59 protein-coding genes, 1 tRNA gene and 1 pseudogene (2 of these 61 cut by a window edge) are annotated in these 57,671 nt (G+C 46.0%); 48 read left to right on the forward strand and 13 right to left on the reverse strand.

Annotation, left to right across the window (positions count from 1 at the left end; translation table 11 throughout):
• Positions 1-983 carry the 3' portion of a cell division protein gene (locus RKD52_RS02505; RefSeq protein WP_454098534.1) on the forward strand. It extends 196 nt beyond the left edge of the window, so the window shows 983 of its 1,179 coding nt (coding positions 197-1,179); its start codon lies off the left edge, out of view; it ends in the stop codon at positions 981-983.
• Positions 984-1,152: 169 nt separating this feature from the next.
• A complete protein-coding gene (locus RKD52_RS02510) occupies positions 1,153-1,881 on the forward strand; it encodes a MerR family transcriptional regulator (protein ID WP_454098535.1) in 729 nt (242 codons plus the stop codon).
• Positions 1,882-1,973: 92 nt separating this feature from the next.
• Here the strand turns inward: RKD52_RS02510 and RKD52_RS02515 are convergent, their stop codons facing one another.
• Positions 1,974-2,306 (reverse strand): hypothetical protein, encoded by a 333-nt coding sequence (locus RKD52_RS02515; protein ID WP_454098536.1) that lies wholly within the window; start codon positions 2,304-2,306, stop codon positions 1,974-1,976.
• Between the two features lie 82 nt (positions 2,307-2,388).
• Positions 2,389-2,547 carry a hypothetical protein gene (locus tag RKD52_RS02520; RefSeq protein WP_369734455.1) on the reverse strand — a complete coding sequence of 53 codons (159 nt, stop codon included), beginning with the start codon at positions 2,545-2,547 and terminating at the stop codon, positions 2,389-2,391.
• Positions 2,548-2,688: 141 nt separating this feature from the next.
• On the opposite strand from RKD52_RS02520, the gene RKD52_RS02525 reads away from it, so the two are divergent.
• Positions 2,689-3,009 (forward strand): ribonuclease E inhibitor RraB, encoded by a 321-nt coding sequence (locus RKD52_RS02525; RefSeq protein ID WP_029284679.1) that lies wholly within the window; start codon positions 2,689-2,691, stop codon positions 3,007-3,009.
• Positions 3,010-3,038: 29 nt separating this feature from the next.
• Here RKD52_RS02525 and cyoE read toward each other — a convergent pair whose 3' ends face one another.
• The 4 genes from cyoE to RKD52_RS02545 form a co-directional block, all read right to left on the reverse strand.
• The gene (gene cyoE, locus RKD52_RS02530; protein ID WP_282033791.1) at positions 3,039-3,953 is read right to left on the reverse strand and encodes a heme o synthase; all 915 of its coding nucleotides are present in this window, start codon (positions 3,951-3,953) and stop codon (positions 3,039-3,041) included.
• Between the two features lie 373 nt (positions 3,954-4,326).
• Positions 4,327-5,304 carry a zinc-binding dehydrogenase gene (locus RKD52_RS02535; RefSeq protein ID WP_454098537.1) on the reverse strand — a complete coding sequence of 326 codons (978 nt, stop codon included), beginning with the start codon at positions 5,302-5,304 and terminating at the stop codon, positions 4,327-4,329.
• 152 nt (positions 5,305-5,456) lie between these two features.
• The gene (locus tag RKD52_RS02540) at positions 5,457-6,149 is read right to left on the reverse strand and encodes an ABC transporter ATP-binding protein (RefSeq protein ID WP_454101122.1); all 693 of its coding nucleotides are present in this window, start codon (positions 6,147-6,149) and stop codon (positions 5,457-5,459) included.
• Positions 6,150-6,164: 15 nt separating this feature from the next.
• Positions 6,165-7,628, reverse strand: coding sequence for an ABC transporter permease (locus RKD52_RS02545; protein ID WP_454098538.1), 1,464 nt, complete (start codon positions 7,626-7,628; stop codon positions 6,165-6,167).
• A 189-nt stretch (positions 7,629-7,817) separates the two neighbouring features.
• Here RKD52_RS02545 and RKD52_RS02550 point away from each other — a divergent pair, with 189 nt between their 5' ends.
• The 10 genes from RKD52_RS02550 to RKD52_RS02595 all read left to right on the forward strand — a co-directional run bounded on the left by RKD52_RS02550 (position 7,818) and on the right by RKD52_RS02595 (position 19,986).
• Positions 7,818-8,516, forward strand: a complete 699-nt coding sequence (locus RKD52_RS02550; RefSeq protein ID WP_454098539.1) for a winged helix-turn-helix domain-containing protein — start codon at positions 7,818-7,820, stop codon at positions 8,514-8,516.
• The gene (locus RKD52_RS02555) at positions 8,513-9,913 is read left to right on the forward strand and encodes a HAMP domain-containing sensor histidine kinase (RefSeq protein ID WP_454098540.1); all 1,401 of its coding nucleotides are present in this window, start codon (positions 8,513-8,515) and stop codon (positions 9,911-9,913) included. Before RKD52_RS02550 ends, RKD52_RS02555 begins: the two co-directional genes overlap by 4 nt.
• A 252-nt stretch (positions 9,914-10,165) precedes the next feature.
• Entirely contained in the window at positions 10,166-11,755 is a 1,590-nt protein-coding gene (locus tag RKD52_RS02560) for a peptide chain release factor 3 (RefSeq protein WP_454098541.1), read from the forward strand.
• Positions 11,756-11,770: 15 nt separating this feature from the next.
• Positions 11,771-12,010 carry a DUF2198 family protein gene (locus RKD52_RS02565; RefSeq protein WP_454098542.1) on the forward strand — a complete coding sequence of 80 codons (240 nt, stop codon included), beginning with the start codon at positions 11,771-11,773 and terminating at the stop codon, positions 12,008-12,010.
• A 244-nt stretch (positions 12,011-12,254) separates the two neighbouring features.
• A complete protein-coding gene (uvrB, locus tag RKD52_RS02570; protein WP_320154724.1) occupies positions 12,255-14,237 on the forward strand; it encodes an excinuclease ABC subunit UvrB in 1,983 nt (660 codons plus the stop codon).
• 6 nt (positions 14,238-14,243) lie between these two features.
• Positions 14,244-17,120: an excinuclease ABC subunit UvrA gene (gene uvrA, locus RKD52_RS02575; protein WP_454098543.1), complete on the forward strand. Its 2,877-nt coding sequence runs from the start codon at positions 14,244-14,246 to the stop codon at positions 17,118-17,120.
• A gap of 797 nt (positions 17,121-17,917) precedes the next feature.
• Complete coding sequence (locus RKD52_RS02580; protein ID WP_454098544.1) at positions 17,918-18,238, forward strand: DUF4870 domain-containing protein; 321 nt, start codon at positions 17,918-17,920, stop codon at positions 18,236-18,238.
• Between the two features lie 51 nt (positions 18,239-18,289).
• Positions 18,290-19,408, forward strand: coding sequence for a DUF4097 family beta strand repeat-containing protein (locus tag RKD52_RS02585; protein WP_454098545.1), 1,119 nt, complete (start codon positions 18,290-18,292; stop codon positions 19,406-19,408).
• Between the two features lie 6 nt (positions 19,409-19,414).
• On the forward strand, positions 19,415-19,615 hold the full coding sequence (locus RKD52_RS02590; protein WP_454098546.1) for a PspC domain-containing protein: 201 nt from the start codon (positions 19,415-19,417) through the stop codon (positions 19,613-19,615).
• Positions 19,616-19,617: 2 nt separating this feature from the next.
• On the forward strand, positions 19,618-19,986 hold the full coding sequence (locus RKD52_RS02595; protein WP_454098547.1) for a phage holin family protein: 369 nt from the start codon (positions 19,618-19,620) through the stop codon (positions 19,984-19,986).
• Between the two features lie 26 nt (positions 19,987-20,012).
• On the opposite strand, the gene mscL is transcribed toward RKD52_RS02595, so the two are convergent.
• Positions 20,013-20,396, reverse strand: coding sequence for a large conductance mechanosensitive channel protein MscL (mscL, locus tag RKD52_RS02600; RefSeq protein WP_454098548.1), 384 nt, complete (start codon positions 20,394-20,396; stop codon positions 20,013-20,015).
• Positions 20,397-20,509: 113 nt separating this feature from the next.
• Between mscL and RKD52_RS02605 the strand changes: the two genes are divergently transcribed.
• Entirely contained in the window at positions 20,510-21,415 is a 906-nt protein-coding gene (locus RKD52_RS02605) for a metallophosphoesterase (protein ID WP_454098549.1), read from the forward strand.
• A 34-nt stretch (positions 21,416-21,449) separates the two neighbouring features.
• On the opposite strand, the gene RKD52_RS02610 is transcribed toward RKD52_RS02605, so the two are convergent.
• On the reverse strand, positions 21,450-22,151 hold the full coding sequence (locus tag RKD52_RS02610) for an N-acetylmuramoyl-L-alanine amidase (RefSeq protein ID WP_454098550.1): 702 nt from the start codon (positions 22,149-22,151) through the stop codon (positions 21,450-21,452).
• 280 nt (positions 22,152-22,431) lie between these two features.
• Between RKD52_RS02610 and hprK the strand changes: the two genes are divergently transcribed.
• The 20 genes from hprK (at position 22,432) to RKD52_RS02710 (ending at position 40,171) form a co-directional block, all read left to right on the forward strand.
• Positions 22,432-23,367 (forward strand): HPr(Ser) kinase/phosphatase, encoded by a 936-nt coding sequence (gene hprK / locus RKD52_RS02615; RefSeq protein ID WP_369734438.1) that lies wholly within the window; start codon positions 22,432-22,434, stop codon positions 23,365-23,367.
• A 23-nt stretch (positions 23,368-23,390) separates the two neighbouring features.
• A complete protein-coding gene (lgt, locus tag RKD52_RS02620; RefSeq protein WP_454098551.1) occupies positions 23,391-24,209 on the forward strand; it encodes a prolipoprotein diacylglyceryl transferase in 819 nt (272 codons plus the stop codon).
• 4 nt (positions 24,210-24,213) lie between these two features.
• Positions 24,214-25,164: a nucleoside recognition domain-containing protein gene (locus tag RKD52_RS02625; protein WP_454098552.1), complete on the forward strand. Its 951-nt coding sequence runs from the start codon at positions 24,214-24,216 to the stop codon at positions 25,162-25,164.
• Positions 25,154-25,795, forward strand: coding sequence for a pyrophosphatase PpaX (gene ppaX / locus RKD52_RS02630; RefSeq protein WP_454098553.1), 642 nt, complete (start codon positions 25,154-25,156; stop codon positions 25,793-25,795). Before RKD52_RS02625 ends, ppaX begins: the two co-directional genes overlap by 11 nt.
• 3 nt (positions 25,796-25,798) lie before the next feature.
• Positions 25,799-26,329 carry an acyltransferase gene (locus tag RKD52_RS02635; protein ID WP_454098554.1) on the forward strand — a complete coding sequence of 177 codons (531 nt, stop codon included), beginning with the start codon at positions 25,799-25,801 and terminating at the stop codon, positions 26,327-26,329.
• Between the two features lie 620 nt (positions 26,330-26,949).
• Positions 26,950-28,125, forward strand: a complete 1,176-nt coding sequence (locus tag RKD52_RS02640; protein WP_454098555.1) for an ATP phosphoribosyltransferase regulatory subunit — start codon at positions 26,950-26,952, stop codon at positions 28,123-28,125.
• On the forward strand, positions 28,118-28,759 hold the full coding sequence (hisG, locus tag RKD52_RS02645; protein ID WP_454098556.1) for an ATP phosphoribosyltransferase: 642 nt from the start codon (positions 28,118-28,120) through the stop codon (positions 28,757-28,759). The genes RKD52_RS02640 and hisG overlap by 8 nt, the downstream gene beginning before the upstream one ends.
• Positions 28,756-30,024 carry a histidinol dehydrogenase gene (gene hisD / locus RKD52_RS02650; RefSeq protein ID WP_454098557.1) on the forward strand — a complete coding sequence of 423 codons (1,269 nt, stop codon included), beginning with the start codon at positions 28,756-28,758 and terminating at the stop codon, positions 30,022-30,024. Before hisG ends, hisD begins: the two co-directional genes overlap by 4 nt.
• A 12-nt stretch (positions 30,025-30,036) precedes the next feature.
• Positions 30,037-30,624, forward strand: coding sequence for an imidazoleglycerol-phosphate dehydratase HisB (gene hisB, locus RKD52_RS02655; protein ID WP_454098558.1), 588 nt, complete (start codon positions 30,037-30,039; stop codon positions 30,622-30,624).
• On the forward strand, positions 30,625-31,260 hold the full coding sequence (gene hisH, locus RKD52_RS02660; protein WP_454098559.1) for an imidazole glycerol phosphate synthase subunit HisH: 636 nt from the start codon (positions 30,625-30,627) through the stop codon (positions 31,258-31,260).
• Positions 31,257-31,994: a 1-(5-phosphoribosyl)-5-[(5-phosphoribosylamino)methylideneamino]imidazole-4-carboxamide isomerase gene (gene hisA, locus RKD52_RS02665; protein ID WP_454098560.1), complete on the forward strand. Its 738-nt coding sequence runs from the start codon at positions 31,257-31,259 to the stop codon at positions 31,992-31,994. Before hisH ends, hisA begins: the two co-directional genes overlap by 4 nt.
• Positions 31,991-32,749 (forward strand): imidazole glycerol phosphate synthase subunit HisF, encoded by a 759-nt coding sequence (gene hisF, locus RKD52_RS02670; protein WP_454098561.1) that lies wholly within the window; start codon positions 31,991-31,993, stop codon positions 32,747-32,749. Before hisA ends, hisF begins: the two co-directional genes overlap by 4 nt.
• The gene (gene hisIE / locus RKD52_RS02675; protein WP_454098562.1) at positions 32,746-33,375 is read left to right on the forward strand and encodes a bifunctional phosphoribosyl-AMP cyclohydrolase/phosphoribosyl-ATP diphosphatase HisIE; all 630 of its coding nucleotides are present in this window, start codon (positions 32,746-32,748) and stop codon (positions 33,373-33,375) included. The genes hisF and hisIE overlap by 4 nt, the downstream gene beginning before the upstream one ends.
• Positions 33,376-33,604: 229 nt before the next feature.
• The gene (locus tag RKD52_RS02680) at positions 33,605-35,074 is read left to right on the forward strand and encodes a tetratricopeptide repeat protein (protein WP_454098563.1); all 1,470 of its coding nucleotides are present in this window, start codon (positions 33,605-33,607) and stop codon (positions 35,072-35,074) included.
• Positions 35,075-35,175: 101 nt separating this feature from the next.
• Positions 35,176-36,126 carry a thioredoxin-disulfide reductase gene (gene trxB / locus RKD52_RS02685; RefSeq protein ID WP_454098564.1) on the forward strand — a complete coding sequence of 317 codons (951 nt, stop codon included), beginning with the start codon at positions 35,176-35,178 and terminating at the stop codon, positions 36,124-36,126.
• 346 nt (positions 36,127-36,472) lie between these two features.
• Positions 36,473-36,931, forward strand: a complete 459-nt coding sequence (locus tag RKD52_RS02690; protein ID WP_029284610.1) for an 8-oxo-dGTP diphosphatase — start codon at positions 36,473-36,475, stop codon at positions 36,929-36,931.
• A 55-nt stretch (positions 36,932-36,986) separates the two neighbouring features.
• Complete coding sequence (gene rapZ, locus RKD52_RS02695; protein ID WP_320154711.1) at positions 36,987-37,874, forward strand: RNase adapter RapZ; 888 nt, start codon at positions 36,987-36,989, stop codon at positions 37,872-37,874.
• Positions 37,874-38,833: a gluconeogenesis factor YvcK family protein gene (locus RKD52_RS02700; RefSeq protein WP_454098565.1), complete on the forward strand. Its 960-nt coding sequence runs from the start codon at positions 37,874-37,876 to the stop codon at positions 38,831-38,833. The genes rapZ and RKD52_RS02700 overlap by 1 nt, the downstream gene beginning before the upstream one ends.
• Positions 38,834-38,937: 104 nt before the next feature.
• Complete coding sequence (gene whiA / locus RKD52_RS02705) at positions 38,938-39,888, forward strand: DNA-binding protein WhiA (RefSeq protein WP_320154709.1); 951 nt, start codon at positions 38,938-38,940, stop codon at positions 39,886-39,888.
• Positions 39,889-39,913: 25 nt separating this feature from the next.
• On the forward strand, positions 39,914-40,171 hold the full coding sequence (locus RKD52_RS02710) for an HPr family phosphocarrier protein (RefSeq protein WP_029284602.1): 258 nt from the start codon (positions 39,914-39,916) through the stop codon (positions 40,169-40,171).
• A 635-nt stretch (positions 40,172-40,806) separates the two neighbouring features.
• Here RKD52_RS02710 and clpP read toward each other — a convergent pair.
• Positions 40,807-41,406 carry an ATP-dependent Clp endopeptidase proteolytic subunit ClpP gene (gene clpP / locus RKD52_RS02715; RefSeq protein ID WP_029284600.1) on the reverse strand — a complete coding sequence of 200 codons (600 nt, stop codon included), beginning with the start codon at positions 41,404-41,406 and terminating at the stop codon, positions 40,807-40,809.
• A 186-nt stretch (positions 41,407-41,592) separates the two neighbouring features.
• A complete protein-coding gene (locus RKD52_RS02720; protein WP_454098566.1) occupies positions 41,593-42,612 on the reverse strand; it encodes an STAS domain-containing protein in 1,020 nt (339 codons plus the stop codon).
• Positions 42,613-42,825: 213 nt separating this feature from the next.
• Here RKD52_RS02720 and RKD52_RS02725 point away from each other — a divergent pair.
• The 3 genes and pseudogenes from RKD52_RS02725 to RKD52_RS02735 all read left to right on the forward strand — a co-directional run bounded on the left by RKD52_RS02725 (position 42,826) and on the right by RKD52_RS02735 (position 44,094).
• Positions 42,826-42,901: transfer RNA gene (locus RKD52_RS02725), tRNA-Arg, on the forward strand.
• Between the two features lie 167 nt (positions 42,902-43,068).
• Positions 43,069-43,596: pseudogene (locus RKD52_RS02730) on the forward strand (peptidoglycan recognition protein family protein); the annotation flags it as partial.
• Positions 43,597-43,668: 72 nt separating this feature from the next.
• Positions 43,669-44,094 (forward strand): peptidoglycan-binding domain-containing protein, encoded by a 426-nt coding sequence (locus RKD52_RS02735; protein ID WP_454101123.1) that lies wholly within the window; start codon positions 43,669-43,671, stop codon positions 44,092-44,094.
• Between the two features lie 172 nt (positions 44,095-44,266).
• On the opposite strand, the gene yvfG is transcribed toward RKD52_RS02735, so the two are convergent.
• Positions 44,267-44,485, reverse strand: a complete 219-nt coding sequence (gene yvfG, locus RKD52_RS02740; protein ID WP_369734422.1) for a protein YvfG — start codon at positions 44,483-44,485, stop codon at positions 44,267-44,269.
• A 78-nt stretch (positions 44,486-44,563) separates the two neighbouring features.
• Between yvfG and rpoN the strand changes: the two genes are divergently transcribed.
• From rpoN to eno, 8 genes are all read left to right on the forward strand, one after another.
• On the forward strand, positions 44,564-45,880 hold the full coding sequence (gene rpoN / locus RKD52_RS02745) for an RNA polymerase factor sigma-54 (protein ID WP_454098567.1): 1,317 nt from the start codon (positions 44,564-44,566) through the stop codon (positions 45,878-45,880).
• Positions 45,881-45,891: 11 nt separating this feature from the next.
• A complete protein-coding gene (locus tag RKD52_RS02750; protein ID WP_369734420.1) occupies positions 45,892-46,149 on the forward strand; it encodes a glutaredoxin family protein in 258 nt (85 codons plus the stop codon).
• 198 nt (positions 46,150-46,347) lie between these two features.
• Complete coding sequence (locus RKD52_RS02755) at positions 46,348-47,376, forward strand: sugar-binding transcriptional regulator (protein ID WP_369734419.1); 1,029 nt, start codon at positions 46,348-46,350, stop codon at positions 47,374-47,376.
• Positions 47,377-47,429: 53 nt separating this feature from the next.
• On the forward strand, positions 47,430-48,437 hold the full coding sequence (gap, locus tag RKD52_RS02760) for a type I glyceraldehyde-3-phosphate dehydrogenase (protein ID WP_029284588.1): 1,008 nt from the start codon (positions 47,430-47,432) through the stop codon (positions 48,435-48,437).
• 124 nt (positions 48,438-48,561) lie between these two features.
• On the forward strand, positions 48,562-49,746 hold the full coding sequence (locus RKD52_RS02765) for a phosphoglycerate kinase (RefSeq protein WP_282033816.1): 1,185 nt from the start codon (positions 48,562-48,564) through the stop codon (positions 49,744-49,746).
• A 28-nt stretch (positions 49,747-49,774) separates the two neighbouring features.
• Positions 49,775-50,536, forward strand: a complete 762-nt coding sequence (gene tpiA / locus RKD52_RS02770; protein WP_029284585.1) for a triose-phosphate isomerase — start codon at positions 49,775-49,777, stop codon at positions 50,534-50,536.
• Positions 50,529-52,064 carry a 2,3-bisphosphoglycerate-independent phosphoglycerate mutase gene (gene gpmI, locus RKD52_RS02775; RefSeq protein WP_454098568.1) on the forward strand — a complete coding sequence of 512 codons (1,536 nt, stop codon included), beginning with the start codon at positions 50,529-50,531 and terminating at the stop codon, positions 52,062-52,064. Before tpiA ends, gpmI begins: the two co-directional genes overlap by 8 nt.
• A 25-nt stretch (positions 52,065-52,089) precedes the next feature.
• The gene (eno, locus tag RKD52_RS02780) at positions 52,090-53,382 is read left to right on the forward strand and encodes a phosphopyruvate hydratase (protein WP_369734416.1); all 1,293 of its coding nucleotides are present in this window, start codon (positions 52,090-52,092) and stop codon (positions 53,380-53,382) included.
• A gap of 910 nt (positions 53,383-54,292) precedes the next feature.
• Here eno and RKD52_RS02785 read toward each other — a convergent pair.
• Positions 54,293-55,216 (reverse strand): nuclease-related domain-containing protein, encoded by a 924-nt coding sequence (locus RKD52_RS02785; RefSeq protein WP_454098569.1) that lies wholly within the window; start codon positions 55,214-55,216, stop codon positions 54,293-54,295.
• A 112-nt stretch (positions 55,217-55,328) separates the two neighbouring features.
• Entirely contained in the window at positions 55,329-56,252 is a 924-nt protein-coding gene (locus RKD52_RS02790; RefSeq protein WP_454098570.1) for a DMT family transporter, read from the reverse strand.
• A 172-nt stretch (positions 56,253-56,424) separates the two neighbouring features.
• Here RKD52_RS02790 and secG point away from each other — a divergent pair, with 172 nt between their 5' ends.
• The 3 genes from secG to rnr all read left to right on the forward strand — a co-directional run.
• The gene (secG, locus tag RKD52_RS02795; protein WP_369734414.1) at positions 56,425-56,658 is read left to right on the forward strand and encodes a preprotein translocase subunit SecG; all 234 of its coding nucleotides are present in this window, start codon (positions 56,425-56,427) and stop codon (positions 56,656-56,658) included.
• Positions 56,659-56,832: 174 nt separating this feature from the next.
• The gene (locus RKD52_RS02800) at positions 56,833-57,576 is read left to right on the forward strand and encodes an alpha/beta hydrolase (protein WP_369734413.1); all 744 of its coding nucleotides are present in this window, start codon (positions 56,833-56,835) and stop codon (positions 57,574-57,576) included.
• 18 nt (positions 57,577-57,594) lie between these two features.
• On the forward strand, positions 57,595-57,671 hold the start of the coding sequence (gene rnr / locus RKD52_RS02805) for a ribonuclease R (protein ID WP_454098571.1). 2,317 nt of this gene lie beyond the right edge of the window; the window shows 77 of its 2,394 coding nt (coding positions 1-77); the start codon lies at positions 57,595-57,597; its stop codon lies beyond the right edge, outside the window.

The following is a 57,671-nucleotide window of genomic DNA, read 5'->3' on the forward strand; positions in this document are numbered from 1 at the left end:
GTTTGGTCCTTTCAGCGGCAGCGCTGGCGTTTGGCTTTGGTATGCCGTCCGGTGCTGTCATCGTACTTGGAGCAGTAACTTTACTCTTGGCATTAACGATGCAGCTCAGATTTCTTTCTCCTGCCTATACGCTTGGACTTACGATGTTCGCAGTGCTCATTTTAATGAACACTGGGATATTATCAGGAAGCCTGGAGCTTGAGGGGACAAGCTTTGCGGTTCTTGCGCTGCTTATGGGATTTTTCCTCATCGCTGAGGGATCTCTGGCATTTAAGACAGGGCACGTGAAGACATCTCCGTTTCTGCTGAAGAGCAGCAGGGGTCTTCCGATCGGCAATCATGTTGCCAACCGTACATGGCTTGTACCGCTGCTTCTGCTTGTTCCTGGCGGTACACTGACAGAAAGCCTGTCATGGTGGCCTGTTGTCACAATCGGAAATGAGCCGTTCATGCTTTTGTTTATTCCTTATATCATCGGATTTCATCAGCGTGTCCAAGGCTCTCTTCCAAAAGAAAGCATTATGGTCACATCAAAACGCATCATTTGGCTTGGCATAGGGATTACTGCCATCGCTGCAGTGAGTATTTGGATTACTCCGCTTGCGTTTGCAGCTGCGATCCTTGCGATTGCCGGCAGAGAGTTCCTGACTGTCCGCCAGCGCATGAACGACAACTCAGCGGCTTTCTATTTCTCAAAGCGCGACCAGGGACTGATGGTGCTTGGCATTCTGCCCAATTCACCCGCGGTCAAGCTCCAGCTTGAGGTCGGCGAGATTATTATGAAAACGAACGGCACGCCTGTTAAAACAGTCGATGAGTTTTATCAGGCCCTGCAGATCAACGGGGCATTCTGCAAGATGGAAGTCATCGGCCACAACGGAGAAATCCGCTTTGTTCAGGGTGCCATCTATAAAGGCGAACACCACGAACTTGGCATCCTGTTTGTTCAGGACGATAAGAAGTGGGGAATAGAAGCGGTTTAAGACTTTAGCGAAATGCTAAAGTCTTTTTTTGCTTTTTAGCCTTAAAACTCCAGTGGATTGCAGCGGAAAGGAACGGTACCCCTGCAAAAAAGTGTTTTTTATTGAAAAAGACTATTGACCCTCACGCAGCGTCATACTTTAAAGTAACAAGTGAAGGGAGGCTCACAGCATGAAAGTAAAAGAAGTGGCCGATTTAACCGGAATCAGCGTGCGCACGCTGCATCATTACGATGAGATCGGACTCTTAGTGCCTGGCGAGGTGACAGAGTCCGGGTACCGGATCTATTCCAGTGAAAATCTTGAAACGCTGCAGCAGATCCTGTTTTTTAAAGAGCTCGGTTTCCCTTTGAAGAAAATCCATGAGATTATCAGCAGTCCGACATTTGACAGAAATGAAGCACTGGAGCTTCACCGAAGAATGCTGCTCGAGAAGCGGAAGCGGCTGGATCAGATGATTGAGACGGTTGAAAAAACGATACAGTATACGAAAGGAGAAATTGAGATGTCACAAAAAGAAAAATTTGAAGGCTTTGACTTCAGCCATAATCCGTATGAGGAGGAGGCACGCAAGCTTTACGGGGATAAAGCGGTTGATGAGGCGAATCAAAAAGCAGCAGGGATGACTCAAGATATGCAGGAAAGATTTAACGACCTCTACAGAAGCCTTGCAGATGTGCGCCACATGGATCCGAGTTCAAAGGAGGCACAGGAAGCAATCGGCGAATGGTATATCCTTCTCAATGAATTTGGAAGCTATTCGCTTGATGCCTTCAAAGGGCTTGGCCAGCTGTATATTGACGATGAGCGGTTTACTAAGAACATCGACAAGTTCGGTGAAGGTCTTGCCGTTTTCATGCGGGATGCCATGGCAGTTTACGCAGATTCTCATAAAAAGTAATAAGGAGCGGCGGTTTTTGAAGGAATCGCCGTTTTATTTACGGATTTAAAATACGATAAACGAAAAAGAGAACTCGTTATGAGTTCCCGAACCTACCATTCTGGTTCTTTTTTTATTTCAATCGTGTAACCGCTGATGTCATTTTCATTTAGAACCTGGTTGATGCCATCAGTTGCATTTTGCTTAAGTCTGCTGAAACTGACACCTTCCGGCGGTCTTATCATGAAAGAGATGATCTTCTTTTCTTCAGTAATACCTTCCGCCACGATGTGTCCAGCTACATTGTTGTATTCACTTTTGCTTAACTCATAAGCGATTTTTTCTCCAATGGCTTTTTCTCTTTCATTTTCTTCATAAATGGAATGATCTTGTGAACATGCTCCAAGAAGTAATAACATTAATGCACCAAAAATGGTTCTTTTCATTTTCAGGCCTCCAATTATTACATATATATCCAATTCTAGCATATTTACTTATGAAGGACTAGTGGTGAATTTAATATTGCCCTTAAATACAGATCTTAAATAGCCCGAAGTCCGCGCATACTTTTTTCCGCTGAACCTTAGAATAGGAATGAAAGGCATCGTCAGTTCTCATCTTTTTAAGCTGTGCTTCCTTTTCGAGCTTGTGAAGTTCTTCCATGACATAAAAATCGTGGTTATTCATTTTTTACCGCCTCCTTAAGTTACTTTCATTATATGGGAGCCGGCGTGAAAAACAGATTCGGCATCGGACTGAACTTTTCTCGGTCTTTAGGAGGGGAATGCTTTATAATGGATAAAGACTTGAGTAGCAGGAGGAATAAGAATGAAGTTTCCAAAAGATGAGGACGGCAAGATCCTGAGCATGCTTTACAGGGAAGGGCTGAATTTTAAAAAGCCTCACAATGTTGATTTTTATGTAGCTGTGCCAGATGAGAAGAACGGGGAAGCGATGATCAAGGCGCTTGCTGATAATGGTTATAAGTTCATGATGGAATATGATGATGATGTGGAAGAGTGGACATGCTTCGGTTCCATTAAAATGCATTTGAAGCACAACGAAATTACGGCCGTGCAGAAAAAGCTCGATGCGATTGTAAAGCCGCTTGGGGGATACGCGGACGGCTGGGGTGTTATGACGGAATAGAAAAAGCCAGCCTGAGCGGCTGGCTTTTCTTATAGGAAAGAAACAATAATAAGCATAGTGAAAATAATCGTCAGATGATTCAGCGAGAAGATGAACATCATCGTCGCCCATTTGTAGTCGTCCATTTTCTTATAGCCTGCAAGGCCTGCGATCATCCATGCAAGAGTCAGGGCGAACATTGAGAACGCAACGACTTTGCTGAAGGACAGGAACAGGAATGACGCTGCAAGCAGGGCGATTAAATAAACGATTGTTTGAACTTTGGCGCGCGGTGTTCCTTTCACGACGGGAAGCATTGGAACGCCTGCGTTTTTGTAGTCATCAAAGCGTCTGATGGCAATCGCGTAAAAATGCGGAGGCTGCCATAAAAACATAAGAACGAACAGGCCGAAAGCTGCTGGATGAAACAGGTCAGGCGAGATGGCTGCCCAGCCGATCAGCGGAGCAATGGCACCTGATAAGCTTCCCACTTCCGTGTTGTAGATCGTTTTGCGTTTCGTCCACATTGTGTAGGGTACTAAATAAAGAAAGAGACCAAGTACACCGATAAAGGCTGTCAGCGGCGAAATAAGATACAGGAATACTGCCCCGCTGATGGATAGGGCAATTCCGAGCCAGAGCGCAAACTTAGGATGAATGGACCCTGTAACGGTCGGTCTTTCCATCGTGCGCTGCATAAGAGAGTCAATGTCTCTGTCATAGTAGTTATTGATTGCGCCTGCTCCGCCTACAACGGCTGCTGTTCCAAGCAGGGCAAGAATCACCACTAAAATGTTGTCTACAAAATTTGCGTTATATACGGACAGTGCCACAGAAAGACCTGCGAACATGCCGAGAAGGTTTGATTTTACGATGCCGTCTTTGACGATGGCTTTAAGATTGCTCCAGGAAAAGATGCTTTTTATAGAAAGAGAATCTTCTACGATAACTTCTGAACTTTTCATCACAATTCTCCTTTTCAAGTGTTAAAAACTATAAATACAAGCGCGCAGCAATAGTCTGCCTGCAGAATCTGACCAGACACATGCGCTTTTTATGATGCAAAAACTCTTACCTAACTTAACTAATTATCTACTATCTTAACAGGTATTTGAACTGGAAAGTAATAGACGGATAGATTTGACAAAAAGATGTCGCATCTTTGTGAACATTTTCTATACGTTATTGAACTTTTCTGATAATAACCCTGCAAAAAGGCACTCTCTCCATTATGGTGTCTGATGCAATCCCGGGTCAATCCTCAAAACCTGAAATGAGCATATTGCCTGTCCGGAGCAAAAAGAAAGACCGGGCTCAAAAACCCGGTCTTTCCGATTATCAAATTTTCGCAACAATTTTCCCTTTAACATGGCGCTCAGATAACTGAACAAGTGCATGCGGCACTTCTTCAAGCGGGATAACCTGCTCAAGCAGGGAGTACAGCTGTCTTTCGGCAAGCAGAAGCAGCATGTCATCGCCCATTGCCGCCAGATCTTTTTGCTGCTCAAGGTTGTCGGACTGGTGAACAGCGCCAAGAGCGATTTCATGATACGAAATAGCTTTGGTAAATGGTTTAACTTTTGTAAAATCAGGTGCGCCTGCGATGTAGGCAATCCGGCCGTTGAAGGCGAGGCAGTCAAGGGACTCCGTTGCGTTCACTCGGCTTACTGTATCAAGGACAGCATCGACCCCGTTTCCGCCGGTCAGATTCATAATTTCAGCTGTAACGTCTGTTTTGTTGTAGTCAATCGCATAGTCAGCTCCAAGAGATTTCACGAACTCATGATTGGAGGCAGATGCCGTTGTATAGACAGTCAGACCTGAACGTTTCGCCATCTGGACGGCAAATCCTCCTACCCCTCCTGCTCCTCCATGGATCAGAATGGATTCGCCTTCTGTGATGCGGAGTTTTCTGTAAAGAGCCTGATAGGCTGTGTAGCCTGCAGTCGGAAGAGCTGCTGCATCTTCAAACGAGACGGATTCCGGAATGATGGATACTGTGTGGGCAGTTGTCACAGCATATTCTGCAAATCCGCCCTTTTTCGTCAGGTTGCCGTGGTAAACGACGCGGTCTCCGATTTTTAGATGCTCAACGCCTTCGCCAGTTTCCTCCACGATGCCGGCTGCATCAAGGCCGAGAATATGAGGATAGCTCCAAAGCGGATTGCCGCCTGCTGCTGTTTTATAATCAACCGGATTCAGTCCGACTGCTTTCACTTTAATGAGAATTTCGCCTCTGCCGGGCGACGGCTTTTCACTTTCACCGACCTGCATGTCTTTCCATTCGCCTTTTCCTTGAAGCAATAATGCTTTCATATGTAGAACACTCCTCTGAGTTTTGTAGACAAGAACTTTGACCATTATAGGAGAAGGAGTGAACTCTTTTCAAATGAAGTGCCTGTATTTTTTAAGTCAGGGCTGCAGGCGGGACCTTAAACTTGTTACAGCCGTCCATTTGTAGATGGCCATTAACGACTCATTAAAGTTCCGTTTTCCTTCACAGTAAAGCTCCCTTTAGAAAGCTTTACCGTAACATCGGAGATCTCGGCAATGCTCGGGTCATGTGTAACAACGATGATGCATTTATTTTCATCATGGGCAAGGGACTGGAACAGGCGGACAATGTCTTTAGCGGTGTCTTCATCCAGATTGCCTGTCGGCTCATCCGCAATGATCAAATCAGATTCGCAGGAAAGGGCTCTGGCAATGGAAACTCGCTGCTGCTGGCCGCCGCTGAGTGTGAGAACTTTTTGGCGGGCCTGCTTTTCGGAGATGCCGACCTTCGTGAGCATCTCTAATGCAAAAGCTTTTTTGTCTTTTTGTTTAGACCCTGTAATTTCCATGGCTGTTGTCACATTTTGCAGAGCCGTCATATAAGGAAGCAGATTATAGGATTGAAAAACAATGGATACATGTTTATTCCGGAAGTTGGCAAGTCCAATTTTCTTTAACGCTTTTCCTTCATACAGCACGGATCCTTCCTTTGGGAGATCAAGAGCACTGGCCAGTGCAAGGAAGGTCGTTTTACCTGAACCTGAAGGGCCGACAATTGTGTAAAAGCTTCCTTTATTAAAGGCGATTGAAATATTGTTTAGAATGACATGCTTTTTATTTTCATGGTGATACCAGTAGCTGACGTTTTCAAATTGCAGCAGGTTTATCAAAGTATGTTCCTCCTAATCTTGTTTTGTTAAGATTGTTTTTGGGTGAAGTCTCAAGACGGACAGTGCTGGTATCATGGCGGATATGACTGCAATCAGAAGTCCTATTCCAAACAGTAAGCCAAGATCCCTGCCTGTGACTTCGATTTCCATTTCCTCAATCGGTTCAGCATCTGCTGCAGCATTAGGACTGCCGAGTGGTCCCCCCATAGCCATTCCGCCTCTTCCGCCGGCAAATGAAGCAGGATTTGATGCTGTTTCTTCAGCTTGTGAAAGCTCCTGCGACAGCAGCTGATCTCCGAATTGCTTCGCCACAGCCTGGCCTGAAACGGAGGAAACGCCAATGGCAATAATGGCAACAATCAGGATCTCAAACAAAAACTGGCCGACAAGCTTCCATCTCTTTTCGCCGATTGCAAGCAGAACGCCCATTTCATATTTCCGTTCACGTATCGACATCATAATAATAAGCGCCAATATGGCCGCACCTGCAATCGTCACTAAATAGACGATATTTTTTGAGAATGAGGCCACATTATTGATTGGCCCGATCATCTGCTGGTACGTCTGGTCATTGGCATCCAGTTTAAACGTGTCAAAGTCAATGTTGCTGTTTTCGTTGGCTTCAGAAATAAAAGAATCTATTTGCTCAGGATCATTCATGTAATAGATAGCTTGGTCAATCGTCCCTTCATAATCGGAGCCTTTAAGCTCGGCAGCTTTCGTATAAGGCACATAGAGCTGATTATAAGGATTCATGGCGGATATATTTCTCCCGCCAAGGTCAGTGCTTGCGGCAGTTGTTTCGTAAATACCGACAATCTCCAGTTCCAATCCTGTTTCTTCTTCGCTCGCTGCTCCTTTAACCGCCAGTGTATCCCCGACAGCAAGCTCGTTCTCCTCAGCAAGCGTTTTTTCAATGACGGCCACATTTTTATCTATATCCGCATTTGTGAGATGACGGCCTTCAGTCAGAACAGATTCGCTGTTTAAAAAGGCCTGAACAGAGTCAGTAAACATCACACCCTGCAGGGTAACATCCGCTGAAATCATGCCGCCTCCGCCCATTCCGCCGGGACCCTGACTTTTTTCTGCTGTGTCAGGGGATTCATTTTCAATCGGTTCAAAGCTGCTTGCTGCAGCGAATGTTGACGAAAGGAGGTTATATCCTTTTACTTGAGAATAGGATCCAAGCTCCTCAGCTGCTTCTTCAGGGATCGGCACAGGCTGAAACCGGACCCGCCCCTCTTGCGCCGTATTTTCGCTCCGCTGCTGTTCCATGATTTTTTCCATGTCGACAGTCAAGGACACTTCACCGCCGAGCGATTCTCTTGCAAGCACGCTTGATTTTTCAGCAGCCGACTGAATGGACAGGCCCGATAAAACAAACACGCAAATAACAGTAAAAATAAAAACCTGCAGCAGGCTTTTTCCAGCCCGTGCTTTCACACTTAAAAAACCGCGTTTAATAAAATTCATATGTTTTCTCCTTTGCCAATAATTGGGCCGTAAGTTCCGGCTTTTACAGATTAATGAGGAAACATGAACAATCTGTGTCCAAACTGTTTCCTAAGTTTTAAAAAACAGGGAACAATTTAGAAAATAGTTGCGAAACGATGAAATTCACTTTACTTTGAATAGAAAGTGATCGATTTGGAAGGTGAAACGATGAAGGTTCTAGTAATAGAAGATAATCAGAGCGTCAGCGAGATGCTTGAGATGTTTTTTTCAAAAGAAGGCATTAAGGGTGCTTTTATAAAAGATGGCCTTGAAGGCTACAAAGCGTATAAGCAGGAAGACTGGGACGTGCTGATCATCGACTGGATGCTGCCGGGGATGGACGGGGTTTCTCTCTGCAGGAAGATCAGGGAGGAAGGGGGAACAGTTCCAATTATTATGCTGACGGCGAAAGACAGTGAATCAGATCAGGTTCTCGGGCTTGAAATGGGGGCAGACGATTATGTAACGAAGCCGTTCAGTCCGCTTGCACTGATGGCACGGATTAAAGCTGTATCAAGGAGACACGCAGCCGCGAGGACGCCTAAAGAAGAAACAGATTGCTTAGAAACAGCTTACTTTAACATTAATAAGCAGACACGAGAGGTTCTTCTTGATAACGGAAAAATTGAAAACCTTACCCCAAAAGAATTTGAACTTCTCTGCTATTTTGCAGAGCATCCGCGCCAGGTTTTCACGCGCGAGCAGCTGCTTGAACGGGTATGGGGCTACCAGTTCTACGGAGATGAACGGACTGTTGATGTCCATATTAAGCGGCTCCGCGCAAAGCTCGGCACGAAAGCGCGTCCTTTTTTCCATACGGTCTGGGGAGTCGGCTATAAGTTTGATGAAACGGTCGGGTCCGAATGAGAATTAAATATCTTTACCAGCTGTTCCTAAGCCACATCAGCATTCTGATCATCGCATTTATGATATTAAGCCTGGTTGTTGCACAATATGCGGAGTCCTTTGTTTATGAAAATAAGGTGGAGGAGCTTGAGCAGTTCGGGAACAGAATTCTTGCAGACGTAAAAAACAACAGGGGCGAGAGGGCGCTTAGAGAATATGAACATGTATTGAGTGCACGGGGCATCCGGTTCAGCCTTTTCGATGATAAAGGAATGATTTTTTATCCATACTCCGGAAATGCGCCAAGATTTCAGCCGACAGACGAGGAATGGGAAAATCTGAAATCCGGTGAACGGATTGTCGTCAAACATGAAATCAAACGGTTTGACCAGGAGGTATCGCTCGTTGCCCTGCCGTACATAGAGAAGGGCTCGCTCTCGGGAGGGATTCTGCTTGTGTCTCCAATTAAAGGATCCCGCGCGACGATCAGTGAAATCAACAGGTACCTGCTCTACACAATCCTAATTTCGCTCTCTGTTTCCCTGCTGCTCAGCTGGATTCTATCAAGTCTCCACGTAAAGAGAATTCAGCGGATTCGAAACGCATCGTCTATGATCGCAGAGGGGAAATATGACATCTCCGTGCCAACTTCTACAATCGACGAGATTGGCGAACTGGCCAATGATTTTAACATTATGGCCGGCCAGCTGAAAAAATCAAATGAAGAAATCGAGAGTTTAGAGAACCGCCGGAGAAAATTTATGGCGGATGTCTCACATGAACTGAGGACGCCGCTCACGACAATCAGCGGTGTGATTGAAGGTTTGAAAAACAACATGATTCAGGAAGAGGAAAAAGAGCGGGGACTGCAGCTTGTGAGTCAGGAGACGAAACGGCTGATAAGGCTCGTCAATGAAAATCTGGATTATGAAAAAATCCGCTCAAACCAGGTGAAGCTTTTTAAAGAAAAGATTAAGCTGATTGAGGTTTTTGAAATCATAAAAGAACATTTGGAGCTGCAGGCAGAAGATAAAAACGTCCGGCTGGATATTGCTGCAGATGAAGATACAGAGATCTATGCCGATTATGACCGGCTCATTCAGATTCTGATCAACATTACGAAAAACAGTATTCAATTTACAGAGAGCGGGACCGTTTGCCTTCGAGGGAAAAAGGGGTATAAGGAAACCATTATTGTGATTGAGGACACAGGAATTGGCATGGATCCTGAGGAAGTGGAATCCATCTGGCAGCGGTTCTACAAAGCGGATATGTCACGCACAGGCCATCAATTTGGTGAGTTCGGCCTTGGCCTCTCCATTGTAAAGCAGCTTGTCCTCATGCATAACGGAGAAATTGAGATCAGCAGCGAAAAGAACCAGGGAACGACTTTCATCCTCAAATTTCCAGAGAAGTAGAGAGCGCTGTTCATACTTTGTTCATACTTCTCTGGTAAACTGATCACAAATATGGCTGAAATAAAGGAAAGGGGAAGAGATTTATGAAAAAGAAAGATACGGTCTTCATTCTTGTAGGCGCTGTCATTATGGCTGCGGTCAATGTTCTTTTCTTCACAGCTCCTGTGTAAAAGAAAGTACGGGCTGAAATTGTTCTATTGCTCTAAATGTGATATATTTCAAACGAAGTAAACTTTGTGAGGGTAATCATATATGAGCATAGATAACGAAATTTCAAAGAGACGGACGTTTGCCATCATCTCCCATCCGGATGCCGGTAAAACAACGTTAACAGAAAAACTCCTGTACTTCGGGAAAGTGATTCGCGAAGCAGGAACAGTAAAAGGGAAGAAGACCGGCAAATTTGCCGCTTCCGACTGGATGGAAATTGAGAAAAAACGCGGCATTTCCGTTACATCAAGTGTAATGAGTTTTCCTTACCATGACTTCCACGTTAATATCCTTGATACTCCTGGACACGAAGATTTCAGTGAGGACACCTACCGCACACTGACGGCAGTTGACAGCGTCGTGATGATTATTGACTCCACTAAAGGGGTTGAGCCTCAGACGATCAAGCTGTTTAAAGTCTGCCGCATGAGAGGCATTCCTATTTTCACCTTTATCAACAAACTTGACCGTGAAGGAAAAGATCCGCTTGAGCTTCTGTCTGAAATTGAAGAAGTGCTCGGCATCGAATCCTATCCAATGAACTGGCCGGTTGGAATGGGCAAGCGGTTCCTTGGAATTATTGACCGCGAGCAGCACACAGTCGTTCAGTTTAAAGGAAACGAGCAGGAGGAAATCATTCCTGCAGATGAAGTGGAAGGCAGCGAAATCGGCAGCCATCCGACATACCTTGAAACGCTTGATGAGCTTGAGCTGCTTGAAGAAGCAGGAAACCAGTTCGACACTGACCGTGTGAAGCGCGGAGAACTGACGCCTGTATTCTTCGGAAGCGCACTTGCAAACTTCGGCGTTAAATCGTTCTTTGACGTGTTTCTTCAGTATGCGGTTCCGCCGCAGCCGAGAAGAACAAATCAGGGCTTTATTTCTCCTGAAACTGAAGAATTTTCAGGCTACATCTTTAAAATCCAGGCCAACATGAACCCGTCTCACCGCGACAGAATCGCCTTCCTTCGCGTGTGTTCCGGCCGCTTTGAGCGCGGAATGAGTGTTCAGCTAAGCAGAACGAACAAAACGCTGAAGCTGAATCAGACCCAGGTATTTATGGCCAAAGACAGAGAAACTGTTGATGAAGCGTTCGCGGGTGATATCATCGGTATCTATGACCCGAACGTCTATCAGATCGGGGATACGCTGACAGCCGGTAAGGAAGGCTATCAGTATGATGAGCTTCCGCAGTTCCCGCCTGAAATGTTCAAAAAAGTGCGCGTGAAAAACGTCATGAAAGCAAAGCAGTTCCGCAAAGGAATTGAACAGCTTGTTCAGGAAGGCGCCATTCAGTACTTCCGCCAGGATTCTACCGACGACATTATTCTCGGTGCAGTCGGACAGCTTCAATATGAAGTGTTCGAATACCGCATGAGAGCGGAATATAACGTCGAAATCGAATTCGTGCCGATGGGCGACCGCATTCCAAGATGGATCGGCAACGACAAGTTCGAAAAGCGCTTCTTCGATTCAAGAAGCCTTCTTGTCCGCGACCGCAACGACCAGTATGCCGTTCTGTTTGAAAACGAATTTACCTTCAGGCATTTCAGTGAAAACCATAAAGACATTCAACTGATCGATCTTCTGCAGGAAAATGACTATCAAAGCTATTCAGCTACAGATAAATAAGCGGGGGCTGATCGCATGTTACTGAAAGCAGCTCTGGCTCTCGTCCTGCCGTTTGTCATTCTCACGCTGTTTGCCCGCGTGACGTATAATCACTACGTGGCAACGGTGCTGACTATCGCCCTGCTTGCTGCAGCCTACACAAAAGGCTACATGGATTCCTGGCTGCTCATCGCTCTTGACGCGGTGTCGGTTATTGCAGGATTCATGTACACAGCTAAAATGGCCAAAAGGACGAGAAATGAAAAAACCAATTAGAACCTGTTCCCTGTGGGAACAGGTTTTTTGTTTTGTCTAAAACAGCCTTCCGGTTTACCGTCCGTCCTAAAAAGGTATTGAAATAAGAAACACAAGCATTTAAATAGCTTTTTCAGGCGATAATGATAAAATCAAACCAAAATGTCGAAAGAAAAATACGAACTATCGTTCGTATTTTTAGTGTTTTTCTCTGCGATTATGGTAAAATATGAATACTGATTACATACGAATGGAGGTCCTCCTGTTGAGCGATCGTTTTGAGTTAGTATCAAATTATAAGCCGGAAGGCGATCAGCCAGCGGCGATCAAACAGCTTGTCCAGGGCATAAAAGACGGGAAGAAACATCAGACTCTTCTTGGGGCAACAGGCACCGGGAAGACGTTTACCGTTTCAAACGTCATTCAGGAAGTGAACAAGCCGACGCTGATTATCGCCCACAATAAAACACTTGCCGGACAGCTGTACAGCGAGTTTAAAGAGTTTTTTCCAAACAATGCAGTCGAATACTTTGTCAGCTACTATGACTATTACCAGCCGGAGGCCTATGTCCCGCAGACGGACACATTCATTGAAAAGGACGCAAGCATTAATGATGAAATCGATAAACTGAGGCACTCCGCTACCGCCTCGTTATTTGAACGAAAAGATGTCATTATTATTGCCAGTGTATCCTGCATATACGGCCTCGGTTCTCCAGAAGAATACCGCGACCTGGTCGTTTCTTTGCGCACGGGCATGGATATTGAACGCAATCAGCTTCTGCGGAAGCTTGTGGATGTACAATATGAACGCAATGACATTGATTTTAAGCGGGGAACGTTCAGGGTGCGCGGGGATGTTGTGGAGATTTTCCCTGCTTCAAGAGACGAACAGTGCATCCGGGTTGAATTCTTCGGGGATGAGATTGACCGCATCCGCGAGGTGGATGCGCTGACCGGTGAAATCCGCGGCGACCGCGAGCATGTCTCGATCTTCCCGGCATCCCACTTCGTTACCCGCGAAGAAAAAATGAGAGTCGCGATCGGAAATATTGAAAAAGAGCTTGAAGAACGGCTGAAAGAGCTTCATGAGAACGGTAAGCTGCTTGAAGCGCAGCGCCTTGAGCAGCGTACGAGATACGACCTTGAAATGATGCGGGAAATGGGCTTTTGCTCGGGGATTGAGAACTACTCAAGGCACCTGACGCTCCGCCCGGCCGGTTCAACGCCTTACACGCTCCTCGACTTCTTTCCGAAGGATTTTATGATTGTTGTCGATGAGTCACATGTGACGATTCCTCAAATCAGAGGGATGTTTAACGGAGACCAGGCGAGAAAGCAGGTGCTTGTCGATCACGGATTCCGCCTGCCGTCAGCCAAAGACAACCGTCCGCTTCAGTTTGACGAGTTTGAAGAACATATCAATAACATCCTGTTTGTATCTGCAACTCCAGGACCTTACGAGCTTGATCATACACCTGAAATGGTGCAGCAGATTATCCGTCCGACAGGGCTCCTTGATCCAACCATTGACGTCAGGCCGATTCAGGGTCAGATTGATGATCTGATCGGAGAGATTCATGCCAGAATTGAACGCAACGAGCGTGTCCTTGTCACGACCCTTACTAAGAAAATGTCAGAGGATCTGACCGATTACCTGAAAGACATCGGCATTAAGGTTAACTACCTGCATTCTGAAATCAAAACGCTCGAGCGGATCGAGATTATCAGGGAGCTGCGCCTCGGGAAGTTTGATGTTCTTATCGGAATCAATCTTCTAAGGGAAGGACTCGACATCCCTGAAGTGTCTCTTGTCGCCATCCTTGATGCGGATAAAGAAGGCTTCCTGAGATCGGAGCGCTCGCTGATTCAGACGATTGGGCGCGCTGCCCGGAACTCAAACGGACACGTTATTATGTATGCCGATAAAATGACGAATTCCATGGAAATTGCCATAAATGAAACAAAACGCAGGCGTGAAACACAGAAGGCTTTCAATGAAAAACACGGCATAGAGCCGAAGACAATCCAGAAAAAAATTGCCGAGACGATTCGCGCTGTTATTGCCCCGGAAGATGCGGAAGAACTGGAATCAGCTCTTCCAAAACTCGGCAAGCTGTCTAAAAAAGAGCGCGAAAAAGTCATACAGCAAATGGAATCAGAGATGAAAGAAGCGGCCAAGGGGCTCAACTTCGAGCGTGCTGCCGAGCTTCGTGATCTGATACTAGAGCTTAAAGCGGAAGGATGAAACTAGATGGCACTCGATAAAATTAGTGTGAAAGGTGCGCGCGCTCACAATTTAAAAAACATAGATGTGACGATTCCGCGGGATAAGCTCGTCGTTTTGACAGGTTTATCAGGCTCAGGAAAATCGTCGCTTGCATTTGATACGATTTATGCGGAAGGGCAGCGGAGATATGTTGAATCGCTCTCTGCATATGCCCGCCAGTTTCTCGGGCAAATGGATAAACCGGACGTTGATTCCATCGAAGGGCTGTCACCTGCCATTTCAATCGACCAGAAAACAACAAGCCGGAATCCCCGTTCCACAGTAGGGACTGTCACAGAAATTTATGATTATCTGAGACTTCTGTTTGCACGCATTGGAAGACCGACGTGCCCAAACCACGATATTGAAATCTCGTCCCAGACAATCGAGCAGATGGTTGACAGAATCCTTGAGTATCCCGAGCGGACAAAGCTTCAGGTGCTTGCACCAATTGTTTCTGGAAGAAAAGGAACACATGCGAAGGTGTTTGAAGATATTAAAAAGCAGGGCTACGTGCGCGTCCGGGTCGACGGGGAAATGATGGAAGTCGGCGATGAGATCAGCCTTGAGAAAAACAAAAAGCACACGATTGAAGTCGTGATTGACCGGATTGTGATAAAAGAGGGAATTTCAGCCCGTTTAGCGGATTCTCTTGAATCTGCCCTCGGCCTTGGGGAAGGCAGGGTTGTCATTGACATCATCGATGAGGAAGAGCTTTTGTTCAGCGAACATCATGCCTGTCCAATCTGCGGTTTCTCAATCGGCGAGCTTGAGCCGAGGATGTTTTCGTTCAACAGCCCGTTTGGCGCCTGCAATGAATGCGACGGACTTGGCACAAAGCTTGAGGTGGACGTTGATCTTGTTATGCCTAATAAAGACCTGTCTTTAAAACAGCATGCGCTCGCACCGTGGGAGCCGACAAGTTCGCAGTACTACCCGCAGCTGCTTGAAGCAGTGTGCAATCACTACGGTGTTCCGATGGATATTCCGGTCAGGGATATACCGGCACACCTTTTAGATAAAGTTCTTTACGGCAGCGGCAGTGATGAAATCTATTTCCGCTATGAAAATGACTTTGGACAGGTGCGTGAAAACTACATTCAGTTTGAAGGGGTAATCCGGAATGTGGAACGCCGCTACAAAGAGACAAGCTCTGATTACATCCGCGAGCAAATGGAGAAATACATGGCTCAGCAGGCATGCCCTAAATGTAAAGGTCACAGACTTAAAAAAGAAAGTCTTGCAGTACTTGTTGACGGAAATCATATCGGAAAGGTCACAGCTCTTTCGGTTCATGAAGCCATCGCTTTCTTTGAAAGCCTGAATTTAACGGAGAAAGAAATGCAGATTGCAAGACTGATCCTCAGGGAACTTGAGGAGAGGCTTGGATTCCTGAACAATGTAGGACTGGACTATCTATCGCTCAGCCGTGCTGCCGGTACTCTTTCCGGCGGCGAAGCCCAGCGGATCAGGCTTGCCACGCAAATTGGCTCCAGACTTACAGGTGTTCTGTACATTCTGGATGAGCCGTCGATCGGCCTTCATCAACGGGATAATGACAGGCTGATTCAGACACTTCAAAGCATGAGGGATATCGGAAATACGCTCATAGTCGTCGAGCATGATGAAGATACAATGATTGCAGCGGATTACTTGATTGATATAGGACCTGGCGCAGGTGTCCACGGCGGGCAGATCATTTCCGAAGGCACGCCGGAGTACGTCATGAATGACAAGAATTCATTGACGGGACAATATCTGTCGGGCAAAAAATTCATTCCTCTGCCGGTTGAGCGCCGCAAACCTGACGGAAGATATATCGAAATCAAGGGCGCGAGCGAAAACAATCTGAAGAATGTCACAACTAAATTCCCACTTGGAACATTTGTGGCCGTAACAGGTGTTTCCGGTTCTGGAAAAAGTACACTTGTGAATGAAATTCTCCACAAGTCCCTTGCCCAAAAGCTGAACGGCGCCAAAACGAAGCCCGGTGAGCATAAGGAAATCAAAGGAATTGAAGAGCTTGATAAGGTCATCGACATTGACCAGTCTCCGATCGGCCGCACGCCGAGGTCAAACCCTGCCACTTATACGGGAGTGTTTGACGACATCCGCGATGTGTTTGCGACGACAAATGAAGCAAAAGTGCGCGGCTACAAAAAAGGGCGTTTCAGCTTCAACGTAAAAGGCGGACGCTGCGAAGCGTGCCGCGGTGACGGAATTATCAAGATCGAGATGCATTTCCTTCCTGATGTGTATGTGCCATGCGAAGTCTGCCACGGGAAACGCTATAACCGCGAGACTCTTGAAGTGAAGTACAAAGACAAAAATATCGCGGATATTCTTGAAATGACGGTTGAGGATGCTGTATCCTTCTTCGAAAATATCCCGAAAATCAAGCGAAAGCTTCAAACCATTTACGATGTTGGACTTGGCTATATCACACTCGGCCAGCCGGCAACCACCCTGTCCGGAGGAGAAGCGCAGCGCGTGAAGCTTGCTTCTGAGCTTCACCGCCGTTCAACTGGACGCTCTCTTTACATTTTGGATGAGCCGACAACAGGCCTTCATGTAGATGACATCTCACGTCTTCTCAAAGTCCTGCAGCGTCTCGTTGAAAATGGCGATACGGTGCTGGTCATTGAACATAACCTGGATGTCATCAAAGCAGCAGACTATCTCATCGACCTCGGCCCTGAAGGCGGAGATCACGGAGGCCAGATCGTTGCTTCAGGCACACCGGAAGAAGTAGTAAAAGTAAAAGGCTCTTATACGGGCAAATATTTAAAACCGATTCTCGAACGCGACCGCGAACGGATGAAAAAAGCATTAAAAGAAAAAGAAGCCGTTGCGAAAGCATAACTGCAGCCCCCATGCCTTATAAGGCGGGGGCTGTTTTTTATATTAGGGGGTATTTCTATTTGCACCGGGCTTTATGACACAAAACACTATACGATGGGGACCATCAATCCTCGGATATTCTTTTTTGGTGGCACTCATCTCCGGGATAGGAACCATCAAGCCAAAGATTTGCCGGTTTATCTCCGAGATAGAAACCATCAATCCAAAGATTTTCCGTTTTGGTGGCACTCATCTCCAGGATAGGAACCATCAATCCAAAGATTTTCTTTTTTGGTGGCACTTATCTCCGGGATAGAAACCATCAAGCCAAAGATTTTCCAGTTTGGTGGCACTTATCTCCGGGATAGGAACCATCAATCCAAAGATTTTCCAGTTTGGTGGCACTTATCTCCGGGATAGAAACCATTAATCCAAAGATTTTCCAGTTTGGTGGCACTTATCATCGGAGATAGGAACCATCAATCCAAAGACTTTCCAGTTTGGTGGCACTTATCTCCGAGATAGGAACCATCAAACCACAGATTATCCGGTTTGGTGGCACTCATCTCCGGGATAGCAACCATCAATCCAAAGATTTTCCAGTTTGGTGGCACTCATCTCCGAGATAGGAACCATCAAACCATAGATTTTCCAATTTGACGGCACTCATCTCCGAGAAAGGGACCATCTTCCCAATCAAAACACACTCAACTCACCCCTGAGATGGCCAGCATTTTGTACTTTTCCGCCTCCAGCCCAAAAAAGAATGAAACTTATCTTTCACTCAGTCGTATACTGTTATAAGGAGCTGACATGAATTGAACACAAATAAACTCTTATCCTCACTTTGTTATTTCAGTATCTTTTTTGCCCCGTTTTTATTTCCGATCATCGTGTACTTTATTGCAGAAGAGCGCGATGTGAAGCAGCACGCTAAAAAGTCGCTGTTTTCTCATTTGGTTCCGCTGTTAACATTGATCCTGCCGTTTTTCATGATGCTGTTTGCAGGTCTTGCCGGTTCTCCTGAGGCATTGGCGGTTGGGATTATGATTTTTGCGTTCATTTTGATTGGGGTTGTCAACATTGCGGTGTTTGTCTACAACATTGTGCAGGGAATTAAAATATTGAAAACCGTATAAGCTTTGAGATGACTCAAGGCTTTGCCATTACATAAATAGGGGGAAGGAATTGTGAAGGATCAGAAGAAACGCATCTTGGAATTGGTTGAGCAAGGAAAGCTGTCAGCAAGCGAAGCGTTAACACTCATTGAAGGTCTTGAATCAGAATATGCCCAAAAAGAGACGGCATCTATGGCCGATCATACTGGTTTTGGCGGGCCGTTTGTTGAAAAAGAAAAAGCTGCGCCGTCCTCTGCCCTGTCGTCAAAACTTGCCTTGTTTATTGATACAGCTGTGAAAAAAGTCAAAGAACTCGATATCGATTCCGCCGTTAAAAAGGTGAAGGAGATGGATCTTGATTTGAACTTTGGCCAATCGGTCAGTGTCCAGCATGTGTATCACTACGAAAATGCGGATATCCGCGATTTGGACATTCAGATTTTAAACGGTAGTGTCACGCTGCAGTCATGGCCGCAGCAAGACGTACGGGCAGAATGTGATATCAAGGTTTACAGAGCTGAAAACGCCGAACAGGCGAAGGATATATTTATCCAAAATACGAACTGCAGCCTCGATGATGGCGCATTCCGTTTTTATACAGAAAAGAAAACCGTTAAAGTCAGCATGACTCTTTATTTACCGGAACAGCAATATGAGCTTGTAAAAATTAAACTGTTTAGCGGTCCCATACGCGGGGAAAATTTAAAGATAAAAGATTTTCGCACTAAAACAGCCAACGGTCTCATCTCCCTTTATTCATTCAAGGGAGAAAAGCTTGAAGCCGAAACGGCAAACGGCCAGATCAGACTTGCCGGAATTGAAGCTGCTCATACAGAAGCAGAAACGATCCACGGCATGATTCAATTTGAAGGGCAATCTGAAAGACTTGATGTCCAGAGCTTTAACGGCAACATGGTACTGAAGCTTGAAGAGCAAACATGCCGAACGCTTTATGCCAAAACTGCAACTGGGAACGTGGAAGTTCTTGTTCCCGTACAGACAGCCATTAACGGCGAACTGAAATCAAATCTTGGATCCGTTTCTGCTGATCTGCCGGATCTTGAAGTACTCTATGAAAAGAATGACTCCATGCAGAAAGAACTGCGTGTTAAATCAGCTGCACAGGAAGGTCCGGTTATGAATCTGATTGCAGATTCAAAAACAGGTTCTATTACGCTGAAAGAGAGGTAATCCATTATGAAGAAGAAATTGTACAGATCGCAATCGAAGAAAATAATTAGCGGGGTGCTTGGCGGACTTTCTGATTACGTCGGCATTGATGCGAATCTTTTGCGGATTTTATTTGTGATTCTACTGCTTACAACAGCTTTCTTCCCGTTTGGCCTTATCTATGTAGCGATGGTCTTCCTTGTGCCGAATGAAGGAGATGTCAGATAGCCATGATTAGATGGGCAGTCAGTATCCTGGTCAATGCATTAATATTAATTGTGGTATCGGGGTATTTTGAATCTTTTCATATTAGCGGTGTGGGCGCTGCGATCATAGCAAGTTTGCTCATTTCCGTTTTAAACGTTTTAGTGAAGCCCTTTTTGATTCTGCTTACACTTCCTGTTACGGTTCTTACTCTTGGTCTTTTCCTGTTTGTCATCAATGCCATTACACTGATGATTGCGCAGGGGATTATGGGGGACTCGTTTAACATTGACGGTTTTGGCACCGCAGTGCTTGCTTCAATCGTAATTTCCCTGCTTCACCTGCTGATTCAAAAAGGGGTTGTTGAACCCCTTCAGGAAAACAAGAAGAAATAGAAAGGGCGGACATTTGTCCGCCTTTTTCAGTGCTCTCTTTCCTGCTGTGTTTTCAGCAAGTCACGAATTTCTGTTAAAAGTTTTTCCTCATTGGTCAGGATAGGGACAGGCTTTTGCTCGTCCTTAGTTTTAAACCGTTCAAATAAGCGGACAAATAAGAACACAGAAAACGCAATGATGAAGAAATCGATAATGGTTTGGATGAAGGCGCCGTACTTTACGATTGCTTTTCCGAAGGCGTAATCCAGTCCGGAAAAGTTTACTCCTCCAATAAGAATCCCGATCAGCGGCATTACGATGTCATTGACAAGAGATGTGACAATTTTGCCGAAAGCTGTACCAATGATAACCCCGACAGCAAGGTCAATGACGTTGCCTTTTATGGCAAACTTTTTAAAATCTTTTAGCATAGATCTGTCTCCTTCTCCTGTTTTTCCATCTCTAGTATAGACCAATGAGGGCAAATGTAAATCCGTCATCATAAGGAGAACGCTCGTGGGCACCCTATAAATGGGTGAATGTCATGAAAAAAATCTGTTTTGCCGTTATGCTCCTATTTAGTGCACTGTCAGCCGGGCCGGCGTATGCAGCCTTTTCGTTTGAAGAGGGAGATGAGACGGTTGTCTGGCTGACGGATACACAGTATTATGCAAAAACCTACCCTGAAATAATGATCAAGCAAATTCAATGGATTATTGAAAACAGGGATCAATACAATATTAAATATGTTTTCCATACAGGCGATCTTGTGAACGAACCGAATGATGAAGTGCAGTGGGAACGGACCGATCAGATCATGAAGATGCTTGATATGACCCGTATTCCCTATGGTGTTCTTGCGGGGAACCATGACCTTGTTCACGGAGACGATCCGTACCGGGTGTTTACAGTCAATTTCGGCTATCACCGGTTTATCAGGCAGCCTTTTTACGGGGGCTCGTTTGAAAATAACCGAGGCCACTACGATCTGCTGACGATCCAGAATCAGCCCTATATTATGATTTATATGGGCTTTGAATTAAACCGCGGAGCGATTAAATGGCTGAACAAAGTGCTCAGGGAATACCGCGGCCACAAAGCGATCCTTGCTTTTCATGATTACTTGAACTTTAAAAGTGAACGCAGTCCGGCCGGGGAGGAACTCTATCAGGAAGTGGTTTTAAAGAACAAAAATGTCCAGCTCGTTCTATCAGGGCATTATTACGGCACAGGGTTCCTTGAAAGCCGGCTGTCGCCCGAGCAGAGGGTCTTTCAGATGCTTGCCAACTATCAGGCGGAAAAGCACGGAGGCAACGGATTTATGAGACTGCTCTTTTTTAAGCCGGATCAAAATCAGATTGGGGTTGATACGTATTCTCCTTATTTGAATAAATTCCGGTCCAAAAAGAAGCTTCCAAAAGAGCGCTTCCTGCTAGAGTTAAAAGAGTAGAGACAGCCTGTGCGGCTGTCTCTGCTCAAGTTTCTTATTCAGAAAGCACGATCACACTGTACCCTTTGCTTCTGAGCTCATCTGCCAGTACATCTGCGTTTGCTTTTTCAGCAAAGGCGCCGACTTGGACTTTGTAAAGCTTGCCCGGTGATGGTGAGGGAGCAGGAGCGGGCGGTGCTTTTTTCTTCAAGTTGTAAAAGGCGGCAAGGGCTTCTGTGATGGCTTCCGCACATCGTTTCCGGTATGCGGCTGACTTCAGAGCCTGAGCTTCCTCCTGATTGGTCATAAAGCCGCATTCAATCAGAATGGCTGTCATCTTTGTTTCGCGCAAAACCTGGAAGTTTGCCGCTTTTACTCCGCGGTCTGTCCGCTTCGTTTTTTCAATCAGCTCTTTCTGAACGGCGTTTGCAAGGGCAAGTGCCTGCTGCGGCCTTGAATCATGTACATATGTCTCGATTCCTTTTACGTCATTCCATGCGTTGCCGCTTCCGAATGCATTCGCATGGATTGAAACGAATGCATCACAAAGTTCCGTATTGGCTTTGTCGGTTCTTTCCTGCAGCGGGACATCACGCGCGTCTGAGTGTGTAAACAGTACCGTGACATTTTCGTAGCCTGCAAGGAGCGTTCTCATTTCATTTGCCACAGCACGGTTGAATTCGTATTCTCTCATCCCGTCTACTGTCCGTTTTCCGGGAGTAGTGTAGCCGTGTCCGGCATCAATGGCTATTTTCACGTGCAGTCCTCCTAGTAAAATTCTTTTCTCTAGTAATATATGGCGTTCGGTATGCTAGAGTAGCGGTGTTTGTCCCGCCCTTTTATAAAAATTTGGAGGCCGGGGAATCCCGGTTTCCGTTTAAAAGGCAAAAGTGCTAAAATAAGAAGGGATTTTAATTGTCCTTCTGAATAAGAAAAAAGGCATGGATGCAAGAGTCATGATCTGGCATCGGTGCCAGTCAGGCAAAGGTTTATGCTCATAAAATACTTTCTATTTTTAGAAATAAGGAGGAACTTGCATGGCGAAAGTTCGCACGAAAGATTTAATTGAAAAGTTCCATTTAGAGCTCATCAGCGGTGAAGAAGGTGTTAACCGGCCGATTACGACGAGTGACCTGTCCCGCCCGGGTTTGGAAATGGCAGGATTTTTTACATACTATCCGAAAGAGCGTGTCCAAATACTAGGAAAAACAGAATTGACATTTTTTCAGAAGCTGACGGACGAGGAAAAAATGAAGCGCATGGATCAGCTCTGCACGGACTCTACTCCGGCTATCATTGTCTCACGCGAGATGGAGATTCCGAAAGAACTGACAGATGCATCTGAAGAAAAATCGGTGCCTGTTCTCCGTTCCCCGTTAAAAACAACGCGCCTATCAAGTCATCTGACGAATTTTCTTGAAGGGAAGCTTGCGCCGACAACGGCTGTGCACGGTGTTTTGGTTGACGTGTACGGAGTCGGTGTCCTGATTGTCGGAAAAAGCGGCGTGGGAAAAAGTGAAACCGCTCTTGAACTTGTTAAGCGCGGCCACCGCCTAGTCGCAGATGACTGTGTAGAAATACGACAGGAGGATCAGGATACGCTGATTGGGAATGCACCTGACTTGATTGAGCATCTGCTTGAGATCCGCGGTCTTGGCATCATTAACGTCATGACGCTTTTCGGAGCAGGCGCAGTCCGCAGCTATAAACGGATTACCCTCATCATCGATCTTGAAATCTGGGATCCGAAAAAGCAATACGACCGACTTGGTCTTGATGAAGAAAAAATGAAAATTATTGATACAGATGTTCCGAAGCTGACAGTTCCTGTCCGTCCCGGAAGAAACCTTGCCGTTATCATTGAAGTGGCTGCGATGAACTTCAGACTGAAGCGCATGGGCCTGAATGCTGCCGAACAGTTTACAAATAAGTTAACGGATGTCATTACAGATACTGAACACGATGACGCATAATCATCTATAGGGGGAAAGAAAGCATGGAGGAGAATTTTACGCCGATTGATCCGGTGTTTCTGGAGCTTGGACCGATTCAGGTGCACTGGTACGGTCTGATCATTGGAGTGGGAGCGCTTCTCGGCTTGTGGCTTGCGGTGCGCGAGAGTGAGAGAAGAGGGCTTCATAAGGATACATTTGTTGATCTTGTCTTATTTGCGATTCCGATTGCGATTATCTGCGCGCGGATCTACTACGTGATTTTTCAATGGGACTATTACTCTCAGAATCCGGGAGATATCGTGAAGATCTGGAACGGCGGCCTTGCGATTCACGGCGGTCTGATCGGCGCATTTGTGACGGGTTTTGTGTTTGCCAAAGTGAAAAAAATTTCGTTTTGGAAGCTTGCCGATATTGGCGCGCCGAGCATCATTTTAGGTCAGGCGATCGGCCGGTGGGGCAATTTCATTAACCAGGAAGCACACGGAGGCGAGGTTACCCGCCAGTTCCTTGAAGGGTTATATTTGCCGGAGTTCATTATTAATCAAATGTATATTGACGGGACTTACTATCACCCGACGTTCCTGTATGAATCACTGTGGAACTTTGCCGGATTCGCCGTTTTGATGCTTCTCCGAAAAGCGAATCTGCGCCGCGGCGAGCTGTTTCTCACCTATATCATCTGGTATTCAGTCGGACGCTATTTTATCGAAGGCATGCGTACGGACAGCCTGATGCTGACTGAGTCACTCCGCATCGCCCAGGTTATTTCACTCGGCCTGATTGCTGCTGCGATTGCTGTTTTGATTTTCAGAAGAGTCAAAGGCTATTCAAAGGAACGTTATTTAGAATCAGCTGAATAAGGGGATGTTTCTGATTACTAGCTTAAAAAAGGGATTTCAGGCAGGGCTTCAGACAACTTGGACGCTTGGAAAGGTGATTTTCCCCGTTACGCTGATCGTCAGCCTGCTTCAGCACACACCCGTTCTTCCCTGGCTGATTAAGCTGATTCAGCCGGTCATGGGGATTTTCGGGCTTTCAGGGGAAGCGGCCATTCCGCTTGTGCTTGGCAATATGCTGAATCTGTATGCGGGAATTGCTGCGATTTTAACGCTTGATTTATCGGTGAAAGAAGTATTTATCTTAGCTGTCATGCTTTCTTTTTCACATAATTTGATTATTGAATCCACCGTGGCTGCCAAAGTCGGCATCAAGATCTGGGTGATTCTGCTTGTCAGAATCAGTCTTGCTGTCAGCTCGGCGATTATGATCAATCTCCTGTGGAAAGGCGGAGCAGAGACGGCTCAGTACGGGTTTATTCCGAAGCAGGCGGCTGCTCCGGAAGGCTATCTGGAGATTGGGCTCAGCGCCGTTCAAAAAGCAGGCCTCGGTATCGTGCAGCTTGCGCTGATCGTCATTCCTCTGATGGTCGTTATTCAGTATTTGAAGGACAAAGGTTTCCTGACGGCCTTTTCAAGATGGATGGCGCCTGTCACAAGAATGCTCGGCATGAAGGAAAATACCTCTATGACGATGGTTGCGGGTTTAACAATCGGTCTCGCGTATGGTGCCGGAGTCATGATCAAAGCGGTGGAAGAGGACGGGGTCAGCTACAGAGACCTGACGCTTGCTTTTATTTTTCTCGTGTCCTGCCATGCGGTTGTTGAGGATACGCTGATTTTCGTACCTCTCGGCATTCCTGTGCTTCCGCTGTTGATTATCAGGATTGTGACAGCCGTTCTTTTGACAATGGCAGTCGGGGCGATCTGGGACAGATTTGAACATACAAGCAGAAAGGAAGCAACTTATGAAAATTAACACCGTATTGTTTGATCTGGACGGAACATTGATCAACACAAATGACTTAATTATTGAATCATTCCTGCATACGTTAAATCTTTACTATCCAAATCAATACGGGCGGGAGGATGTGCTTCCGTTTCTTGGCCCGACTCTTCGTGAGACGTTCGTGAAAATGGATCCGATGCGCGTAGATGAAATGATCAGCACCTACCGCACATTTAACCATGATCAGCACGACCGGCTTGTCACACAGTTTGAAACGGTGTACGAAACGGTTCAGGCTCTGCATGAAAAAGGCTTCAAGCTTGGCATCGTAACGACGAAAATCCGGAACACCGTGAACATGGGGCTTGAGCTGACCGGACTCGGCAAGTTCTTTGAAACGGTCGTCACACTTGATGATGTGAAACATGCGAAGCCTCATCCTGAACCCGTCCTGCTTGCTCTCGAAAAGCTGAATGCTTCCCCCGAAGTGGCGATAATGGTCGGCGACAATTACCATGATATTGATGCGGGAAAAGCAGCTGGGACCAAGACAGCCGGTGTAGCATGGACCATCAAGGGAGCAGCGTATTTGGAAGGCTTTCAGCCGGACTACATGCTTAACAAGATGAGCGATCTGTTAAGCGTGCTTGGAGAGGAATAACTCTTGAGAAGAACGACTAGGTATCCTGTTAAAGGCCCGAATTCACTCTGGCACGTTTATAAAACCGTACCTTTCTGGAAGGTTGTCCGCAATTTCACTGTCATCCAGCTTGCGCGCTACACACCGTTCTTATCCATGAAAAATTGGATGTACCGCAGGCTCCTCGGCATGAAGGTCGGCGAGCAGACATCCTTTGCCCTGATGGTGATGCTTGATGTGATGTTTCCGGAAAAAATTAAAGTCGGCAGAAATACGGTCATCGGCTACAATACCACGCTGCTTGCCCACGAATACTTAATCCGCGAGTACAGGCTTGGGGACATCGTAATCGGCGACGAAGTCATGATTGGCGCAAACTCCACCGTTCTCCCCGGAGTTGAAATAGGCGACGGTGCCATCGTCTCTGCCGGCACCCTTGTCCACAAAGACGTACCCGCAGGAGCATTCGCCGGAGGCAACCCGATGAGAATCATCTACACAAAAGAAGAAATGGCGGAACGGAATGAAAAAGATCCGCTTCGCGAAAAACAATGACACTGGCTGCGGCCAGTGTTTTTTTGTTGGTTTCTTTTTAAAATTTGCGTCATTAGTATATTTAAACGGAAATCCGATGAGCGAAAAACAGTGGGAGGGGCACAAAAACAGTTGGATTGTTCCCTTCAGCGAGGGGAAACCAGAGTTAGGCCCGAAGCAGAGCTTTAAATTTAAATCACCAGTGGACTGCAGCGGAAGAAACTTGACTCCTGCGGGATGAAGAGGGCTCTGAAGATCCCGCAAGCGCAGCGAGGAAGCTTCAGGCACTCCCCGCGGAAAGCAAGTTTCTGGAGCGAAAGGGAACGGGTACGCTTTGAAATCTACAATCAGCTTAATAACAGACTGCTATTAAAAAAAGACAAAAAAAGGACCGGCCTGCAACATCCAGGCCGGTTTTCTATGATCATTGGGGGAAATATTACTTTCTATATACCCGGATTTCAAGCAGTTAAACCTAATCAAACGTTTGTTTAAAAACTTTTTTAAAAAGGAAATCAAACAAACAGAAAGAATAAGAAAGAAACATTATGACTTGCGAACCCGGCTTTATTTTGGTAGCATGTTACTATATTAGCGGACTAAAGGATTCGGAACTTTTCGTGAAAGAGGTGCAGCAGAGGATGTTTATGTTTGAAAAACCGCTTGGCATGAGGGATACACTGCCATCGCTCTATCATACAAAAAAACAGGTCAGGGAACGGATGACCGATGCAATTGGAAAATGGGGCTTTCAGTTTATTGAAACGCCTACACTTGAATTTTACGATACTGTCGGTGTTCAATCCGCGATTTCAGAAGGCAAGCTATTTAAGCTTCTCGATCAGCAGGGACACACGCTCGTCCTCCGGCCTGATATGACTGCGCCGATTGCGCGTGTGGCAGCATCCCGGTTTTATCAGGAGGATTATCCGCTGCGTCTGGCGTATGATGCGAACGTCTTCCGCGCACAGCAGCGCGAGGGAGGGCGTCCGGCAGAGTTTGAGCAAATCGGAACGGAACTCATTGGAGATGCAACGACAAGCGGTGATGCGGAAGTAATTGCCCTTATGATTGCCGTTCTGAAAGAGGCCGGTCTGCGTGATTTCAAGGTTGCCATCGGCCACATCGGATTTGCTGATGCCCTTTTCAAGGAGATCCTTGGAAATCAGGAGCGGGCAGATGTACTTCGCCGTTTTCTGTACGAAAAGAACTACGTGGGGTACAGAGAACATGTGAAAGGATTGCCGCTGTCTTCCATTGATAAAGGAAGACTGCTTCAGCTCCTGCAGCTTAGAGGAGGCGAGGATAAACTCGCACTTGCGTCTGAGCTTGCTTCAAGCAAAGAGGCAAAAGAAGCGGCTGCAGAGCTTGAAAAACTGTGGCTGCACCTCAAGGATTTTGGAGCAGAGGAATCTGTGAAGCTTGACTTGAATATTGTCAGCCATATGAGCTATTACACAGGCATTCTGTTTGAAGTGTACGCAGGAAACATCGGATTTCCTGTCGGCAGCGGAGGTCGGTACAACAAGCTGCTTGAACGCTTTAACACTCCGGCTCCGGCAACAGGATTCGGTATCAGGCTCGACAGGCTCATTGAATCGCTTGGAGAAGAAGACAAACAGCCTGACATTCACTGTATCCTTTACAGCGGGGAGAGAAGAGCAGAAGCCATTACACAGGCTGCACATCTCCGCGGACAGGGAAAACAGGTGACGATGCAGGATATTACGGGTGTCAATGATGTTGACTCCTATACGAAGCAGTTTACGGACGTGAGTTATTTTATCGGATCAAGAAAGGGAGAGCAGGATGAGTAACATGCTGACGATTGCCATGCCGAAGGGAAGAATTTTTGACGAAGCGGCTGATCTGCTCAGAAAAGCAGGGTACAAGCTGCCGCCTGAATTTGATGAATCGCGTAAACTCATTCTTGAGGTCCCGGCTGAAAAGATGAGATTTATCCTTGCTAAGCCGATGGATGTTGCCACATATGTGGAGCACGGGGTTGCGGATATCGGGATTGCCGGTAAAGACGTGATGCTTGAGGAAGAGCGGGATGTGTACGAAGTGCTAGATCTGAACATCAGCGAGTGCTACCTGGCAGTAGCCGGTCTGCCGGGGGGCAGCGTCACAGGTGCTGTGGCTCCTAAAGTTGCCACGAAGTATCCCGGAGTTGCTTCCTCTTATTTCAGGGAGCAGGGAGAACAGGTTGAAATTATTAAGCTTAATGGATCGATTGAGCTTGCGCCTTTGATCGGGCTTGCCGACAGGATTGTCGATATCGTTTCAACAGGCCGCACGCTTAAGGAAAACGGTCTTGTGGAGTTTGAGAAAATTTGCAGCATTACCTCGCGGCTGATTGTAAACCCTGTAAGCTACAGAATGAAGGATGAACAGATTGATGAGCTTGTCAGCCGTCTTTCAGCTGTTGTAGAGGGGGATGCACTATGAGAATTGAGCGACTAACAGGCGCGTCCGCATCATTAAAACGATCCATTGATTCAGGGACAGAAACTCAGCGTGATGCAGTGAAATCAATTATTGAAGAGGTGAAGCAAAAGGGAGATGCAGCCCTGTTTGCTTTTACGGAAAAATTTGACGGCGTGTCACTGTCTGATTTAAAGGTAACGGAAGCTGAAACTCAGGCTGCCTATCAAGAATTAGATCAAGAAACGGCGGATATTATCCGCGAAGCGGCTGCAAATATCCGTTCATTTCACGAAAAGCAAAAGCGCGAGTCGTGGATGACGTATAAAGAAGACGGGACGATGCTCGGGCAGAAAATCACGCCTCTTGACGCGGCGGGTGTTTATGTACCGGGCGGAACGGCTGCCTATCCTTCCTCTGTTCTGATGAACGTCATTCCTGCTCAGGCAGCGGGTGTGAAGCGGATCGTACTTGTATCCCCGCCGAATAAAGAAGGCACGTTGCCTGCAGGCGTCCTCGTCGCCGCAAAAGAGCTTGGCGTGGAGGAGATCTACAAGGCCGGCGGAGCGCAGGCAGTTGCAGCCCTTGCATACGGTACAGAAACTATCAGACCGGTTGATAAAATAACGGGGCCCGGAAACATTTATGTAGCTCTGGCAAAAAGAGAAGTATTTGGAGATGTTGCGATTGATATGATCGCGGGTCCGAGTGAAATTGTGGTTCTTGCCGACAAAACCGCTGTTCCGGGAGAAGTGGCGGCTGATCTTTTATCACAGGCCGAGCACGATGCCCTTGCATCAAGCGTGCTTGTCACAGATTCAATGGAGCTTGCCGAGGCCGTTTCTTCAGAAGTGCAAAAGCAGCTCCAGACGCTTCCGCGCAGAGAAATCGCGTCTGCATCGATTGAAAATTACGGGTATATCTATGTCGCGGATTCACTTGATGAAGCAGTTGCGGCTGTCAACGAACTGGCGCCTGAGCATCTTGAGATTCTGACAGAGAATCCGATGGAGCTGGTTGGCAGCATTCGTCATGCGGGAGCCATTTTCCTTGGAAGGTACAGCTCTGAGCCCGTCGGCGATTATTTTGCAGGCCCGAATCATGTTCTGCCTACTAACGGTACGGCACGGTTCTCAAGTCCGCTTTCTGTCGATGATTTTATCAAGAAAACGAGCATCATTTCATATAGTGAAAAAGCTTTTGCGCAGTCAGCGGAAAAGATTGCGGCCTTTGCCCGTCTTGAAGGTCTTGAAGCACATGCACGCGCCATTGAGGAGCGCTTAAAATAGGAGGATGTCAAAATGGAACGAACAGCAAGTCTGCAAAGAACGACGAATGAAACCGATATTTCCCTTTCTCTTGCGATAGATGGAGAAGGAATCTCAGAACTCAATACAGGCGTGCCGTTTCTGACGCACATGCTGGATCTTTTTACAAAACACGGTCAGTTTAATTTGACCGTTGCAGCAAACGGCGACACGGAAATTGACGGCCATCACACAACAGAAGACATCGGCATCTGTCTTGGACAGGCCTTCAGAGAAGCTCTTGGAGACAAAAGAGGCATTAAACGCTACGGTCAGGCGATGGTTCCGATGGATGAAGCACTCGCCCAGGTTGTGGTGGACCTCAGCAACCGTCCTCACTTTGAGCTGAAGGGAGAGTTTCCGAGTCCGACAGTCGGCAATTTTGATACAGAGCTTGTTCATGAATTCCTATGGAAGTTTGCTCTTGAAGCACGCATCAACCTTCACGTCATCGTTCATTACGGCCGCAACACCCACCACATGATTGAAGCTGTGTTTAAGGCACTGGGAAGAGCGCTTGATGAAGCATCAACGATTGATCCGCGGATCAAAGGAGTGCCGTCGACGAAGGGAATGTTGTAAATGATCGGGATTATAGATTATGGCATGGGGAACCTCTACAGCGTCAGCAAGGCGCTTGAACGCCTGAATGTTTCCTATTTCATTTCTGACAGCCCTGAAGAGCTTGACCGGGCGTCCGGTCTTATACTTCCGGGAGTAGGGTCATTTAAAGACGCAATGGCCATTTTAAACGAAACAGGATTGGCAGCTTACATACAAAAGGCTGCACGTGCAGAAAAACCGCTGCTCGGCATTTGCCTTGGCATGCAGCTGCTGTTTGATTCGAGCGAGGAAAACGGCCTCACAGAGGGACTTTCCCTTTTGAAGGGGACCGTCGTTCATTTTCCGGAAGATGTCATGAAAAGAGATCAGCTAAAGGTTCCTCACATGGGCTGGAACAGGCTTCGCCTGAACAGAGAGAGTGAACTGCTGGATGGGATTGAGGAAGGATATTCCTATTTTGTCCATTCCTATTACGTAAAAGCAGAAGCTGATGCAACAGTGATCGCAGCCGCAGATTACGGTGTGGAAGTGCCGGCAGTGGTTGGCGAAGGAAATGTCTACGGAACACAGTTCCATCCTGAAAAGAGCAGTCATACTGGAATCGGAATCTTGAGGAACTTTGTTAAAATTGTTGAAGAGAAGGTGAAACCATGAGTGAATTTATCATCTATCCCGCCATTGATATGAGGGGCGGCAAATGTGTCCGTCTCATACAGGGAGATTACGCAAAGGAAACAGTGTATGGCGATTCTCCTTTTGAAATGGCGAAAGTATTTGCTGAAAAAGGAGCCGAGTGGATTCACATGGTGGACCTTGACGGTGCAAAAGCAGGCAGGCGTGTGAATGACAATCATGTGATTGAAGTTGCACGAAAGCTTAATGTGAAGGTGCAGATAGGCGGAGGGATCCGCTCTGAGGAAGATGTGGAGTATTACCTTTCAAATGGCGTTTCCCGCGTCATTCTTGGCAGCTCCGCTATCTCAAATCCGGAATTTGTGAAAAAAATGCTCTCCAAGTACGGCGAGAAAATTGCAATCGGCATTGATGCGAAAGACGGTTTTGTTTCAACGGAAGGCTGGGTGGAAACCTCGACTGTGAAAGCGACTGAGCTTGGAATGGAACTTGCTGCAGCCGGTGCTGAAACCTTCATTTTCACAGATATCGCGACAGACGGCATGCTTTCCGGACCGAATGTGGATGCTGTGTGTGAAATGGCAAAAGCGACAGGCAAAGAAGTGATCGCATCAGGAGGAGTCAGTTCACTGAATGACCTCGTCATTCTAGCTGCCTTCGCGGCAAACGGCGTTGCCGGAGCGATTGTCGGAAAAGCGCTCTATACAAACCAGTTTGATCTGGCGGAAGCGCTGGAAGAGGTGAAGCGGGCATGATCACAAAACGCATTATCCCATGCCTTGATGTCAAAAACGGCAGAGTCGTAAAGGGCATTCAGTTTTTAGGGCTTCGTGACGCGGGAGATCCTGTTGAACTGGCGAAGTTTTACGACAAAGAGGGGGCAGACGAGCTTGTGTTCCTCGATATTTCTGCATCCCATGAAGGCAGAAAGACGATGGCAGACGTTGTGGAGAGTGTAGCCGCGCAGCTTGCGATTCCCTTTACGGTTGGTGGAGGCATCAACTCCCTAGAGGATATGAAACGAATTCTTCGTGCAGGAGCCGATAAGGTGTCTGTCAATACTTCGGCGGTGCTGCGTCCGGAGCTGATTACAGAAGGCGCCCGCTTTTTTGGGTCCCAGTGCATCGTCGTTGCAATAGATGCAAGGTTTGATGCGGAATCGGGAACTTATTTGGTGTACACACATGGCGGAAGAGAGAAAACAGACTGGGAAGTAACCGAATGGGCAACAGAAGCAGTGAAGCGCGGAGCCGGGGAAATCCTGCTGACGAGCATGAACAGCGACGGAGAAAAGAGCGGGTTTGACCTGAAGCTGAACCGGATGGTAAGCGACGCTGTAACGGTTCCCGTGATTGCATCCGGTGGTGCCGGCAATGCCGATCACTTTGCTGATGCATTTAAAGAGGGAAAAGCGGATGCCGCACTGGCAGCTTCTATTTTTCACTATAAAGAAACGTCCGTAAAAGAAGTAAAAGACTACTTAAAAACGCAGGGAGTGTTAGTCAGATGAACCTGGAATCCGTAAAATTCGATCAAAATGGCTTAGTCCCTGCCATCGTACAGGATGCAGCAAGCAAAGAAGTTCTTACACTTGCTTATATGAATAAGGAATCTCTTCAAAAAACAATCGAAACGAAGCAAACGTGGTTTTACAGCCGTTCAAGACAGGGGCTCTGGAACAAAGGGGCAACTTCAGGAAACACCCAGGAGGTTGAGGGGCTGAAGTATGACTGTGATCAGGATGCCCTTCTTGTATTAGTGAAGCCTGCAGGTCCTGCATGTCATACCGGTTCCTATTCCTGTTTTTCCGAAACGCTGTTCGGCAAGACGCAGGAATCAGGTCCCGACCGCTTTAACATCCTGAGCACTCTTGAAAAGCTGATTGCAGAGCGCGAAGCTGAAATGCCTGAGGGCTCCTATACAACCTACCTTTTCACAGAGGGAGTAGACAAAATCCTCAAAAAAGTCGGCGAGGAAGCATCTGAAGTCATCATTGCTGCCAAAAACCGCGACGCGGAGGAGCTGAAATGGGAAGCAGCCGATCTGCTGTTCCATCTCATGGTGCTCCTCAGAGAACAGAAGCTGCCGCTCGATGAAGTTCTGAGCGTGTTGAAAGAGCGTCATGCTTCAAAGTAAAGCCCTTTATTTTGGGGCTTTTTTTGTTGTGAGTGACCAGTTGAGTTCTCTGCAATCCTGCGGAAAAAAGGTACAAGCGGATTATCCTGTTCTGCTTGCAAATTGTTTGCCCCGCTGTTCTTTTGACCATGATAGAACAATAGCTTTTAATTTTTGCCACCTGCTATTGTTGTACTTCCCCAGTGTGGTATACTAACCTACGGCAGAAGTAAAGAAATGGAGGATTTCAGTGGGTAAACAATCAACCAACAGTGAACAGAAAGCGCAGATTGTCCCTTTCTTCCAAGACGGACAGTACTTTTACCGTAAGGGCATGAAAGCCTATCGGGAGCGAGACCTATTAAGAGCGGGCAAGTGGATTGAGCGTGCCATAAAGCTTGAGCCTGATCATATCGTAATGCTCAGCCAGCTTGCAGCCATCTATACCGAACTTGGAAAATATCAGCAATCAAACGAGCTTTTAACATATATTCTAAAAAACCTTGATAGCGGGTTATCAGAGTGCCATTACTTTATGGCCAATAATTACGCGCATCTGGGTCTTTTTCATGAAGCCTATAAATGTGCGACAGAATACCAGTCTAAGGAGCCGGACGGCGAATTTATCGAAGAAACGGAGGATCTTCTGGAGCTTTTGACAATTGAAAGCGCGGATGAGGAAGATCTGTTTTCTGATTCTGACGAACTGATCGTGAAGCAGGATGCAGCAAAATCCCTTCTTGAGAACGGAAAGCTTGAAGAAGCGATTGTGCTTCTGAAGGAAATTACGGCAGACTTTCCTGAGTTCTGGTCTGCCTACAATAACTTATCCCTGGCCTATTTTTACATGGGAGATGTCGATCGGGCGAAAGAACACCTTGATATGGTGCTGGACAAAAACCCCGGCAACCTTCATGCATTGTGCAACTTAATGGTGTTTTATTATTATGAACGCCAGGATGAAAAAGTGGAAGAACTCGCACAGCGCATGGGGAGAATTCACCCGATTCTGTTTGAACACAGATATAAGCTTGGTGCGACATTTGCTCTTGTCGGACAGTACGAGCTTGCTTATAAATGGCTGAAGGCGATCTACAGACAGGGATTTGACGGTGATGAAACGTTTTACTACTGGCTTTCTTATTCCGCTTATTTTACCGGAAGAGAACAGTTTGCAAGAAGCTGCTTTGACCGCGTTCTTGAGATGAATCCCGAAAAAGAAGGATCAGAGCCGTGGGCTAAAGAGAAAAAATCAGTGGAGCGGCCGATGACCATGCCGATTGAAGAGCGTCTGCTGGCCATTTTTTTAGCAGCTGAAACGAATCAGCTCGATCAAATTCAGGTTTTTAAAACATCAAAAATTCCCCAGTCTGCATTCGAAAGAGAGTTTATGGATCTCGCAATTGCGCATGTTAATGGGGAGATCAAAAAAAGCGTGTCTGAGAAATCCAGATTCACCTACCAGGCAGCACAGGTTCTCTTTAAAAACAACGAGGGTCTGAATGAAGGACTTTACTTGTTTTTCTTTAAGACGGCTCTGAAAGCAAAACGTGAAGAGCTGCCTTTAAGCAACCATCTTGCATGGGCAGGAGCACTTGAGTATGTATGGAAGAAGGAAAACGGCTATAAAGTGACACAGACGGAAACGGCTAAACAATACTCCATATCCGGCAAAACCCTGTCCAAATATTCAGCTTACATCCGGAACCTCTGGTCGTGAGCAAATAAATGGCATGAAATCCTTATCTTTTATAGGATAGGAGTATGGGAGAAGCATCCCGTATACGAACTATTTGTGCGAACCCAAGGAGTGATTGAACGATGTCTGAAGAAAAAATCTATGATGTCATTATTGCCGGTGCTGGACCTGCCGGAATGACAGCAGCTGTATATACGTCAAGGGCAAACCTTTCAACATTGATGATTGAGCGCGGCGTGCCGGGCGGCCAGATGGCCAATACGGAAGATGTGGAAAACTATCCGGGCTTTGACCATATTCTCGGACCTGATCTGTCAACGAAGATGTTTGATCATGCGAAGAAATTCGGTGCCGAATATGCTTACGGGGACATTAAAGAAATCATCGACGGCGAAGAATACAAAACCGTTGTTGCCGGAAGCAAGCAGTACAAAACGCGTGCCGTCATTATCTCAACAGGTGCCGAATACAAAAAAATCGGCGTTCCGGGCGAAAAAGAGCTTGGCGGACGCGGCGTTTCCTACTGTGCAGTATGCGACGGCGCATTCTTCAAAAACAAAGAGCTGATTGTTATCGGCGGAGGTGACTCTGCGGTTGAGGAAGGTGTGTACTTAACACGCTTCGCATCTAAAGTAACAATCGTCCACAGACGTGATGAGCTCCGCGCTCAGAAGATTCTGCAGCAGCGCGCGTTTGATAACGAAAAGGTTGATTTTATCTGGAACCACACGGTGAAAGAAATCAACGAAAAAGACGGCAAGGTAGGAAGTGCCACTCTTGTGAATACGCAAACCGGCGAAGAAACAGTCATGAAAACAGACGGCGTGTTCATCTACATCGGCATGCTGCCGCTTTCTAAACCGTTCCAGTCAATCGGCATTACAAACGAAGAGGGCTATATTGAAACAAACGACCGCATGGAAACGAAGGTGCCGGGTATTTTCGCAGCAGGAGATATCCGTGAAAAATCCCTTCGCCAAATTGTTACAGCAACAGGCGACGGTTCTATTGCCGCACAGAGTGTACAGCATTACGTAGAAGAACTGATGGAAAAAATTAAAGCGGCAAACTAATCCCTTTAAAGCTTTAAACAAGTTCATAAAAACGTAACTCTGTTTTAACTCTCCTGTAACACCACTGAAATAATAATGGGGTACTATATAAATAGTAATTGACCCCCTTTTATAAATATTTTTTGAGTACGGGCGCCCTTTCCCGTACTCCTTTTTTTTGTCCAAAAAACCGAAACATTCCTTCGTACATGCCGTATATATACATAAGTGCTGTTTCCAGCAGAAAACAAGAAAATAAAAATCGTGCCGCAAGCCCCCGTTCATTGTGAGGCTGTGCGCAAAATAGTATAATAAAAAGGAAGAAAAACAATGACGGCCTGCCGATTAAATCCAGAGGTGAAGAGTTTTGCAAAGAGTGACGAATTGCGTATTAGTACAGGACGATAAAATTCTTCTCCTGCAAAAACCGAGAAGAGGATGGTGGGTGGCACCCGGCGGAAAGATGGAGCAGGGTGAATCAATTAAAGACACTGTCATACGGGAATATCGCGAAGAAACAGGCATATATTTAAAAAACCCAAAAATCAAAGGCATCTTTACCTTTATTATTAAAGAAGGAAATGAAATTGTTTCCGAATGGATGATGTTCACATTTTTCGCTACTGAATTTACAGGCGAAAATGTGGACCAGTCCGAAGAAGGAAAGCTGAAGTGGCATTCACTTGAAGAAGTCGCAGAGCTTCCGATGGCTCCGGGAGATCATCATATTCTTGAATTCATGATGAAGGGGGCAGGCTTGATCTACGGCACATTCACATATACTCCTGATTTTGAGCTGCTTGCCTACCGCCTGGATCCGCAGTAGTCTGCTCAGACATACCAATATACACGTAACGAGAATGTGAGAGGAGGCAATCAAAATGAGTACAGGCAGTGTTCAGGACATCAAGATGGTCATTATTACAGGCATGTCCGGAGCTGGAAAAACAGTGGCGATTCAGAGCTTTGAAGATCTTGGCTATTTCTGCGTGGATAACCTTCCGCCGACGCTGCTGCCTAAATTCCTTGAACTGATGAAAGAATCGGGATCAAAGATGAACAAGGTTGCCCTTGTAATGGACCTTAGGGGAAGAGAGTTTTTCGAAAGCCTTTTTCAGGCGCTTGATGATATAGCTGAGACAACCTGGATCAGCCCGCAGATCCTGTTCCTTGATGCAAAGGATGCAACTCTTGTGACACGCTACAAGGAGACACGGAGATCCCATCCGCTTGCAACGACAGGTCTGCCGCTTGAAGGCATCAAAAATGAGCGGGAGCTGCTTGAGGAGCTTAAAGGCCGTGCACAGCTTATTTTTGATACATCAGAACTGAAGCCTCGCGAACTCAGAGAAAAAATTCTGAAGCAGTTTGCGGAAGATGCCGAGCATACCTTCTCGGTCAATGTGCTTTCATTTGGTTTTAAATACGGGGTTCCGATTGATGCGGATCTGGTTTTTGATGTCAGATTCCTCCCGAATCCTCACTATATCGACCATATGAGGCCAAAAACAGGACTTGAAGAGGAAGTCTCCTCTTATGTCCTTAAGTGGACGGAAACGCAGAAGTTCCTTGAAAAAGTGCTTGATCTGCTGACGTTCATGCTGCCTTACTACAAGCGGGAAGGCAAGAGCCAGCTTGTTATTGCGATCGGGTGCACAGGCGGACAGCACCGTTCGGTCACATTGGCGGAACACATTGCGAAGCATTACAAAAACGATTACCAGACGCACGTATCACACCGTGATATTGAGCGCAGAAGCCGTCATTAATGACAGCTCCTTCTAATCGGCCAAATGTTGTTATAATCGGCGGAGGAACCGGTTTATCTGTCCTTCTGCGGGGCTTAAAGGTATACCCTGTGGATATTACAGCGATTGTGACTGTAGCAGATGACGGCGGAAGCTCTGGCCGGCTCCGCGATGAACTGAGTATTCCGCCGCCGGGTGACATACGCAATGTGTTAGCTGCGCTCTCAGATGTGGAACCCCTTGTTGAAAATTTGTTTCAGCACCGCTTCAATAAAGGCAACAGTCTGACAGGGCACTCTCTTGGGAACCTGATTCTTGCCGCCATGACGAACATCACGGGAGATTTCTTCCACGCGGTCACCGAGATGAGCAAAGTGCTGAATGTCCGGGGAAAAGTCCTTCCGGCTGCAAACAAAAGCGTTGTGCTTCATGCAGAGATGGAAGATGGCACCATTGTCTCCGGAGAATCTAAAATTCCTTACTCAGGGAAAAAGATCAAACGGGTCTTTCTTTCACCCGAAACGATCGAGCCCCTCGAGGAAGCAATTGACGTCATCCGAAAGGCAGACCTGATTCTTATAGGACCGGGAAGTCTTTATACAAGCATACTGCCGAATCTGCTCGTGCCCAAACTCGGTGATGAAGTATGCAAGGCGAAAGCCAAAAAAGTGTACATCTGCAATGTGATGACACAGGCCGGCGAAACCCTTGACTACACAGCATCTGATCATGTTAGAGCACTCAACGACCATATGAAATGCAAGTTCATCGATACAATTTTAGTGAATGATGAAGTGATTCCTGATATGATGAAAGCATTATATGCAGAAGAACTGGCAAAACCGGTAAACTATGATATAGAGGCACTCCGTGAACTGGGTCTTGAAATTGTCCACGATAAGATTGTCTCCTATGAAAATAACGTCATTCGGCATGACACCGTAAAGGTAGCAAAGCTCCTGTATGAGATGATTACTTAATAGATTTCGGCACTCCGCGGAGCCTGCAGAACAATCCGCGGAAAACGGCAAAAAAATAAAGAGTGCAAACGAATGCATTCATACTGATTGGAGGGTGCAGAACGATGTCTTTTGCTTCTGAAACAAAAAAAGAACTGACTAACATTGAACTTAAACCATGTTGTTTAAAAGCAGAACTGTCTGCACTCATCCGGATGAATGGCTCTCTTTCTTTTTCGAATCGAAAATTAATTCTAGATATTCAGACTGAAAATGCAGCAATAGCCAGAAGAATTTATACTCTCTTAAAAAAGCAGTATGACGTTTCTGTTGAACTGCTTGTCCGGAAAAAAATGCGTTTGAAAAAGAATAATGTCTATATCGTTCGGCTGATAGAGAAAGCCCGTGAAATTTTGGAGGATTTAAGCATCCTTGGGGAGAATTTCACCTTTATTAGAAGCATTTCCGAAGATCTCGTTAAAAAGAAGTGCTGCAGAAGATCGTATATCAGAGGGGCATTCCTTGCAGGAGGTTCAGTGAATAATCCTGAAACATCCTCATACCATCTGGAAATTTTCTCTCTGTACAAAGAGCATAATGATGCACTGTGCGAGCTGATGAATGTTTTTAACCTGAACAGCAAAACACTTGAGCGGAAAAAGGGGTATATCACTTATCTCAAGGAAGCGGAAAAAATCTCCGAGTTGTTAAGTATCATTGGAGGCCATCAGGCGCTGCTGCGCTTTGAGGATGTACGCATCGTGAGAGATATGAGAAACTCCGTAAACAGGCTCGTCAATTGTGAAACCGCTAACTTAAATAAAACAATTGGCGCTGCGATCCGCCAGGTTGAAAATATTAAATACATTGATGAAAAAATGGGTCTTGAAGCTCTGCCTGATAAATTAAGCGAAATTGCAAGACTGCGGGTAGAGTATCAGGATGTCACGCTGAAAGAGCTCGGAGAAATGGTATCGAGCGGCAAAATCAGCAAATCAGGCATAAACCACCGCCTGAGAAAATTGGACGAAATTGCAGAACAGCTTAGAAACGGCCAGCCGGTAACAATCAAATAAAAAGGGGAAAGCAGAGGGGATTTACATGGCTCAAAAACAGGTCGAAGTTCGTTTGAAAACAGGCTTACAAGCACGTCCCGCAGCGTTATTTGTACAAGAGGCCAACAGGTACGCATCAGATATCTTCCTTGAGAAAGATGGAAAAAAGGTTAACGCAAAAAGCATCATGGGGCTCATGAGCCTTGCCATCAGCTCAGGATCAACCGTCACACTGATTGCAGAAGGCCACGACGAAAACGAAGCACTTGAAGTTTTAACGGAATACGTAAAGCAGGAAGCTTAAAACGGCCTTTGGGCCGTTTTTTTTTATGGCGCAAGTTTACCGGCGGTTGCCTGTAATGGTCCGGTGCAGCAAATCAACTGCCGAATGGCCAAGATCTTACTAGAAAAAGAGGTAGTTTGCGCCTGTATGGGGAGTTGGTCGTAAATTAGGGAAAGTTGGTAGATACGCATACAAAGTTGGTTGTAAAATGATTAAAGTTGGAAGTATTGCACTCATTGTTGGATGTAATGCAATTATTTCTATGAATCGGGACTGAGCAGGTGCCTGATTTATCTGCCTGACCAAGTCCAGTGCACCAAATCAACTGCCAAATGCCCAAGATCTTGCTGGAAAATGAAGTAATTTGCCTTTGAACGGGGAGCTGGTAGTAAATCAGAAAGAGTTGGTAGATACGCAATCAAAGTTGTTTGTAAAATGCGCGAAGTTGGTTGTATTCCACTCATTTTTGGAAGTAACACACTGATCTCTGTTAATCGGGACTGCGCAGGTACCTGTTTAGCTGCCTGACCAAGTCCAGTGCACCAAATCAACTGCCAAATACCCAAGATCTTGCTAGAAAAAGAGGTAATTGGTATTCGTATGGCTGTTAAATCCAAATAAAAAAGAACGGCACAATGCCGTTCTTTTTGCACTTTTTATTTTTTGTCTGCTAACGTATTGCGGTCCATGACTTTGTCAATCAGGCCGTACTCAAGTGCACGCTCTGCTGTCATGAAGTTGTCGCGGTCTGTGTCGCGCGCGATGACTTCAATCGGCTGGCCTGTGCGGTCTGCAAGGATTTGATTAAGCTTGTCGCGAAGGAAAAGGATGCGTTTTGCAGCAATCTCAATTTCCGTAGCCTGGCCTTGCGCTCCTCCAAGAGGCTGATGGATCATGACTTCAGAGTTTGGAAGGGCATAACGCTTGCCTTTGGCGCCTGCTGCAAGAAGGAATGCTCCCATAGAAGCTGCCATACCGATGCAGATTGTTGATACTTGCGGCTTGATGAACTGCATTGTATCGTAAATGGCCATACCGGCAGTGATGGATCCGCCTGGGCTGTTGATGTAGATGGAAATGTCTTTTTCCGGATCTTCTGCTTCTAAGAATAAAAGCTGAGAAACGATTGAGTTTGCAACGTTATCATCAATTCCGCTTCCAAGCATGATGATGCGGTCTTTTAAAAGACGTGAGTAAATATCATATGCACGTTCACCGCGGTTTGTCTGTTCAATAACTGTAGGAATTAAATTCATCGTATTTCCTCCTTTAAAGTAAAGGTAAATTTATGTACTCTCATCATACAACTAAGGTCAATAAAGGTCAAACGAAACGCTGCCGCCTGAGCATCTTTAAGGCACCTCTTATGTATATGTCAGAGCTAGTAACTGTAACCATGTTACCCAATTTTTCTTTTTTTCAAACGATTGGAGAAGAAGGAGCTATTTTTTTGAGATATGCAGTCCTTCCTGTGCCAGGGCGTAGTGAATGCCGTGTTTAAGCGTAGAGAGGCATGGAATGTTCTGCATCTGATACCGCGAGCTGACGATTTTCATGCTGAGTTCGGGTGAAATGCCCACTAGAATGCATGAAGTTCCAAGAAGCGCAGAAGCCTGAACAAGCTTTTGAAGCAAGTCGATTGTAAACTCGTCCACTTGTGAAATAGCTGTCAGATCGAGAATAAGAAACCTCGCTTTATACTCGGGCAGGTTAGAGAGCGTTTTTGTTAAAAGCTCCTCAGCTCTCGCTTCGTCGTATCTTCCGATCATCGCAAGGACGATGATGTTGTCAAGAACTGGGATGATTGGAGAAGAAATTTCCTTTACCAAATCAACAAGATCGGCTGTCCGCTTAGCAACACTTTGTTCCAGTGCAATCATGTCAGCCCTTTCCTGCTCCTGAATCAGTGAGCGGATATTTCGCTGGGGAGTGATTCCGGAAGGCGAAAATTCAAATTCTGAATATGGATCTCCGCTTGTCTGGCTTTTCACCACTCTGTACCAGACGGTTTTCCCGAACAGTCCGCTTAGGACGCCGGCCCAGTGACCGGCCAGGAACGAACCCTCCACCGTCTTGCCCTGAGCTTTGTTCACCTTATACTCCCAGCCATTTTCGATCCTCACTACAGCTCTGCAGTCGTCATAGGACAGAACATCGATCGCGGTTTTACCCCAGCCGGCTGTAACATATGTATTCGGCAGGCTCTTTAAGATATCCTCTGTTTTTCCGATGGATCGCTTATAAAAGTCGCTGACAATTTCTCCTGTACGGTACCCTGCAGTTTCAAGTACAACTCTTGCTGCTTGTTCCCCGGAAATTTCTTCAATTGAATCAAGAAATGTTTTAAATGCCGTATTGATCCAGAATAATACGACTTCATCTCCTTCAAATTGGTAGGCTGCCTGTGATAAATCCCAATCAAAGGAAGAACCGTTTACATTTATTGAATAGCGGTCTGTCATTATGTTTTATCTCCTTTATTCTGTTGTTGCTGTTATAAACCCTTTACCCGTTCTGCCGCTGTTGTAAAGCCTGTATTTCTAATCATACAATAGAATCTGCCCGCCTGTATATTTTGGAAGTGCATAAAATATAGCGCTTTCTGGACACAAAGAAAAATAACGCTTGAAACAGGCAAAGGTTTTGTCGTATAATAGCGCTACTGGCCAATACGTGCGCTCGTAGCTCAGTTGGATAGAGCGGTGGTTTCCGGTACCACGTCTGTCGGAGGTTCGAATCCTCTCGAGCGCGTCTAAATGATAGAGAGCTGTTTCCTTAGGGAAGCAGCTCTTTTTCATTTTTTCAAAGAACGATCAGTCGAAACTGCTAGACTTTCAAGGAAACAGGCTCATGCATCAGGGTAAGTGCCTTTCCAAAACTCCTCACTCTATCATCTACTATATAAAGGAGTGATAATAGTGAGTGTTTCGGATAAATATCAGATTGAACAACGCTATATTCGAATTGGAAATGCGAGACCGGGAACTAGTTTAACCGGCCCTCTCTTCATTGTTGCACATGAGACCGCCAATAACTCTGCTGATGCAGATGACCATTTTTCCTATTTTAATAATTCACAGCCGAGTGCGTCTGCCCATACATTTATAGATGACGGAAAAATTCTTGAGATTATCCCTCTAAATGAGAGAGCCTATCATAATTTATATACAAATCCCGAGGACAACCGGCTGTTCGGGGCTGATGCGAATAATGCTGCAATTGGAGTGGAGCTGTGCCGCACGGGGGTTTTCCGCGAAGCGTATGACCGTTATGTCTGGTACCATGCCTATCTTTGCCGGAGGTTTAATCTTGATCCTTCTTCTAAAATTGTCGCGCACAGCACACTTGATCCGAGAAGACGTTCAGATCCTGAAAGCTGGCTTGTTCCAAACGGCGTAACGTTTGCCCAGTTTTTAAGAGATGTCCGTGCGTACTATAATTCGTGGGAAAGCAGCACGTCTCCTCCAATCAGGGTTCAGCCGCCCGAGCGTGAAACAGGCAGTGAGATTGATACGACTGTGCTGAGAAGCGGGGATTCGGGATCGGATGTGCAATTTTTGCAGAAAAAGCTGATTTCCCTTGGATACTCACTTCCGAGATTCGGGGCAGACGGAACGTTTGGAGCTGAAACAGAGGCTGCGGTGAGGCAATTTCAGCAGGAGCAGCGCATCCTCGTTGACGGGATTGTCGGACCGGAAACGTTCAGCAGGCTGAACAGAGCGAAACCAAGGCGTCCAAAGCCGTTTCCGGGGACTCTTTACAGACTGAAGACTCCGTACATGAGAGGATCCAATATTGGAGAAATCCAAAGGAAACTTGGTGTTCCTGCTGATTCGGTCTATGGCCCTGTCACAGCACAGGCAGTAAGGGATTTTCAGAGAAAAGAAGGGCTTAAGGTTGACGGAATTGTCGGACCTGCAACCTGGGCACGGCTGTTCCGCTGAAAATAAGGAAAAAAAGCCCCGCCGGGAATTCCCGGCGGGGCATGTTTTAATGGAATGTGAATACTATGTAAGCAGTCCAGTAAGCCGCACTGGACAAGAAGTGTTTATTGCCGCGCTTGGCGACTCAACATAACCAATGATAAATCATCATCCGTATTTTGTGAACAGGTAATTATTTCAAGGTGGCTTTCACCTTATTGTACGCCTCATCAAGATTTTGAATCCGTTTCAGCACAACCGAATTTTTGGTCAGCTGATCTTGTACCAGAGTGGAAACAACCGACCGGTAATACCGGTTCATTGCATCAAGCTCAGGAATCTGGTTCTCGTTGTGTCTAAGATGTTCTTTGAAATTCTGTACAAAATAGGGAACTGAAAATAATTCGCTCAAATTGATCTCTCCTTTGAAGTTTCTTCCATTCAATGACGGACCGTTTTCGTGTAAAATGAACAGCAGGGGGAACGATCTATGGATATGAAAGCAGGTTTATTTCAAGAGCAGTCCTTAAAACTGAATATGACACAGGAACTAAAGCAAGCGATTACTCTCCTACAGTACTCTTCTATGGAACTCGCGTCCTACATAGAGGACCTTACCCTTGAAAATCCCCTCATCGATGTGAAAGACAAGCCTGATTCAGGCGTATTGTATCATACCTCAGCCCTCAAAACGGCAAATGCCTCAAAAAAAGGAGACTTGCTTGAAAATGCAGCGAGCAGGACGGCGACTCTGCAGCAGCACCTGGAATCTCAGCTGCTTGGCATGAAAATGCAGCCTAAGGAGAAAAAAGCGCTGCACATTCTGATTCATGCCCTGGATCCAAACGGGTATATTGAAGAAGATTTGCAGGTGCTGGCAGAAAGATTCAGCATCAGCGAAGATGAACTGCAGATTCAGCTTGAAAATCTTCAAAAGCTTGATCCTGCAGGTGTGGGAGCCAGAAACCTGCAGGAGTGCATCTACCTTCAGCTGCTGCGGCTGCCTGAGCGCAATCAGACAGCAGAGCTGATTATCCGCGATTATTTCTATCTTTTTGCAGAAAAGTCATGGAAAGAGCTTGCAAAAAAAACGAAACTGGAATTGAGAGAGATACAAAGTGTGCAGGACTTTATCCAAAAGCTGCATCCCCGTCCAGGTCTTGCTTTTCATCATGCCCATGACAGCTACATTGTGCCGGAGCTGATCGTAAAGAAAGTAAGCGGTGAGTGGCAAGTGATGTATAATGAAGGGAGTTCACCAAAAATCGGGGTGAATTCTTCGTATGAAGCTGCCTTTTCATCCACTGATGATGCGGATGTGAAGCAGTATCTTTCGTCTAAACTCAATCAGTGCAAATGGCTGATGAAAACATTGAATCAGCGGAAAGCGACCATGCTTAAAGTGATGCATGAAATTCTCAGAAGACAGACGGACTTCTTTGAAAAAGGCGGGCACTTTTTGAAACCGCTGACACTAAAAGCCGTAGCGGATGTGATCGACGTGCATGAGTCAACGGTGAGCCGTACGGTCAGGGAGAAATACGTACAGACACCGCATGGTCTGTATGAACTGAAGTTTTTCTTCTCAAATGGCCTTGAGCAGACTTCTCAGGACATTACGTCATCGGCTGTAAAATCACTCATCCAAAAGATGATCGAGAGCGAAAATAAACTGTCTCCGCTTTCTGACCAGCGAATTGCAGACACACTCTCACAGGAACACGGAATCGAAGTTTCAAGACGGACTGTAGCCAAGTACAGAGATCAGCTTGGCATTGCATCTTCATCTGCAAGAAAACGATATTAGGATGTGTTGGAATGATTTTAAATGTGTACTCAAGAGAAGGCTGTCCTCTTTGTGAGGAGGCCATCGAGGAATTAAACGGGCTGAAAGCGGATTTGGACCTGGACATACAGGTAATCGATATTCACTCAGACGATGGTCTGCTCGAAAAGTATCAGCTCATGATACCGGTGGCAGAATGTGACGGAAAAATCATCGGCTACGGCCGTATCAGAAAAGAATTAATAAGAAAGCGGTTACTTGAAAAAAAGCAAGAAACAATAGTTGAATAAGCGAATTCACCCTGCTAGAATATGAATTGAAGCAGGGATGATTTTTTTTGCGGACAGTGGGACACAATACGTCATATAGGGACAAATGAAGTCCCGCGATTCTTAGTAAATAAGAAATTTCGTTAAAAAGGTCAGCCGGAATTAGATGCGCCGATTCGTGCATCAAGGCACATTTCTTATTTGAAAGGAATTAATACGATGAGATCACTGATTGAAGTCCAAAAAAAATTATTGCCTGATCTGCTTCTTGTTATGCAAAAGCGATATCAGATCCTTCAGTACATAAGACTGATGCAGCCGATCGGCAGAAGAAGCCTTTCATCGAGCCTCGGCATAAGCGAGCGGATTCTCAGGGGAGAAGTTCAGTTTCTGAAAGATCAGAACCTGATAGAGATTTTCCCGGCCGGAATGACGCTGACAAAAGAAGGATCGCACCTGCTGAACGTTCTGGAAGAAGCGATGAAGGATGTTTTAGGTTTAACGTTTTTGGAAAATACATTAAAGGAACGTTTAAATCTGAAAAAGGTTATTGTCGTTTCTGGAGACAGCGATCAATTCTCATGGGTGAAAAAAGAAATGGGAAGAGCTTGCGTCTCATGCATAAAGGAACGTCTTACCGGGAAAAATATCGTCGCTGTCACTGGAGGAACAACGATTGCAGCCGTCGCAGAAATGATGACGCCTGACAGCAAAAACCGCGAGCAGCTATATGTGCCTGCGCGGGGAGGCCTTGGTGAAAATGTAGAAAACCAGGCAAACACGATCTGTGCAAAAATGGCCGAACGGGCAATGGGCAACTACCGTCTGCTCCACGTTCCGGACCAGCTCAGCAAGGAAGCGTATCTTTCTATTACAGAAGAGCCTTCTATAAAAGAACTGCTTTCGCTCATTAAATCTTCAAGTATGGTCGTTCACGGAATAGGAGACGCTAAGACAATGGCGGAACGCCGTAAAACGCTGCCTGAAGATTACATAAAGATTGAGCAGGGCGAAGCTGTCGCAGAAGCATTCGGATACTACTTCAACCAGGAGGGGGAAGTTGTCCACAAAGTGCAGACTGTCGGCATGCAGCTGAGTGACCTTGAGAAGATTCAAAACGTCATCGCAGTAGCGGGCGGCGCTTCAAAAGCCGGAGCCATCCAGGCTTATCTGAAGCAGGCACAGGGTTCCATCCTGATAACGGATGAAGGTGCCGCAAAAGAGTTAATAAGGGATATTCATCCCTAATTATATAGTTACACAAAAAAATCTCTCACTTATTTAAAGGAGGAAATTTCAACATGGCAGTAAAAATTGGTATTAACGGTTTTGGACGTATCGGACGTAACGTATTCCGTGCAGCACTTAAAAATCCTAACGTGGACGTTGTAGCAGTTAACGACCTTACAGACGCTAACATGCTTGCTCACCTTTTAAAATATGACTCAATTCATGGCAGACTGGATGCTGACGTGAAAGTAGACGGAAACAACCTTGTTGTTGACGGCAAAACAATCCAAGTATCAGCAGAGCGCGACCCTGCTAAACTTTCTTGGGGCGAGCGCGGAGTAGAAGTTGTTGTTGAATCAACTGGTTTCTTCACTAAGCGTGCAGACGCTGCTAAGCACTTAGAAGCTGGCGCTAAAAAAGTTATCATCTCTGCTCCTGCAACAGATGAAGACATCACAATCGTTATGGGTGTTAACCATGACAAATATGACGCTGCAAGCCACGATGTTATCTCAAATGCATCTTGTACTACGAACTGCCTGGCGCCATTCGCTAAAGTTCTTAACGACAAATTCGGCATCAAGCGCGGTATGATGACAACTGTTCACTCATACACAAACGATCAGCAAATTCTTGATCTTCCGCACAAAGACTACCGTCGTGCACGTGCTGCTGCTGAAAACATCATCCCTACTTCAACTGGTGCAGCGAAAGCAGTATCTCTAGTATTGCCTGAGCTAAAAGGCAAATTGAACGGCGGAGCTATGCGTGTTCCAACTCCAAACGTTTCTCTAGTTGACCTTGTTGCTGAGCTTAACACAAACGTAACAGCTGAAGAAGTAAATGCTGCATTCAAAGAAGCTGCTGAAGGCGACCTTAAAGGAATCCTTAACTACAGCGAAGAGCCTCTAGTATCAGGCGACTACAATGGCGACCCAGCTTCTTCAACAATCGATGCTCTTTCTACAATGGTTATGGAAGACAGCATGGTTAAAGTTATCTCTTGGTATGACAACGAGTCAGGCTACTCTAACCGCGTAGTTGACCTTGTAGACTACATCGCTTCTAAAGGACTTTAATTCTTAAGTCGCACGAAGTTTGGTTTTAACCGAAAACTAACGATATAATGAGTGCAAAGGGGAAGGGGAATACAGCCCCCTCCCTTTTGTTTTGTATTTCCAATAAAAGGAGGAATTCCTGAAGATGAACAAAAAGTCAGTAAGAGACATCGATGTAAAAGGCAAAGTGGTTTTCTGCCGTGTAGACTTCAACGTGCCGATGAAAGACGGCAAAGTAACAGATGATACACGCATTAACGCAGCTTTACCAACCATTCAGCACTTAACAGAGCAAGGTGCAAAGGTTCTTTTAGCAAGCCATCTGGGCCGTCCGAAAGGTCAGGTTGTTGAGGAGCTTCGTTTAAATGCAGTTGCAGAGCGTCTTCAAGAATTGCTTGGAAAAAATGTTGCAAAAGCTGACGAAGCTTACGGCGACGCTGTAAAAGCGAAAATTTCAGACATGCAGGAAGGCGACGTGCTTCTTCTTGAAAACGTCCGTTTCTACGCTGGCGAAGAGAAAAACGACCCTGAGCTTGCAAAAGCATTTGCAGAGCTTGCCGATGTTTATGTAAATGACGCATTCGGAGCAGCACACCGTGCACATGCATCTACTGCAGGCATCGCTGAGCACATTCCGGCAGTTGCAGGATTCCTTATGGAAAAAGAACTCGAAGTACTTGGAAAAGCCCTTTCCAACCCTGAGCGTCCGTTCACAGCTATCATTGGCGGAGCAAAAGTAAAAGATAAAATTGGTGTCATTGACCACCTTTTAGATAAAGTAGACAACCTGATCATCGGCGGCGGACTTGCTTACACGTTCATCAAAGCACTTGGACATGAAGTAGGAAAATCCCTTCTTGAAGAAGATAAGATTGACCTTGCTAAAACGTTCATGGAAAAAGCGAAAAAGAACGGCGTAAACTTCTACATGCCGGTTGATGTTGTGGTTGCAGATGATTTCTCTAACGATGCAAACATCAAAATCGTTCCAATCGACAGCATTCCAAGCGACTGGGAAGGCCTTGATGCCGGACCAAAATCACGCGAAGTTTATGCTGATGTGATTAAAAACTCTAAGCTTGTTATCTGGAACGGCCCTCTTGGCGTTTTTGAACTTGATGCATTTGCTGAAGGTACAAAAGCGGTGGCAGTAGCGCTGTCAGAAGCTGAGAATACATACTCAGTCATCGGAGGCGGAGATTCTGCAGCGGCAGCAGCGAAGTTCAACTTAGCTGACAAAATGGATCACATCTCAACAGGCGGCGGAGCTTCACTTGAATTCATGGAAGGCAAAGAACTTCCTGGAGTCGTCGCATTAAACGATAAATAATTCTTGTTAAGTTAGGATGGTGTACACAATGAGAAAGCCAATTATTGCAGGTAACTGGAAAATGAACAAAGTCATGGGCGAAGCAGCAGCTTTCATCGAAGAAGTAAAAGGTCTTGTGCCTTCTGCTGAGAAAGTGGATGCAGTTGTATGTGCTCCTGCTCTTTTCTTGGACCGCCTTGTAGAAGCTGTAAAAGGCACAGATGTAAAAATCGGTGCTCAAAACATGCATTTTGAGGAAAGCGGAGCATTCACAGGCGAAACAAGCCCTGAAGCTCTTAAAGACCTTGGCGTATCATACGTCATCCTCGGTCACTCTGAGAGACGCGAAATGTTTGCTGAGACGGACGAATCTGTCAACAAGAAAACAGCCGCTGCTTTCAAGCACGGTTTGACTCCAATCGTCTGCTGCGGCGAAACACTTGAAGAGCGTGAAGCAGGAAAAACAAACGACCTTGTTGCTGATCAAGTAACAAAAGCTCTTGCAGGTTTAACTGACGAGCAATTAAAGCAGGTTGTCATCGCTTATGAGCCAATCTGGGCAATCGGAACAGGCAAGTCTTCATCTGCTAAAGATGCTAATGACGTATGCTCTCACATCCGTTCTGTACTGGCTGACAAATTCGGAAGCGAAGCGGCAGAAGCAATCCGCATTCAATACGGCGGCAGCGTAAAGCCGGGAAACATCAAAGAATACATGGCTGAATCAGATATCGACGGAGCATTAGTCGGCGGAGCGAGCCTTGAGGCACAATCTTTCCTTCAGCTTCTGGAGGCAGGAAAGCATGAGTAAAAAACCGGTCGCCCTCATTATCCTTGACGGTTTTGCCCTGCGCAATGAGGAAAAGGGTAATGCGGTTGCACACGCGAAAAAGCCAAACTTTGACCGTTACTGGGATCAGTACCCTCATGCGACGCTGACAGCAAGCGGCGAGGCAGTCGGACTTCCGGAAGGCCAAATGGGAAATTCAGAGGTAGGTCACTTAAACATTGGTGCCGGCCGCGTTGTGTATCAAAGCTTAACACGTGTAAATGTGGCCATTCGCGAAGGCCAGTTTGAGAAAAACGAAACCTTCCTTTCTGCCATGAACCATGTGAAAGAAAACGGCACAAACCTACACGTTTTCGGACTTTTATCTGACGGCGGGGTTCACAGCCATATTGAACACCTTTATGCGCTGCTGAGACTTGCCAAAGAAGAAGGCGTGAAAAACGTGTATATCCACGGATTCCTTGACGGACGTGACGTTGGTCCTCAAACAGCTGAAGGCTACATCAAAGAGCTGAATGAGAAAATTGAAGAATATGGCGTGGGTGCAATCGCAACCCTTTCAGGACGCTACTATTCCATGGACCGCGACAAGAGATGGGACCGTGTGGAAAAAGCTTACAAAGCCATGGTTTACGGCGAAGGCCCGACCTACACAGATCCGCTTGACTTAGTGGAGGATTCATATAAAAATGGTATTCATGATGAGTTCGTTCTTCCTTCTGTGATTACAAAAGAAGACGGCTCACCTGTAGCAACAATCAGCGAGAACGATGCGGTGATTTTCTATAATTTCCGTCCGGACCGCGCGATTCAAATTTCAAATACGTTCACAAACGAAGATTTCCGTTCATTTGACCGTGGACCAAAGCATCCGAAAAACCTTCATTTTGTCTGCCTGACTCACTTCAGTGAAACAGTTGACGGCTATGTTGCTTTTAAAGCAACAAACCTTGACAACACACTTGGTGAAGTTCTCTCACAAAACGGGTTAACCCAGCTTCGGATTGCCGAAACGGAAAAATACCCTCACGTAACGTTCTTCATGAGCGGCGGACGTGAAGCGGAATTCCCGGGTGAAACACGCATTCTTATTGATTCACCGAAGGTTGCAACCTATGACTTGAAACCTGAGATGAGCGCCTACGAGGTGACGGACGCGTTGCTTGGCGAAATCGAAGCGGACAAGCATGATGCAATCATCCTGAACTATGCAAACCCTGATATGGTTGGACACTCAGGCATGCTTGAGCCAACTGTAAAAGCCATTGAAACGGTTGATGAATGCCTTGGCAAGGTTGTAGATGCAATCATTGCAAAAGGCGGAACAGCGATCATTACTGCAGATCACGGGAACTCTGACGAAGTGCTCACACTTGAAGGAAAACCAATGACTGCACACACGACAAACCCGGTTCCTGTAATTATTACCAAGGAAGTTTCAGGCCTGAGAGAAGACGGCATTCTCGGCGATTTGGCGCCAACCGTGCTCGACCTGCTTGGAGTAGACCTTCCGAAAGAAATGACAGGCAAAACGCTAATTAAAAAATAATCATTTAAAAGGAGAGAATTTTAACATGCCATATATTGTTGATGTATTTGCACGCGAAGTATTAGACTCACGCGGTAACCCGACAGTAGAAGTAGAAGTACACACAGAAACAGGTGCAATGGGACGCGCATTGGTTCCATCAGGCGCATCTACAGGTGAATACGAAGCAGTAGAACTTCGTGACGGCGACAAATCACGCTACCTTGGAAAAGGCGTTCTTAACGCAGTTAAAAACGTAAACGAAGTAATTGCTCCTGAACTATTAGGTTTCGACGTAACTGAGCAAGTTGCAATCGACCACCTTCTAATCGAGCTTGACGGTATGGAAAACAAAGGTAAATTAGGTGCGAACGCAATCCTTGGCGTATCTATGGCAGCAGCTCGTGCAGCAGCTGAATTCCTTGGACTTCCACTTTACCAGTACCTTGGCGGATTCAACGCTAAAACATTGCCGGTACCAATGATGAACATCATCAACGGCGGCGAGCATGCTGACAACAACGTTGACATTCAAGAGTTCATGGTAATGCCTGTTGGCGCTGAAGATTTCCACGAAGCTCTACGCATGGGCGCTGAAATCTTCCACAGCCTTAAATCAGTTCTTCAAGGCAAAGGCCTTAACACAGCTGTAGGTGACGAAGGCGGATTCGCTCCAAACCTTGGATCAAACGAAGAAGCTCTTCAAACAATCATCGAAGCAATCGAAAAAGCAGGCTACAAACCAGGCGAGCAAGTTATGCTTGCAATGGACGTTGCAGCTTCTGAGATCTTCAACAAAGAAGACGGCAAATACCACCTTACAGGTGAAGGCGTCGTAAAAACATCTGCTGAAATGGTAGACTTCTACGAAGACCTAGTTTCTAAATACCCAATCATCTCAATCGAAGACGGTTTAGATGAAAACGACTGGGAAGGCCACAAACTTCTGACTGAGCGCCTAGGCGACAAAGTTCAGCTTGTTGGTGACGACCTGTTCGTAACAAACACGAAAAAACTTTCTGAAGGAATCGAAAAAGGAATCGGCAACTCAATCCTTATCAAAGTTAACCAAATCGGTACCCTTACAGAAACATTCGACGCAATCGAAATGGCTAAACGCGCTGGCTACACAGCAGTTATCTCTCACCGCTCTGGTGAAACAGAAGACAGCACAATCGCTGACATCGCTGTAGCAACAAACGCTGGCCAAATCAAAACAGGTGCTCCATCACGTACAGACCGTGTTGCGAAATACAACCAGCTTCTTCGCATCGAAGACCAGCTTGGCGACACAGCTAAATACGATGGCATCCACACTTTCTACAACCTTAAAAAATAAGGATAGCTTTTGTGATATAAAACCGCCCGGAGACTTTGGTCTTGGGGCGGTTTTTTTGTGTGTTAAAGGTGGATACGAGGTCAGGCAGCATAAACGAAGTTTGTATGTCGTCCGACTAGCCGTAGTTTCGCAAAAAGGAATGTGAGCGCAGGTGAAAAGTAGTACAACTCGTCGCAGTGGCGCCAAAACGTGCTGTGAACATGGCTGCAAAGTGGCATCACTCGGTGGAGTAGCGCCAAAACGTGCTGTGAAAATGGCTGCAAAGTGGCATCATTCGGTGGAGTATCGCCAAAACGTGCTGTGAAAATGGCTGCAAAGTGGCATCATTCGGTGGAGTATCGCCAAAACGTGCTGTGAAAATGGCTGCAAAGTGGCATCACTCAATGGAGTGCTACCACAAAGTGCTGTGAACATGGCTGCAAAGTGGCATCACTCGGTGGAGTATCGCCAAAACGTGCTGTGAAAATGGCTGCAAAGTGGCATCACTCAGGGGAGTGTTACCACAAAGTGCTGTGAACATGGCTGCAAAGTGGCATCACTCGGTGGAGTAGCGCCACAACGTGCTGTGAACATGGAAGATAAGTGGTATCACTCAGGGGAGTAGCGCCACAACGTAATGTGAACATGGCTGCAAAGTGGCATCACTCAGGGGAGTGCTACCACAACGTGATGTGAACATGGCTGCAAAGTGGCATCACTCGGTGGAGTAGCGCCATAAATTGAAGTGAACATGGCTGCAAAGTGGCATCACTCAATGGAGTGGCGCCACAAATTGCTGTGAACATAGCTGCAAAGTGGCATTATTCGGCGGAGTGCTGCCACAACGTGCTGTGAACATGGAAGAAAAGTGGCATCATTCAGCGAAGACCCGCCACCAATCCAGGAACCACATACAAAATATAGGTTCTTTTTATTCCTTCTCTACAAACTGGCTGCCTGGTCCATGACCAATGCGGTTAAAGTTCTCACTCAGAACTCTCTGAATTGCTCTCTTATCTTTTATCCCTCCACACCACTCATACATCTGCTTGGTTGTTACCTGTTTATCCGGAAACAAGAGACGAAATTCTTCTAAACTCCTCAATAATCCGTTTTTAAATCTTTCTGAGTTTTTGCATTTTCCACAAATGAGGTTAGTCGCACCAATGACCTCCATCCCCAACCTCCCACACCTCCCACAAACAATCCCCTTCCGAAGCTCCTCATATCTAAAATCAGGCCGACGTTCATACGGGGATTTTTCCACATGGAGTGATAAAAGCTTCTCCGCAAGCTCAGAGTGAAAGCCATGCTGCATACGTACACTTTTCAGTATTTGGGAAAAACGATCCCATTGGGAAGGAAAGATCATAGGGGAATGGAGGGGAGCATGGTAGAGGTGAAAGTGCGGGTTTACAAATACGACATAGGCTTCAACCGGGAGTGGGCATCTTAAAATCTGAAGCTGTCTTCTAAGAAGGGATTCGCATCTTTTAAGCTGTAAAATGGGGTTTTTGACTTCGATTTTTGCCCCGCATGAGATCCATTCTTCATTTTCGATGTAGTGGTCTCCAGACATGTTTTTCACTTCGAAAAGATAGATTTTTTGCGGAGCGATGTAAAGGGAATCCATCTGATAGTGGCTTCCGCCGGTGACAAATAGAAGATCGTTTAAAATCAGTCCCTCTCCAGCGTGCTCTACCCATCTATCAAAGGTTTTCTCTCCCTCATATCCGCTTTCAAGGTAGTCGCACTGTTTCTGATCTGCACGCGTTAAGTTCATTCTTGTATTTAAGCTTCTGTACGTTCTCAGTTCCGCCGATTCTGTTCGTTCTTTTAAAATCAGGATAATCACCTCTCTGCTTCATCATAAGGCGAGAACAGAAGATCCGGCAAATCATCAAAATCTCTTTTTGCTTATTGAAAAATCTATTTTGTTCGGCGTGAGACACAAAAAAACACCTTCTTCACCCCGAAGAAGATGCTTCATGTTTATGATGACGATGCCTGAATTCTTCATATGCCCCAGATCCTAAAATGACCCCGGATACAATGAAGAGAAGTCCAAACAAATGCGATGCATATACCGCCTCATGCAATATGAGAGCAGATCCTGCGAGTGCAAAGAAGGTGCTTAGATTCATGAAGATGGACGTTTCTGCCGGACCGACCATGCCGATGGCGTAGTTATAAGTCATGTGTCCGATGGCCGTTGCAAGGATGGCGGATGTGAAAAAGACTCCCCATACTGCAGGCGTTCCCTCAGTCAGGCTTGCAAGTCCGCCAGGTTCTGTCACCAGGCTGATAAGGAATAAAACGAAAGATCCAAAGAACAGCATGTATCCTGTCATAAGACGCGGATCCAATGTGCGGCATGCTTTTTTGATTATGATAAAGCTGCATGCCTGAGTGAAAATTGAGATGAAAATGTAGATATCGCCTGTGTTCATGCTGCTGACGCCTTTGCTTCCGGCTAAAATGGTGAACCCGACACCGGTTAGCCCAAGGATAAATCCTGTTAAGCGGATGACGGTCAGGCGCTGGTTAAGAAATATAATGGACAAGATGGCTGTAAGCATCGGGCCAAGGCCGAGAATGAGTCCTCCATTTGTAGAGGAAGTCATTGTCAGGCCGACAGAAAGAAAGTAGTGATGGCACACAACATTCAGCAGGCCCCCGGCTGCAATGTAAAAAGTTTCTTTTAATGTAGGCTTGCGGAGCAGTTTTAAAAAAGCCAGTATGATCAGGACGCAAATGCTTGCAGTAAAAATTCTCACTGAGGTGACAGTAACAGGCATAAAGCTGTCAACAATGATTTTAAGCAGGGGCACATTCAGGCCCCATATGAGCATAACACCGACCAGAATCAGATAGATGCGGGTGTTGTTCAAAATTTCCCCTTCTTTCTGCGAACTATTTAAACAGCATATCACAGAGGAAGCTTTTCCCTCAAAGGGAATGTTTCGTGAGGCTAATAAAAAACAACTTTGAATGATAGTGACATTTGGGCGGCAATATGGTAAATTGAAAATAATGCTAACCGGGTTTTAGGAGGTGTCGTCCATGCACGTTGTATTGATTACTTTGCTTGTTATCGTCAGTCTTGCCCTTATCGCAGTCGTACTTCTTCAATCTGGGAAGAGTGCAGGTTTATCAGGAGCCATTTCAGGCGGAGCCGAACAGCTTTTTGGAAAGCAAAAAGCACGCGGACTTGATTTGGTGCTTCACCGCGCGACGATCGTGCTGTCTGTTTTATTCTTTGTACTTACAATCTTGGTTTCTTACGCAGGATTTTAATACATCTTTCTAATCATTCGGGGGTCTGATTGCCATCAGACTCCCTTTTGTTATTTTTTAAAACAGCATTTTTGCCCTTTAATTAAACGTTTGTTTAAATAGAAACGGAAGAAGGAATCTTAACAATAGAAGCTTTTGTTTATATGATTAGTTTACATAAAGGAGTTTTTCAAAATGAAAAGAGTTTTGCCGAAGCCGTTTACGTTTGAAGGGGGAGACCGTGCTGTTTTGCTGCTGCACGGTTTTACAGGGAACACAGCGGATGTTAGGATGCTTGGACGCTATTTGAATGAAAGAGGCTACACGTGTCATGCCCCGCAGTACAAGGGTCATGGAGTGCCGCCGGAAGAGCTTGTTCATACGGGTCCTGAAGACTGGTGGAAAGACGTTATGGAGGGCTATCAGCTGCTTAAGGACCGGGGACATGAATCGATTGCGGTTGCCGGATTGTCGCTGGGCGGTGTGTTTTCGGTCAAATTGGGTTACACTGTACCTGTAAAGGGTATTGTGCCGATGTGCGCGCCGATGTACATCAAGAGCGAAGAAGTGATGTATAAAGGAATCCTTGAATATGCCCGCAATTTTAAAAAATTCGAAGGGAAAACAGAGGCGCAAATCGAAGAGGAAATGAAGCAATTTGAGAAAACGCCGATGAATACCCTGAAAGCACTTCAAGAGCTGATTGCTGATGTGAGGAATAATGTAGACATGGTTTACGCGCCTGCATTTGTAGCACAGGCAAGGCACGACCACATGATTAATACAGACAGTGCAAATATTATTTATAACGAAGTGGAAACAGACAATAAAAAAATTAAATGGTACGAAGAATCAGGACATGTCATTACACTCGATAAAGAGCGCGAGCAACTTCATGCAGACGTTTACGAGTTCCTGGAAGGTCTTGACTGGCAGTAAATTAAAGGAGGGACGCAAATGGATCAGCAAATTGAAATACATATAGAAAAATTGCTTTCTTTTATGAAGGAGGAAGCGTACAAGCCCCTGACCGT

It is taken from the genome of Metabacillus sp. SLBN-84 (assembly GCF_053629595.1).

Bases quoted from the DNA above. Each gene is read 5' to 3' on its own strand.
- RKD52_RS02510 (WP_454098535.1), top strand. From the start codon at position 1,153: ATGAAAGTAAAAGAAGTGGCCGATTTAACCGGAATCAGCGTGCGCACG.
- RKD52_RS02515 (WP_454098536.1), bottom strand. From the start codon at position 2,306: ATGAAAAGAACCATTTTTGGTGCATTAATGTTATTACTTCTTGGAGCA.
- RKD52_RS02520 (WP_369734455.1), bottom strand. From the start codon at position 2,547: ATGAATAACCACGATTTTTATGTCATGGAAGAACTTCACAAGCTCGAA.
- RKD52_RS02525 (WP_029284679.1), top strand. From the start codon at position 2,689: ATGAAGTTTCCAAAAGATGAGGACGGCAAGATCCTGAGCATGCTTTAC.
- cyoE (WP_282033791.1), bottom strand. From the start codon at position 3,953: ATGAAAAGTTCAGAAGTTATCGTAGAAGATTCTCTTTCTATAAAAAGC.
- RKD52_RS02535 (WP_454098537.1), bottom strand. From the start codon at position 5,304: ATGAAAGCATTATTGCTTCAAGGAAAAGGCGAATGGAAAGACATGCAG.
- RKD52_RS02545 (WP_454098538.1), bottom strand. From the start codon at position 7,628: ATGAATTTTATTAAACGCGGTTTTTTAAGTGTGAAAGCACGGGCTGGA.
- RKD52_RS02550 (WP_454098539.1), top strand. From the start codon at position 7,818: ATGAAGGTTCTAGTAATAGAAGATAATCAGAGCGTCAGCGAGATGCTT.
- RKD52_RS02555 (WP_454098540.1), top strand. From the start codon at position 8,513: ATGAGAATTAAATATCTTTACCAGCTGTTCCTAAGCCACATCAGCATT.
- RKD52_RS02560 (WP_454098541.1), top strand. From the start codon at position 10,166: ATGAGCATAGATAACGAAATTTCAAAGAGACGGACGTTTGCCATCATC.
- RKD52_RS02565 (WP_454098542.1), top strand. From the start codon at position 11,771: ATGTTACTGAAAGCAGCTCTGGCTCTCGTCCTGCCGTTTGTCATTCTC.
- uvrA (WP_454098543.1), top strand. From the start codon at position 14,244: ATGGCACTCGATAAAATTAGTGTGAAAGGTGCGCGCGCTCACAATTTA.
- RKD52_RS02590 (WP_454098546.1), top strand. From the start codon at position 19,415: ATGAAGAAGAAATTGTACAGATCGCAATCGAAGAAAATAATTAGCGGG.
- RKD52_RS02595 (WP_454098547.1), top strand. From the start codon at position 19,618: ATGATTAGATGGGCAGTCAGTATCCTGGTCAATGCATTAATATTAATT.
- mscL (WP_454098548.1), bottom strand. From the start codon at position 20,396: ATGCTAAAAGATTTTAAAAAGTTTGCCATAAAAGGCAACGTCATTGAC.
- RKD52_RS02605 (WP_454098549.1), top strand. From the start codon at position 20,510: ATGAAAAAAATCTGTTTTGCCGTTATGCTCCTATTTAGTGCACTGTCA.
- hprK (WP_369734438.1), top strand. From the start codon at position 22,432: ATGGCGAAAGTTCGCACGAAAGATTTAATTGAAAAGTTCCATTTAGAG.
- lgt (WP_454098551.1), top strand. From the start codon at position 23,391: ATGGAGGAGAATTTTACGCCGATTGATCCGGTGTTTCTGGAGCTTGGA.
- RKD52_RS02625 (WP_454098552.1), top strand. From the start codon at position 24,214: ATGTTTCTGATTACTAGCTTAAAAAAGGGATTTCAGGCAGGGCTTCAG.
- ppaX (WP_454098553.1), top strand. From the start codon at position 25,154: ATGAAAATTAACACCGTATTGTTTGATCTGGACGGAACATTGATCAAC.
- RKD52_RS02640 (WP_454098555.1), top strand. From the start codon at position 26,950: ATGTTTATGTTTGAAAAACCGCTTGGCATGAGGGATACACTGCCATCG.
- hisG (WP_454098556.1), top strand. From the start codon at position 28,118: ATGAGTAACATGCTGACGATTGCCATGCCGAAGGGAAGAATTTTTGAC.
- hisD (WP_454098557.1), top strand. From the start codon at position 28,756: ATGAGAATTGAGCGACTAACAGGCGCGTCCGCATCATTAAAACGATCC.
- hisB (WP_454098558.1), top strand. From the start codon at position 30,037: ATGGAACGAACAGCAAGTCTGCAAAGAACGACGAATGAAACCGATATT.
- hisH (WP_454098559.1), top strand. From the start codon at position 30,625: ATGATCGGGATTATAGATTATGGCATGGGGAACCTCTACAGCGTCAGC.
- hisA (WP_454098560.1), top strand. From the start codon at position 31,257: ATGAGTGAATTTATCATCTATCCCGCCATTGATATGAGGGGCGGCAAA.
- hisF (WP_454098561.1), top strand. From the start codon at position 31,991: ATGATCACAAAACGCATTATCCCATGCCTTGATGTCAAAAACGGCAGA.
- hisIE (WP_454098562.1), top strand. From the start codon at position 32,746: ATGAACCTGGAATCCGTAAAATTCGATCAAAATGGCTTAGTCCCTGCC.
- trxB (WP_454098564.1), top strand. From the start codon at position 35,176: ATGTCTGAAGAAAAAATCTATGATGTCATTATTGCCGGTGCTGGACCT.
- rapZ (WP_320154711.1), top strand. From the start codon at position 36,987: ATGAGTACAGGCAGTGTTCAGGACATCAAGATGGTCATTATTACAGGC.
- RKD52_RS02700 (WP_454098565.1), top strand. From the start codon at position 37,874: ATGACAGCTCCTTCTAATCGGCCAAATGTTGTTATAATCGGCGGAGGA.
- whiA (WP_320154709.1), top strand. From the start codon at position 38,938: ATGTCTTTTGCTTCTGAAACAAAAAAAGAACTGACTAACATTGAACTT.
- RKD52_RS02710 (WP_029284602.1), top strand. From the start codon at position 39,914: ATGGCTCAAAAACAGGTCGAAGTTCGTTTGAAAACAGGCTTACAAGCA.
- clpP (WP_029284600.1), bottom strand. From the start codon at position 41,406: ATGAATTTAATTCCTACAGTTATTGAACAGACAAACCGCGGTGAACGT.
- RKD52_RS02720 (WP_454098566.1), bottom strand. From the start codon at position 42,612: ATGACAGACCGCTATTCAATAAATGTAAACGGTTCTTCCTTTGATTGG.
- rpoN (WP_454098567.1), top strand. From the start codon at position 44,564: ATGGATATGAAAGCAGGTTTATTTCAAGAGCAGTCCTTAAAACTGAAT.
- RKD52_RS02750 (WP_369734420.1), top strand. From the start codon at position 45,892: ATGATTTTAAATGTGTACTCAAGAGAAGGCTGTCCTCTTTGTGAGGAG.
- RKD52_RS02755 (WP_369734419.1), top strand. From the start codon at position 46,348: ATGAGATCACTGATTGAAGTCCAAAAAAAATTATTGCCTGATCTGCTT.
- gap (WP_029284588.1), top strand. From the start codon at position 47,430: ATGGCAGTAAAAATTGGTATTAACGGTTTTGGACGTATCGGACGTAAC.
- RKD52_RS02765 (WP_282033816.1), top strand. From the start codon at position 48,562: ATGAACAAAAAGTCAGTAAGAGACATCGATGTAAAAGGCAAAGTGGTT.
- tpiA (WP_029284585.1), top strand. From the start codon at position 49,775: ATGAGAAAGCCAATTATTGCAGGTAACTGGAAAATGAACAAAGTCATG.
- gpmI (WP_454098568.1), top strand. From the start codon at position 50,529: ATGAGTAAAAAACCGGTCGCCCTCATTATCCTTGACGGTTTTGCCCTG.
- eno (WP_369734416.1), top strand. From the start codon at position 52,090: ATGCCATATATTGTTGATGTATTTGCACGCGAAGTATTAGACTCACGC.
- secG (WP_369734414.1), top strand. From the start codon at position 56,425: ATGCACGTTGTATTGATTACTTTGCTTGTTATCGTCAGTCTTGCCCTT.
- RKD52_RS02800 (WP_369734413.1), top strand. From the start codon at position 56,833: ATGAAAAGAGTTTTGCCGAAGCCGTTTACGTTTGAAGGGGGAGACCGT.